Origin of the sequence: Paenibacillus sabuli (genome assembly GCF_014705605.1) — a bacterium.
GTDB lineage: Bacteria > Bacillota > Bacilli > Paenibacillales > Paenibacillaceae > Paenibacillus_D > Paenibacillus_D sabuli.
This window is the reverse complement of sequence record NZ_JACXIZ010000016.1, coordinates 115,344-173,014: the sequence shown is the minus strand read 5'-3', so window position 1 is coordinate 173,014 and position 57,671 is coordinate 115,344. Positions and strand designations below refer to the sequence as shown.

At 60.5% G+C, this 57,671-nt stretch carries 37 protein-coding genes and 1 riboswitch (2 of these 38 cut by a window edge); of the genes, 21 read left to right on the top strand and 16 right to left on the bottom strand.

Annotated features, from left to right (window positions below):
* The 5 genes from IDH44_RS10320 to IDH44_RS10300 all read left to right on the top strand — a co-directional run.
* Positions 1-1,797: the 3' portion of a M1 family metallopeptidase gene (locus tag IDH44_RS10320; RefSeq protein ID WP_190917296.1), read on the top strand. It extends 273 nt beyond the left edge of the window; the window shows 1,797 of its 2,070 coding nt (coding positions 274-2,070); its start codon lies off the left edge, out of view; the stop codon is at positions 1,795-1,797.
* 11 nt (positions 1,798-1,808) lie between these two features.
* Positions 1,809-2,639, top strand: coding sequence for a hypothetical protein (locus IDH44_RS10315; RefSeq protein ID WP_190917294.1), 831 nt, complete (start codon positions 1,809-1,811; stop codon positions 2,637-2,639).
* Between the two features lie 345 nt (positions 2,640-2,984).
* A riboswitch (cyclic di-AMP (ydaO/yuaA leader) is annotated at positions 2,985-3,172 on the top strand.
* A 3-nt stretch (positions 3,173-3,175) separates the two neighbouring features.
* Positions 3,176-3,652: a C40 family peptidase gene (locus tag IDH44_RS10310; protein ID WP_223869541.1), complete on the top strand. Its 477-nt coding sequence runs from the start codon at positions 3,176-3,178 to the stop codon at positions 3,650-3,652.
* Between the two features lie 189 nt (positions 3,653-3,841).
* Positions 3,842-5,191, top strand: a complete 1,350-nt coding sequence (locus IDH44_RS10305; RefSeq protein WP_223869540.1) for a cryptochrome/photolyase family protein — start codon at positions 3,842-3,844, stop codon at positions 5,189-5,191.
* A 35-nt stretch (positions 5,192-5,226) separates the two neighbouring features.
* On the top strand, positions 5,227-10,164 hold the full coding sequence (locus IDH44_RS10300) for a DEAD/DEAH box helicase (RefSeq protein WP_223869539.1): 4,938 nt from the start codon (positions 5,227-5,229) through the stop codon (positions 10,162-10,164).
* 428 nt (positions 10,165-10,592) lie between these two features.
* On the opposite strand, the gene IDH44_RS10295 is transcribed toward IDH44_RS10300, so the two are convergent.
* Entirely contained in the window at positions 10,593-13,259 is a 2,667-nt protein-coding gene (locus tag IDH44_RS10295) for a hypothetical protein (protein WP_190917292.1), read from the bottom strand.
* Positions 13,260-13,541: 282 nt separating this feature from the next.
* On the opposite strand from IDH44_RS10295, the gene IDH44_RS10290 reads away from it, so the two are divergent.
* The 4 genes from IDH44_RS10290 to IDH44_RS10275 all read left to right on the top strand — a co-directional run bounded on the left by IDH44_RS10290 (position 13,542) and on the right by IDH44_RS10275 (position 17,293).
* Positions 13,542-14,108 (top strand): RNA polymerase sigma factor, encoded by a 567-nt coding sequence (locus IDH44_RS10290; RefSeq protein ID WP_190917290.1) that lies wholly within the window; start codon positions 13,542-13,544, stop codon positions 14,106-14,108.
* Entirely contained in the window at positions 14,089-15,546 is a 1,458-nt protein-coding gene (locus IDH44_RS10285) for a hypothetical protein (protein WP_190917288.1), read from the top strand. Before IDH44_RS10290 ends, IDH44_RS10285 begins: the two co-directional genes overlap by 20 nt.
* Before the next feature lie 258 nt (positions 15,547-15,804).
* A complete protein-coding gene (locus IDH44_RS10280; RefSeq protein WP_190917286.1) occupies positions 15,805-16,962 on the top strand; it encodes a copper amine oxidase N-terminal domain-containing protein in 1,158 nt (385 codons plus the stop codon).
* A gap of 43 nt (positions 16,963-17,005) precedes the next feature.
* Positions 17,006-17,293 (top strand): Dabb family protein, encoded by a 288-nt coding sequence (locus tag IDH44_RS10275; protein WP_190917284.1) that lies wholly within the window; start codon positions 17,006-17,008, stop codon positions 17,291-17,293.
* Between the two features lie 219 nt (positions 17,294-17,512).
* Here the strand turns inward: IDH44_RS10275 and IDH44_RS10270 are convergent, their stop codons facing one another.
* Positions 17,513-18,748 carry a Gfo/Idh/MocA family protein gene (locus IDH44_RS10270; RefSeq protein WP_190917282.1) on the bottom strand — a complete coding sequence of 412 codons (1,236 nt, stop codon included), beginning with the start codon at positions 18,746-18,748 and terminating at the stop codon, positions 17,513-17,515.
* 178 nt (positions 18,749-18,926) lie between these two features.
* On the opposite strand from IDH44_RS10270, the gene IDH44_RS10265 reads away from it, so the two are divergent.
* Entirely contained in the window at positions 18,927-19,832 is a 906-nt protein-coding gene (locus tag IDH44_RS10265; RefSeq protein ID WP_190917280.1) for a mechanosensitive ion channel family protein, read from the top strand.
* Positions 19,833-19,976: 144 nt separating this feature from the next.
* Positions 19,977-20,771 (top strand): VLRF1 family aeRF1-type release factor, encoded by a 795-nt coding sequence (locus tag IDH44_RS10260; protein ID WP_190917278.1) that lies wholly within the window; start codon positions 19,977-19,979, stop codon positions 20,769-20,771.
* A gap of 98 nt (positions 20,772-20,869) precedes the next feature.
* Here IDH44_RS10260 and IDH44_RS10255 read toward each other — a convergent pair whose 3' ends face one another.
* The gene (locus IDH44_RS10255) at positions 20,870-21,184 is read right to left on the bottom strand and encodes a hypothetical protein (RefSeq protein ID WP_190917276.1); all 315 of its coding nucleotides are present in this window, start codon (positions 21,182-21,184) and stop codon (positions 20,870-20,872) included.
* A 136-nt stretch (positions 21,185-21,320) separates the two neighbouring features.
* Here IDH44_RS10255 and IDH44_RS10250 point away from each other — a divergent pair, with 136 nt between their 5' ends.
* From IDH44_RS10250 to IDH44_RS10215, 8 genes are all read left to right on the top strand, one after another.
* Complete coding sequence (locus tag IDH44_RS10250) at positions 21,321-21,656, top strand: helix-turn-helix domain-containing protein (RefSeq protein WP_190917274.1); 336 nt, start codon at positions 21,321-21,323, stop codon at positions 21,654-21,656.
* 175 nt (positions 21,657-21,831) lie between these two features.
* Complete coding sequence (locus tag IDH44_RS10245; RefSeq protein WP_190917272.1) at positions 21,832-24,576, top strand: sensor histidine kinase; 2,745 nt, start codon at positions 21,832-21,834, stop codon at positions 24,574-24,576.
* Positions 24,573-26,150 carry a response regulator transcription factor gene (locus IDH44_RS10240; protein ID WP_190917270.1) on the top strand — a complete coding sequence of 526 codons (1,578 nt, stop codon included), beginning with the start codon at positions 24,573-24,575 and terminating at the stop codon, positions 26,148-26,150. Before IDH44_RS10245 ends, IDH44_RS10240 begins: the two co-directional genes overlap by 4 nt.
* A gap of 104 nt (positions 26,151-26,254) precedes the next feature.
* Complete coding sequence (locus tag IDH44_RS10235; protein ID WP_190917268.1) at positions 26,255-27,169, top strand: ABC transporter permease; 915 nt, start codon at positions 26,255-26,257, stop codon at positions 27,167-27,169.
* Positions 27,169-28,053, top strand: coding sequence for a carbohydrate ABC transporter permease (locus IDH44_RS10230; RefSeq protein WP_190917266.1), 885 nt, complete (start codon positions 27,169-27,171; stop codon positions 28,051-28,053). The genes IDH44_RS10235 and IDH44_RS10230 overlap by 1 nt, the downstream gene beginning before the upstream one ends.
* Positions 28,054-28,108: 55 nt before the next feature.
* Entirely contained in the window at positions 28,109-29,644 is a 1,536-nt protein-coding gene (locus IDH44_RS10225) for an extracellular solute-binding protein (protein WP_190917264.1), read from the top strand.
* Positions 29,645-29,678: 34 nt separating this feature from the next.
* Positions 29,679-31,070, top strand: a complete 1,392-nt coding sequence (locus IDH44_RS10220) for a sulfatase-like hydrolase/transferase (RefSeq protein WP_190917262.1) — start codon at positions 29,679-29,681, stop codon at positions 31,068-31,070.
* A complete protein-coding gene (locus IDH44_RS10215; RefSeq protein ID WP_190917260.1) occupies positions 31,067-33,694 on the top strand; it encodes a CBM96 family carbohydrate-binding protein in 2,628 nt (875 codons plus the stop codon). Before IDH44_RS10220 ends, IDH44_RS10215 begins: the two co-directional genes overlap by 4 nt.
* On the opposite strand, the gene IDH44_RS10210 is transcribed toward IDH44_RS10215, so the two are convergent.
* From IDH44_RS10210 to IDH44_RS10150, 13 genes are all read right to left on the bottom strand, one after another.
* Positions 33,691-35,547: a heparinase II/III domain-containing protein gene (locus tag IDH44_RS10210; protein WP_190917258.1), complete on the bottom strand. Its 1,857-nt coding sequence runs from the start codon at positions 35,545-35,547 to the stop codon at positions 33,691-33,693. The two genes, IDH44_RS10215 and IDH44_RS10210, sit on opposite strands and share 4 nt — an antisense overlap.
* A gap of 301 nt (positions 35,548-35,848) precedes the next feature.
* Positions 35,849-37,120, bottom strand: coding sequence for a sulfatase family protein (locus tag IDH44_RS10205; protein ID WP_223869560.1), 1,272 nt, complete (start codon positions 37,118-37,120; stop codon positions 35,849-35,851).
* A 39-nt stretch (positions 37,121-37,159) separates the two neighbouring features.
* Positions 37,160-41,854 carry an Ig-like domain-containing protein gene (locus tag IDH44_RS10200; RefSeq protein ID WP_190917254.1) on the bottom strand — a complete coding sequence of 1,565 codons (4,695 nt, stop codon included), beginning with the start codon at positions 41,852-41,854 and terminating at the stop codon, positions 37,160-37,162.
* Positions 41,855-41,882: 28 nt separating this feature from the next.
* Complete coding sequence (locus IDH44_RS10195; RefSeq protein WP_190917252.1) at positions 41,883-42,638, bottom strand: carbohydrate ABC transporter permease; 756 nt, start codon at positions 42,636-42,638, stop codon at positions 41,883-41,885.
* An 87-nt stretch (positions 42,639-42,725) separates the two neighbouring features.
* Complete coding sequence (locus tag IDH44_RS10190; protein WP_190917250.1) at positions 42,726-43,595, bottom strand: carbohydrate ABC transporter permease; 870 nt, start codon at positions 43,593-43,595, stop codon at positions 42,726-42,728.
* Between the two features lie 23 nt (positions 43,596-43,618).
* Positions 43,619-44,953 carry an ABC transporter substrate-binding protein gene (locus IDH44_RS10185; protein WP_190917248.1) on the bottom strand — a complete coding sequence of 445 codons (1,335 nt, stop codon included), beginning with the start codon at positions 44,951-44,953 and terminating at the stop codon, positions 43,619-43,621.
* 157 nt (positions 44,954-45,110) lie between these two features.
* Positions 45,111-46,607, bottom strand: coding sequence for a response regulator (locus tag IDH44_RS10180; protein WP_190917246.1), 1,497 nt, complete (start codon positions 46,605-46,607; stop codon positions 45,111-45,113).
* The gene (locus IDH44_RS27145) at positions 46,579-48,357 is read right to left on the bottom strand and encodes a sensor histidine kinase (protein ID WP_190917244.1); all 1,779 of its coding nucleotides are present in this window, start codon (positions 48,355-48,357) and stop codon (positions 46,579-46,581) included. The genes IDH44_RS10180 and IDH44_RS27145 overlap by 29 nt, the downstream gene beginning before the upstream one ends.
* Positions 48,358-48,550: 193 nt before the next feature.
* Positions 48,551-50,875: an AraC family transcriptional regulator gene (locus tag IDH44_RS10170; RefSeq protein ID WP_190917242.1), complete on the bottom strand. Its 2,325-nt coding sequence runs from the start codon at positions 50,873-50,875 to the stop codon at positions 48,551-48,553.
* Between the two features lie 87 nt (positions 50,876-50,962).
* Positions 50,963-52,435, bottom strand: coding sequence for a type 2 periplasmic-binding domain-containing protein (locus IDH44_RS10165; protein WP_190917240.1), 1,473 nt, complete (start codon positions 52,433-52,435; stop codon positions 50,963-50,965).
* Positions 52,436-52,452: 17 nt separating this feature from the next.
* On the bottom strand, positions 52,453-53,328 hold the full coding sequence (locus tag IDH44_RS10160) for a carbohydrate ABC transporter permease (protein ID WP_190917238.1): 876 nt from the start codon (positions 53,326-53,328) through the stop codon (positions 52,453-52,455).
* A 1-nt stretch (position 53,329) separates the two neighbouring features.
* Positions 53,330-54,247, bottom strand: coding sequence for an ABC transporter permease (locus IDH44_RS10155; protein WP_317890157.1), 918 nt, complete (start codon positions 54,245-54,247; stop codon positions 53,330-53,332).
* A 113-nt stretch (positions 54,248-54,360) separates the two neighbouring features.
* Positions 54,361-54,675, bottom strand: a complete 315-nt coding sequence (locus IDH44_RS10150) for a hypothetical protein (RefSeq protein WP_190917237.1) — start codon at positions 54,673-54,675, stop codon at positions 54,361-54,363.
* 252 nt (positions 54,676-54,927) lie between these two features.
* On the opposite strand from IDH44_RS10150, the gene pflB reads away from it, so the two are divergent.
* Both pflB and pflA read left to right on the top strand, forming a co-directional pair.
* The gene (gene pflB, locus IDH44_RS10145) at positions 54,928-57,195 is read left to right on the top strand and encodes a formate C-acetyltransferase (RefSeq protein WP_317890156.1); all 2,268 of its coding nucleotides are present in this window, start codon (positions 54,928-54,930) and stop codon (positions 57,193-57,195) included.
* 48 nt (positions 57,196-57,243) lie between these two features.
* Positions 57,244-57,671 carry the 5' portion of a pyruvate formate-lyase-activating protein gene (gene pflA, locus IDH44_RS10140; protein WP_223869538.1) on the top strand. Its footprint extends 361 nt past the window's final position, so only the first 428 of its 789 coding nucleotides appear in the window; the start codon lies at positions 57,244-57,246; its stop codon lies beyond the right edge, outside the window.

Here is a 57,671-nt window from a genome sequence, read left to right as displayed (position 1 = left end):
GCGCTGAGCCGCAGAGTCGCGGAATACCACATCGAAGTCCGGCTCAGCGAAACCGAGCACCTGCTCTCGGGCAAGCAGACCATCACCTGGACCAACCCCGGCAAGCAGGCCGTGTCCGAGCTGTACTTTCATCTGTATCCCAATGCCTTCGCCTCGCCGCAGTCGACCTTCATGCAGGAGTCGGGCGGCAAGCTGCGCTCGGACGAAGCGACTGCAGACAGCACCGGCTATATGAAGCTGGAGTCGCTGCAGACCGGCCAGGGCGTCAACCTGCTGCCCCGCCTGCACTTCGTGCAGCCCGACGACGGCAATACGGCCGACATGACGCTGGCCAAGCTGCGGCTCCCGGACCCGGTCTACCCCGGCGACGAGGTGACGCTGTCGATGACCTACGAGGTCAAGCTGCCCGAAGTCTTCGCCCGCATGGGCTACGCCGGCGACTTCGTCATGGCGGGCCAGTGGTTCCCCAAGCTCGCCAAGTACGAGACAGCCGGCACGCGCGGCCGCGTCAGCGAGGGCTGGAACGCCCATCAGTACCACGGCAATTCGGAATTTTACAGCGACTTCGGCATTTACAGCGTCAAGATCGACGTCCCCGCGGACTATGTCGTGGCGGCGACCGGCTTCCCGGCGCAGACGCCGGTGCGGGAGGGCGAGCGCAAGACCTACCAATTCTACGCCGACGATGTGCACGACTTTGCCTGGTCGGCCTCGCCGCACTTCGTCTACTCGGAGACCCCGTTCTCGGCAGAGGGCGTGCCGGGCGTGCGCATCAAGCTCTACCTCGACCCGCGCCACGCCAAGCTCAAGGACCGCTACCTTCACGCCGCGCAGTCCGCCCTGGCCAAGTACGCGCAGTGGTACGGCGAGTACCCGTACTCGACGCTGTCGATTGTTGTCCCGCCGGCGGGCGCCGGCGGAGCGGGAGGCATGGAGTATCCGACGCTCGTCACCGGCTTCGCCGCCGACGAGGACGATCCCGGTTACGAGCTGGAGCGGGTCGTCGTGCATGAGATCGGCCATCAGTACTGGTACGGTATGGTCGCTTCCAATGAATTCGAGGAGGCGTGGCTCGACGAAGGCTTCACCTCCTATGCCGAGGACAAGGTGATGGAGAGCGAATACGGCGTGGCGCCGAGCCTGCGGGTAGAGGCGAGCTACATGACCGACCCGGCGCCGCTCAAGCAGCTGTCCTGGTCCTACCGCAGCCACGATCATTACGCGGAGAACGTCTACCTGCGCGCCAAGCTCGTGCTCGTCGGGATCGAGCGCCGGATCGGACCGTCGATGATGCGCAAGGTGATGCGCAGCTACTTCCAGCAGTATAAGTTCAACCACCCGTCCACCGCCGACTTCCAGCGTGTCGTAGAGCGTGTGACCGGCGAGGACTGGGACGACTTTTTCAGCCAATACGTATACGGCGAGCAGATGGCCGACTTCGCCGTGGAGTCGATCCATGTCCGGCCGGTGCGTCGGAACGGCCTGACCGTCTACGAGTCGATCGTGCTGATCCGCAAGTACGGCGGCGACCACGACCCGGTGCCGATCGAATTCCGCTTCCGCGACGGCACCGCGCTGTCCAAGGAATGGGACGGCAAGCAGTCCCATATTCAATACAAGCTGACGCACAGCGCGCCGCTGGAGTGGGCGGTCGTCGATCCGAACCATACGATCGTGCTGGACAATCGGCGCATCAATAATTTCATGAAAGCGGAGCTGCCCAGGCAGACGACGGTCCGCTGGAACCTGGGCATCGTCAAAATAATCGAGGGGCTGCTCGGCTCCGTCGGATGGTGAGGTGTGAGCACGTGCGAATCTATATGAAGCAAGGCTGGTCGCTGACGCTGCGGCACATGCCGGTCGTCCTGCTGCTATTCCTGTATCAGCTCGTATGGGGGTTCTTCCTGTATCGGTTCGTCAGCGCGGCGGTCGTACCGCTGCTGAAGCGGTACCCGGATGCGCTCGCATCAGCCGGAAGCGTGCAGTTGTTCTTCGCGGAGGCCGAATTCCGTCTGCTCAAAACGGACCTCGCTGCGCCCTACCTGTGGATGCTGGGCGGCATGCTCGCACTGCGGCTGCTGCTGACGCCGCTCCTGCAGGCGGGGCTGCTCTACTCGCTGCGGCATGCCGATACCGAGCGCGGCACCGCCTTCCTGCTCGGCATCCGCCGCGCGTGGCGCCCGATCACGCTGCTCTATTGGCTCAAGACCGCGCTGATGCTGGCGCCCGGCTGGTGGCTCGTCCCGCCGCTGGCGCGCGCGCTGGCCGGCGGCGGTGCGACCGTGCAGCAGCTCGCCATGCAGGCGCTCCCGTATGCCCTCGGCTGGGCGACCTGGGCGATCGTCGTCCACCTGCTCGTGCTGGCACTGCAATTCGGCGCCGTCGCGCGCACCGGCTGGGGCAGTGCGATGCTGATCGCACTGCGGCACTTCTTCCCGCTCGCGCTGCTGTCGCTGATCCTGTGGACCATCGCCGCCGGTCTCAGCCTCTCCGCCTCGGCGCTCTCGCTGCTGTGGGCCGGCCTGCTCGCGCTGCTGCTGCATCAGGCGGGGTATTTGGCCCGCACCCTGATCAAGGTCTGGATCCTTGCCGCCCAGTACGCCGCCTGGCGCGGACAAGGGCCTCCTGCGGCGGAGTGAGCTTCATACCGGCACGAATTTTTCCACCGGCGCAGAGTGGGCCATCCGGACGCCGTGGAGTCGCCCACCGGCGCGGAAGCGTCTGTCGTCGCAGAGTGAGCCGTCTGCCATCGTCGAACGCCCGCTGACCCGACGCGGCCTGACATTGCGACCTTCCATTCGCGCCATCGCCGCACATCACGCTGCAAGTCATAGCCAGGCTCAGCCGCTCCCGGCCAAGGGGCGGTTTTTTTGTATCGCCAGTAACCATGCAACGTAACCGCGACGCGCAAGTTTCAATTAAATTGTGAACATTTTGTGACAAGAAAGGAAATGTGCAGATTTTGGCGAATACCCTTACTTGTACATAAATATCTGCCGAATTCCCGTCATTGGGAAACGGGGGAACCACACCGGGTGAATTGATTTTGGCCGTGCGGGCCGCGAACCGTCTTTTATGAGGAAAGACTTGCGGCACGCACGCGCTAGAAATCATAGGGACACCTTTCGACCGAACCCTACAGCTAACCTCGCAGGCACTGGAAGGAGAAGCATTGTTGAAAAAAGTCGCGGCTACTGCACTCACCTTCGTTATGCTGCTGGCCTCATTTGCAGGCACAGCGTTCGCAGGCACTGCCTCCCAAATGGACGGCGCCATCGACGATCTGATCGGCATCCGCTACAAGTACGGCGGCACCACGACGAGCGGCTTCGACTGCTCCGGCTTCACATCCTACGTCTTCGATCAATTCGGCATCGAGCTGCCGCGCACGTCCGGCTCGCAGGCCACGATCGGCGACAAGGTCGCCAAAAGCGATCTGCGCGCAGGCGATCTCGTATTCTTCAACACTAGCGGCAAAGGCATCTCGCATGTCGGCATCTACGTCGGCGACGGCAAGTTCGCCCATTCCTCGTCGAGCAAGGGCGTCATCGTCAGCGAGCTCGAATCATCCTATTACAGCGAGCGCTACGTCACTGCGCGCCGCGCCCTCAGCGAGGCGCAGTATCAGAAGTACGCCACGCCGGCCAAGTAAGCGGCAAGCGGCTTTCGCGCTAGCGGGACAAGCTGTTTCTTCTCATGATTGATCGTGTAATGGAATTACACATGCGTTTCGCCTTGAACCGTATGGACGCCCCCGAGCGGGGCGGGCCGTGCGGTTTTTATTTTGCCCATCTCGTCCACACTGAGCGTATGAACCCTGCTGCGAAGGAGGCGCCGATCCATGTCCATGTATCTGTTCTTGCACCGCAAAGATTTGCGGGCGCGCCAGCTGCGCGCCTTTGCCGCGCTCAAAAAGCGGGCCATGCCCGGCCTGCACGCGCTCATCCTCGATCCGGCGCTGCTGGACGAGCGGCTGACCGCGCCCGGCGGCGGCACCTTCCTCGCTGCCGCCGCGCGGCTGGTACGCGAATACGAGGCCGGCGGCCAGACGCTGCAGCTGCTCTACGGCCCGCCGCAAGAGGTGGTCGGCGCCCTGCTCGAGGCGCATCCGATCAGCGGCATCGTCGCCCACCGCGACGATACGCCGTACGCCCGCCGGCGGGACGAAGCGATCGCGGAGGTGGCGCAGCGGCATGACGTGCCCTGGGTGCTGCTCGACGATGCGTCGCTCGCGGAGCTCGACGACTTCCAGCGCAGCACTGGGCGGGACGAGCCGTACAAGGTATTCACGCCCTTCTACCGCAAGTGGCAGGCCTACCTGCATGCCCACTACGCGCCTGCGGCCGAGGTCGGCGTCGAGGCGCTCGATACGGTCGGGGCGCCGGATGCCGCTGTCGCCCGGCGCTATGCGCCGCCCCGCGCAGTAGCCGACGCGCTCGCGGACGCCGCGCGCGAGGCGACCGGTCCCGAGGAGGACCTGGCGCAATTCATCAGCAGCGGACGACTGCATCGCTACGCTGGCCATCGAGACGATTTCGCCAACGAGCAGGCGACGAGCCGGCTCTCCCGGCATCTCAATACCGGCGCGCTCGCGGTCAAGACGGTCTACGAGGCGGTACAGAACGAGCGCGGCGCAGAAGCTTGGGTCCGGCAGCTCGCGTGGCGCGATTTTTACCTGTACCAGGCGCGCTATCACGAGGACTTCTTCCACTATGAGCGCCGCTACGACCTGTCGCGGCTCAGCGACCGCCACTACGAGGCCTGGGAGCGCGGCACGACCGGCATCCCGATCGTCGACGCGGCGATGAAGCAGATCGCCGAGACCGGCGAGATGCCGAACCGGCTGCGGATGGTCAGCGCGATGTTCCTGACGAAAAATCTGCTCTGTCCGTTCACGCTCGGCGAGCAATACTTCCGCCGCCAGCTCGCCGACTACGACAATGCGCAGAATCGCGGCGGCTGGCTGTGGAGCGCCTCGCTCGGCTATGACGCGTCGCCGTACTTCCGCGTCATGAACCCGCAGACGCAGTCGGCCCGGTACGACCCTTCAGGCACCTATATCCGCCGCTGGCTGCCGGAGCTGCGCGACCTCTCGGACCGGGACATCCACCGTCCGCGCCCGGACGCGATCGTCGACCTCAAGGACTCGCGCCAGTGGGCGATCGAGGTCTACAAGGATATTTTGCGATAAGCAAAATTCGATACGTGACAAAGGAGGAACCCCCGATGCCGCATGCTTCGCCGCTCGACGCCTTTCACCCTGTGCTCGCCCGCTGGTTCGCGGACCGCTTCGGCGCGCCGACCGATGTCCAGCTGCGCGCCTGGGAGTCGATTCGCGCCGGGGACCATACGCTGATCGCCGCCCCCACCGGCTCCGGCAAGACGCTCGCCGCGCTGCTGCCCTGTCTCGACCGGATCGTGCGCGCCAAGCTGGACGAGCGCGAGGCCCCGAGCGGCGTGCAGGTCATCTACGTCACCCCGCTCAAGGCGCTCAACAACGACATCCAGCTCCATGTCGAGCAGTTCGTCGGCGCCATCGAGCGGACCGCCGAGGAGAGCGGCACCGTCGCCTGGCCCGGCCTGCGCTCGGCCGTGCGGACCGGCGATACCAAGAGCAGCGCGCGGGCGGCGATGCTGCGCCGTCCGCCCGATCTGCTCATCACCACCCCGGAATCGCTGTACCTGCTGCTCACCTCGGACAAGGGGCGCGGGATGCTGCGCACGGCGCGTCAGATCATCGTCGACGAGATTCACGACCTCGCGCCGGACAAGCGCGGCGCCCATCTGTCGCTGTCGCTGGAGCGGCTCGCCGCCTGGTGCCCGGCCCCCGTGCAGCGCATCGGGGTGTCGGCGACGCAGCGCCCGATCGAGCGGATGGCGCGCTTCCTCGGCGGCTGGTCCGAAGCGGACGAAGACCTGCATGCGAGCCCCGATCCCGGCACAGCGCGCGTCGCATCGAGCGGAGCGGGCGAGGACCGTGCTGCTGACGCTGCGGCTGCTCCGCGCGCAACCGGGCGCGCGGAGGAAGGGCCGTCCCGCGCCGCGGATGGCGAGGCATCTGACGGCGGGATCGGCGCCGACGGCAACGTCGAGGACAACACAGGCAGCTGCAACGACGACGGCGCCCCAGCGACACGCGCTGCCGCACCAGGCGTCCCTGCACCGGCTGGAATGCCTGGCGGCGAGGCAGACGCGCACCCCCATCCGCTCGGCTATCGGCCGCGCCCGGTCGCCATCGTCGCGAGCGCGATGGACAAGCGGATCGAGCTGATCGTCACGATGCCCGACTACGCCACCACGATTGCAGACAGCCGCGAAGCCGTATGGGTGCCGCTGCTGGAGCGGCTCGTCCAACTGATGGACGGCGCGCGCAGCGTGCTGATCTTCGTCAACAGTCGGCGCCTGTGCGAGCGGCTCTGCCTGCGGCTCAACGATCACGTCGGCTACGAGATGGCGCGCGCCCATCACGGCAGCCTCGACCGGGCGCGGCGGCTGGAGGTCGAGCGCCAGCTCCAGACGGGCGAGCTGCGCGCGATCGTCGCCACCTCCTCGCTCGAGCTGGGCATCGACGTCGGCCATATCGATCTCGTCATCCAGGTCGATTCGCCGCTGGACGCCGCCTCCGGCATCCAGCGCATCGGCCGCGCCGGGCACGGCGTCGGCGAGGCCAGCCGCGGCGCGATACTCGTGCGCGAGCGCGGCGCGCTGCCCGAGAGCGCTCTGCTCGCGCAGCTCATCGCGCAGCGCGAGATCGAGCCGATCCGACTGCCCGAGCAGCCGCTGGACGTGCTCTCGCAGCAGACCGTCGCGATGGCCGCGCTCGACGACTGGTCGCTGGAGACGCTGCATCGGCTCGTCTGCCGCAGCGCGTGCTATTGCGAGCTGAGCCGGGAGCGGCTGGAGGCGATGCTGCGCGTGCTCGGGGGCACCTACCCGATCGCCAGACCGCTCCTGGAGTGGGACCCGGGCAGTGAGCGCATCGCCCGCCGCCGCAATACGGCGATGGCGGCGCTGACCGGCTCGGGGACGATCCCGCAGAGCTCGGGCTATCCGGTCCATCATGCCGAGACCCGGGCGCATCTGGGCGAGCTGGACGAGGAGTTCGTCGAGGAGAGCCGCACCGGCGACGTCTTCCAGCTCGGCACGAGCTCCTGGATGATCCGCGAGATTCGCCACGACCGCGTCTATGTCGGCGAAGCGCCCAACAATTACAGCGAGATCCCGTTCTGGCGCGCCGAGGGCGGCGAAGGCGGCCGCTCCGCCTGGCTGGCGGCGCGGCTCGGCGCGCTGCTCGAGCGGCTGGATGCGGAGCTGGCGCAGGAGGCGCGGGAGCGGGCCGAGACCTGGCTGCAGCAGGCGTGTCATCTGGATCACAGCGCGGCCGAGCGGCTCGTGCGGCTGCTGGAGAGCCAGCGCGCGGCCTGCGCCGTCCCGACCGCGCGCCGCATCGTCGTCGAGCACTACCGCGATCTGATGCAACACACCCATGTCGTGGTGCACAGCCCGTGGGGCCGCAGGATCAACCGTACCTGGCTGCTGGCGATCGAGCGGCAGCTGCAGCGGCTGCTCCCCTACCGGCCTTACGGCAACGCCACCAACGACGGGATCGAGCTCGTGCTGCGGGAGTGGGACCCTTCTTGGCTGCGCCTGATCACCGGCCTTGCGGCCGAAGCGCTCGAGCCGCTGCTGCTGGAGGGCCTGCCCGGCTCGGCGCTGCTGGCCATCGCCTTTCGCCGCATCGCCGAGACCTCGCTGCTGCTCGCGCGCAGCTTCACGCGCACGCCGCTATGGCAGCTGCGCCTGCGCAGCGAGGAGCTGCTCAAGGAGGCGCTGCCCTATGCCGACCAGTTCCCCTATCTGGACGAGGCGGTGCGTACGGCGCTGTATCGCTATCTCGATCTGGACGGGCTGCGCCGCATCCTGACGGCGATCGCCGCCGGGGAGATCGAGCTGGTCGTCCGGCAGACGCCGCATCCGTCGCCGCTGGCCGCCCAATTCGTCTCCGAATACGCCAGCCGTCAGCTCTACGAGGGCGACGGGCTGGACGAGGCGCTGCAGCTGCAGCTGCGTCATCTGAGCAAGGACTGGGCGTTGCGCATGCCCGGCGCGTCGCGGCGGGAGACCGGCGGGATTGACCCCGAGGTGCTCGCGCACGAGCGTGAGCGACTGGCCGCGCCGCAGCGTCAGCCGGACGGGACCGAGGCGCTGTATGCGCTACTCAAGGCGCGCGGCGATCTGAGCCGGCCCGAGCTGGAGCGGCTCGCGGGCGAGCAGGCGGGCGCCTGGCTGCAGGAGCTGGAGCGCAGCGGACGCGTCTGCGCGCTGCGCTTCGGCGCGCAGACGCGCTGGATCTGCGCCGACGAGCAGGCGCTGTACGCCGCCTTCCCCGAGACGCCCGCCGCGATCGCGCTCGTCGCGGGCCGCTTCGCGGAGCATCGTCTCGCCATCGATGCCCAGGCGCTGCAGGCGCGCTACCCGGCGCTGCTGGGCGGACAGGCGGAGCGCGTGCTGGAGGAGCTGCTGCGCCAGGACAAGCTGGAGCGCGCACCCTTCGCCGCTACGCCGGAGGAGCCGCTCTGGAGCAGCCGCAAGGTAGCCGCGCGGCTCGTCCGGCTCTCCATACAGGAAGCCCGCAAGCGGGCCCGGCCGCTGCAGCCGGAGCGCTGGCTCGGCCAGATGGCCGCCCTGCAGCATGCGCTCGCCGGTACGCAGCTGCAGGGCGAGGACGGGCTGCGCCAGGTCATCGCGCGCCTGCAGGGGCTTTACTTGCCCCTCTCGCACTGGGAAACGTTGATCTTCCCCGCCCGGCTGCAGCGATATCGGCGCGAGGCGCTCGACCTGCTGTGCGCCTCCGGCGAGGTGCTCTGGCTGGGCCGCAAGCACGACGGCGACAAGGAAGGCCGCGTCGCCTTCTTCCTCGCGGAGTCGCACGCGCTGTACGCGCCGCTGGTCGCACGCATCGCCAGCGATACGCCCGCCGCCGGCACATCCGGCGAGGCGCGCGAGCGGACGCGCCATCCCGCCCTGCTGGAGCGGCTGCGAACGCAAGGAGCCAGCTTCCTCACCCGCCTCGCGCGCGAGACCGGGCAGCTGCCGTCCGAGCTGCTCGGCGAGCTGCTCGAGCTCGTCTGGGAGGGCCGCGTCTCCAATGATCAGTTCGCTCCGCTGCGTCTGCATGCCGGGGCCAAGCCTGCTCGGCTCAAGGGCACCGGCTCCGGCCAAGGGCGCTGGTACTGGACCGGCACGCTCGCTGCGGCGCACGCGGACGAGCCCGCGGCAGCGCCGGGTCCGCGCACGCCGGCCCAAGACCACGTCCGACTCGCGCGGATCGACGCTGACTATCCGGACGAGCCACCGACGTCGCAGCATGCGAGTGCGCCACCGGGAGGCTCGGGGACAAGCGCCCCGCCGGAGACATCGCATGCAGGCGCACAGCCTGGCTCGACGAGAGCGAGCGGCGGGCCGGAGCAGTCGGCCGCAGCCTGGATCCAGCATTTGGTGCAGAGCTACGGTCTCATCACGCGCGAGCTCGCCGCCGGCGCCTGCCCCTATAGCTGGGACAAGCTGCTGCCGATGCTCAAGCGGCTCGAGGAATGGGGCGTCATGACCCGCGGTCGCTTCATCCAGGGCGTGGAATCGATGCAGTTCACTTCGCGCGAGCTCGCGGAGCAGTTGCGCCAGCCTCGGGCCCAGCCGCAGGCGGAAGGCGTGACGGTACTGCCGGCCGTCGACCCGGCCAATCCGTATGGCCTGCTGATCGGCTGGCCCGAGCAGCCGGGCGCAGCCTTTGCCCGCAAGCCGGGCCACTATCTCGTGCTCGCGGGCGCCGACTGGCGGCTATGGGTCGAAGGCCGGGGCCGCCGCATCTATGAGCTGACGCGGGGCGCGCAGCCGCCGGCGGACGCCGGGGACCCGGCCGAGGAGCGCGCCGGCTCCTTCGCGGACGCCCCGGTCGCGGCCCGGGCGGAGGCGCCCGCCCCGGACCTGGATACGCTGCGCGAGATGTGCCGCCAGCTGCTCGCGCTGCAGAGTCTGCGCAAGCTCAAGATCGAGCGTTGGAACGGCCAGCTCGTCCAGGACACCGCAGCGGGCCAGCAACTGCTGGCGCTCGGCGCCGAACGCGACGCCGGCGCGCTCGTGCTATGGCCGAGTCAGCTCGGCTGACGGACAGACGCGCCCGGGCCGAAGGCCGTCCAAAAAAGAAGCCTTCAGTTCCACTTGGATCGTGGTTCTGAAGGCTTCTTCAATTTTGGGGCCTGCCAATGCACGCGGCTCTTTTTTGGGACGCCCCCGGCTCTGCGTCCATTCCACAATAAACTGATGCCATTGAAACCGTTCCTATCCCTTCGCCATTCGCCAACGAACCTATTTTCTTGAAATCAATCAAAAAAACGCGATTGAAGACAAATAAGCGCTGTGGCAACCGCTAGACTAGAAATCACCTGAAATCGATCGAAATAGGCACGCTGGCAACCATTAGCTTAGTAGAGTCCGTTTTCCCGCGTGATTGATTATCTGTCTTTGGTTATTGCGTGAAGAGATCCGTAGCATCTTTGGCCGCCTTTAGCATCTTGACCGCGCTGATGCTTGCGTTATGCAGTAGGTCCGGCGATCATCACATTGTCCAGCTGCGGAGTATAGTAGTTGCCTTGCTGATAAGGAACCGTGATATAGCAATAGTCGTCCACGGCGCGTACCCAGGCGATGTGCTCCGGGAAGCTCACTGGCGCCTCTACCCAGAAGCTGCGCGGCACGTACAGCGTATCCAGCTGCTCCAGCGCGAGCGCGTCGAACAGCGAAGCCTCGTCGTAGACGAGCGCCGACGTGGCGGACGGCAGGTCCTGGTGGATCGAATAATACAGGTGCGGGTCATCGTCATAGAACGCTCCGTAGACCGACTCGATGCGCTCCGGCTGCAGCACGACCTCCAGGCCGTACAGGCCGCTCGTCTGCAGACCGCCTTCGAAAACGAGCGTCGCCCGCGACGGCTCCTGCTCATCGTCCCAAGCCAGCGTTGCGGCCTCGGGCGACAGCTCGATCGCCATACGCCCTGCATCAGTCAAGGCATACACCGCATCGACGACGCCGAATCCCTCGGCAGCCGTAGCGCCGCTGACCTGTCCGTTGAAGACGAGATCGATGCTGTGCAAGACGCCCTCCAGATCGGGATCCATCAATTGGGCGCCTAGAGGCACCGACGGACCGCCCTGCCCCGACTCATCAAGCACTAGCCGCAGCGGACTGAGCGCCTCGTACAACGTGCCGTCGATGGCGGCTATTTCGTACGCGCTCGAAAACATGACCTCCAGCTCCACCACTTCCGCCCCTTGCATCCGTGTCCCGAAATGCAGCGTCAGAGTCGTGTCCGATGCCCAGTACGCGTTCACCTCCTCCGGCTGCAGGATCACTTCGCTGATCTGGCCCCCGGACGCGAAGGCACGGACCTCGTACAAGAGGGCGTTGCCCAAATTCTGAGTCGCTTCGGCCATCGGCCGGTCGAACTGCACATCGACGCTGACCAAGTATCCGTCATACCCCGGATCGATCAACTCCGCCGATACCCCCGGCTCCCCTGGCTCCCCCGGTCCTCCGGGGCCGACGCCCAACGCAAACCGCAACGGGGAATTACTCACGTATACTTCACCCTGCAGCCCAGTAATCGCGTCTCCGCTCTGCAGCAGGACCTCCAGGGCATTCACGCCCTGCCCGGACAGCAGGTCGCCGAAAAAGAGCCGCAGCGTCGTATCGCTCTCCCAGTAGCTATCGATGTCCGAAAGCGGGAGGGCGAGCGAGCCGTTCATCGTCTCCGCGACGACCTCGGCGATGACGCTGTCGCCCAGCGCCATCGTCTCCTGGGATACCGGATGATCGAATACGACGTCGATGCCGTACAGCCAGCCGTCCAGACTCGGATTCTTCAGCTCCGCCGTCATCGGCTCGGGCTGTCCGGGACCTTGATCCAATGCGAACAGCAGCTGCGTCTCTCCCGTGTACGGGGTCTGGGAGCGCTCGTCCGGATCGCCGTAGGAGACGGTGCCGTCATCGGCATACAGCGCTTCGGCGTTCAGCTCCAGCATCACCGTCTCCAGCGACGTCAGGTCCAAGCCTGCGCCGGAAAAGATAACCTGCATATTGTCCAAGTCAGGCCAGCTCACCTCATACTCGGCTGCCGATAGCGACGAGGGCTCCGTCTGCCCTGTCAGCTCGATTCCCGCAATGGCGTCGGCCCCCTTGGCCCGGGAGGCGGGCAGCACCGGAGCGGAGAATAGCACGTCCAGTCCGGTCAGCCTGCCCTCCTCAAGCGTGGGGTAGAATTCCGCCGCAGTGAGCGGGCTACCGTAGAAAGCGTAATTGTCCCACTGATGCGCCTGCACCAGCGCCAGCGCCATCTCCACGGCCAGCTCCGAGAAGTCGCGCGCGCGCAGCGTGCCCGACGCCAGCGACGCCTCCCATCCTTCGGCCTTGGCCGCGAGCTCAAGCTTGGCGTTGTAGAGGTATTCGCCATTGCGGTAAAAGCCCTCCACCACCTCCATCGCCCGCTCCGTCACACCGGCGCTGAGCGCCTCATCCTCGATCCACGACAGCAGCGTACGCACATCGTACGCATCCACGCCCGGCGCGCCGATCACATTGGCCGGCGACGCCTGCGCCAGATACTGCCGCACATGTCCGATGTCGAAGCCGGTCCGCCCCGGATCGAGCATATCCATCACGCCGATCGCCCCGATGCCGGTCACAATCCGATAATCCTCAATCGCGGCACTGGCTGGACCCTCCAGCGGCTCGATCGCCCCCTCCTCGATGCTCAGCTCGAGCACATCGACTCCGGAGACCGACGCCGACAGCGTCAGATCCACTCGGTAGCCGTGCGCCACGGCAAAGAGCACCTCTATGTCGCCGTCAATGACGAACTGGCCCGCGTCCAGCGACTCCCATGCATAGGAGCCCGCCGGCTGCGGCACGCCGACAAAGGGCAGCGCGTCAAGCCCCGCCTCCTCCAGCGCAAGCGGCGGCCCCTCACCCGGAGGATATGCGATCCCGCCACCCTGCAATGCGGCCTGATACGACCACTCCTCCTCGGCCGTCAACTGGCGGTCGAAGGTCAGCTCGATGCGATTCTCGTCGATCACCTTCGCTTGCCGCAGCCACGAGTCATCCGAAGCGGCCTGCGCGGCCGAGAGCGGCAGCATGCCCGCGAGCAGCAGCAGCCCCAGCACCCCCAGCATTCCCTTGCGAATTCCCTTTAGCAACTGATTCACCCTTTACTCCTCAAATCCGGCTGCGCCGGTCAAACGACACACGAATAATTGCATTAAAATTTTACCATACGTATGGGGAAACGGACTAGAATTTTTACGGCCCCCGCCCGCGCCATGCGCGGTTTTGCGGGAATTAGAGCCTTCTATGTCGCGAAATTAAGAAAGGTTTAAGGAAGGTTTAAGGTTGTATTCGCCCCAAAGCAAAAACGAGTTCGATATAATAGAGGGAAAGATTGAACTTATGCGACGCCTATTACGTCGATACAAATAGAGGTGGCCATGTTGAGTTCCGATGCAAAATTTGAATATCTGAAAGCTTTGACCGATAGCGAAGACAAAAAGGCGATTCTGAACGAGCTGATGACCACCTACGGAAAAGACGTTTGGAATTATGCCTACAGCATGACGCGCAAACGCGAGCTGGCGGACGATGTGACCCAGGACGTGTTCCTCAAGGTGTACCGCAGCCTGTTCACCTTCCGCAGCGAGTCCTCGCTGAAAACATGGCTGCTGACGATCACCCGCAACACGGTGCTCGACTATCGGCGCTCGGCGTACTTCCGCCGCATCACGCTCGTCGACTACTTCACCAGCGACGGCGGCCGTCCCTCCGCCGAGGACGAGGCGGTGAAGAGCGAGACGACCAGCGAGCTGTGGGATCTGGTGCTCCAGCTGCCGGCCAAAAATCGCGAAGCGATCATCCTGTTCGCCCACCATCAGCTGTCCATGAAGGAAATCGCCGACATGCTCGGGGTCAGCGTCGGGACGATCAAATCGCGGCTGCATCACGCCCGCTTGAAATTATCGAAACTAAAGGAGCGTTCACAAGATGGATCCCAGCGACAATGAGCTACGGGAATTGCGATCCGGCCCCCTTGCGCATCATGGCTTCGATGAACGATTGCAGCAACGCATCCTGGAGCGCGCCGAGGACAGCGGTCCAAGGGGCACCAGGCATTACCGGCTGCCCCGGATCGCCGGCGCCTGCGCCGCCCTGGCGGTGCTGGTCGTGGCGCTCCTCTATGGTCTGGACGGCTTCACTCCGGGCGAGCCGGCTCCGTTGGCCTTCGATCAGACGGACGCGCCCAAGAGCGGACAGGGCGCCACGATCCTGGAAGCCGACACGTCCGGCGCGAGCTTCCAGTCCGCCGTGCTCGTCGGCCTGCGCGCCGACCATCCCGCCGAGGGGGGCCGCACCGCTTACAGCGAGTATCGGACCGTGCTGGTCGCGCCCGACGACTCCGGCGAGCTGAGCCGCGCCGCGGAGGGCGGCGGCATCCTGATGCCGTACAAGACGGAATTCTGGCGTATCGAGGAGCAGACGGCAGCGGTGAAGGACAAGGAAGTGCAAATTCTCTCCGCGGCGCCAGCGGCTCCTAGAGGGGCCTCGATCAGCCTCGAGCGCCGGGAGCTGGTCGCCGCGACCGAAGACGCGTCCGCGAAGGAAAAAGCCGTCGACGCGATGGACGCCGCACGGCAATCGGCGGAGCGCACGAGCGCGGCCATCGTTGAAAGTGGTAGCGGAGTAACGCGCACCGGCCATACGGACCGTGTGGTCCGCATAGCCGCCAGCACCGAGGACGCGGTGGAGGCCGACGCTCCTGCATCGGTCGAGTCGGCACCGGTGATCGTCTCGGAAAAGCTGCTGTTCGCAGGCAATCTGAATGTCGCGATCGAGCAGCGCGTCGCCGATCCCTCCGATCCCGCCGCTGCCGAGTCTGCCGCCACCTACCTGTGGGTCAAGCAGGTCGATCAGTTCGCCGGATCGCGCGAGCTGGGAGCGGACCCGGCCGGCGAGCCGCATGTCGCGATTGCGGAGGTCTTCCCCGATCTGGCCGAGGACGACGGCCGGGACGCCTACTATGGCAACTGGACCATCGCCCGCAATCCCGGACGGTGGATCGCGAGGCGCGCGCTGACGGACGCAGAGGCCTCCGGCGGCGCAGGCTACCGCTTGCAGGACGTGCTTCAGCCGCTGCCGTCGGGCGTCGTCGCGCACGACAAGCTGGCGGTGGCCTGGGAGGAGATCTGGCAGCGCGAGCCGGATGCCAGCGACGCCTTCTCCTCGCCGGCCGCAGATACGGTAATGGTGGTGACGGACGGCAGACTCGCTTTTTATCTCAATGGCGAAGGTCTGGCCTACGAGCCTGCGCTGGAGCTGGAGCTGCAGGATGACGAGACGGTGGTCATGGCCCAGTGGGCGCGCATGAACTACGTCGAGAAGTGGCGGGAGGAAGCCGGCAGGCTGCTCGGCGTCTCGCAGCAGGAGACTGACGCCGCGCGCTAAGCCCTTCTTGTAGACTAGACGAACTTGCGCGGCCCTTCGGCGGCGCGGCAAGTCTCAACCGCATAGCCCCGGCTTTGCAGGCCGCTGCCTTACGGCATCGGATGCAGAGTCGGGGCTTTTTTTTGGCATAACGGGCGTCGCCCCATTTGTCGAAGGGCACAACTTTTTGTCGCCTTGCCTCGTCTGTTAGGGAACAAGCGGGGCTTATTCGGGTATACTTGAACTATCATGAGCCCCGTAGAAAGGAGGATACGACCCATGACGAAGCTAACGCGCGCGCTGCTCGGCCTGGGACTGGGCGCGGCCATTGCCGCAATACTCGTCGCCGGGCACGACGGCCTGACCGGAGGCGGCCGCGCAGCCGCCCAGGCGCAGGCGCAGGTGAGCATCACCGTGGACGGCTACTTCTACGACCCGGCGAATACGCCGATCCTGGAGGGCGGCCGCGTCTATCTGCCGATTCGCGACATGTCGGAGGTGCTGCAGGCGCACATCGACTGGGACAACACGGACAAGCAAGCGACGGTGACCTTGCCGGGCAGGCAGCTCGTGCTCACGCTAGGCTCGACTACCGCACTGGTGGACGGGAGCCAGGCGACGATGAGCGAGACGCCGCTGCTGCAGGGCAACCGCATCTACCTGCCGCTGCGGATCACGAGCGAGCTGTTCGACATCGAGGTGGACTGGACGCAGCGCTCGCACACGGTGTCGATCGCCCAATCCGCGCACTATGCGATGGACGAGCGCGGCGATGCCGTATACTGGGTGCACCGCGAGAGCGGCGATCTCTTCGTCGCCCGGGAGGCGGGCGGTTCCGCGGTCAAGATCGGTACGCTGGAGCTGGACATCCGGCGCAATATGAGTCTGAAGGTCGAGACGTACAGCGATTCGCTGCAGCTCGTGACCGTCAGCGACGCGTACGGCGAGCCGATGCTTCACTTGGATTACTACACCGGACTGCTCGTCGACGACCGGCTGGTCAAGCAGAGCAATGTGAGCTATTACAACCGGTTCGCGGATAATGTGAATCGCTACAAGGACCTGCCCGTCATGACAGACGGACGCATGCTCTACCTGGTCAATGCCGAGGGCGACGTGGCCCGTTCGTACGATCTGGAGGAATTGGCCGGGTGGGACGAGAATTATTATATTGCCGGCATTGGCGAGGACTACCTGCTCGTGCGTCCGTCGCAGACCGGGCTGCTGACATATATCGAGCCGGAGAGCGGCGAGACGACGCAGCTCTACACGCTGCTCGACGAGCAGGAGCAGGAGTATGCCCTTCACAATGACGTGCCGTACCGTGGCGATCACTTGCGCTTTGCCGGCGAGACCGGCGGCGAGCTGCGCTTCACGTACGACAGCATATTCAAGAGCGGAGAGCAGGAGCTGCGCTTCCCGCTCCCCGTAGCCTAAGGAGGTCCTATTCATCAACCCGCACACGCAGCCGATCCGTCACATGGTGATCTTCACGCTCAAGCACGCCTCCGGTTCGCCCGAGGAGCGGACGTTCCTTGAGGACGGTCGCCGCATCCTGTCGGCGATTCCGCAGGTGACGCAATTTCGCGTCTGCCGCCAGACGAGCGCCAAAAACGATTACGCCTTTGGCTTTTCCATGGACTTCGCCAGCCAAGCCGATTATGACGCGTACAACGCGCACCCCGATCACACTGCTTTTGTGGAGCAGCGCTGGCTGACCGAGGTCTCGCGCTTCCTGGAGATCGATTTCGCGGACGCGATGCGCTAAATTGTGGTGAAAAAGTAAAGCCGCCGTGCCCGAAATGCGTTTCCGATCGCCGTTCCTCCCCGATTCCTTGAAACTAACCTTATTAGAGGAAGGAATCGAGGAGCAAGATGGCGAACGCTTAAAACGTTCTGCAAGAACGTACTTCGGAAGCATAAGCTTTTCTCCAACGCATTTTCGGCCACTCTGGCACTTTTTCACCACTTTTTAGTCGCCCGGCCCTTAGCTAGGGGAAGCGCCCTCGCGGAATAGCTCGAAGCGGGTGTACCCGGTCAGATCGAACACCGGCGTCGCGGTCGCCCACGGGATGCCGGCCTCGGCGTACAGGAGGCCCTCCTCGGCGGCCTGCGTAATCAGCGCGGCAGCGTCCTTCAGCTCGATCGCCTCTGTATCGCCCTCGGGACGAGTGCCGACATAGGCGTCCGGAATGCGGACGATGCCGCGCGCCGATTCGAAGATGCCGTTGGACGCCAGCACGAAGCTGTGGCACGCTTCGAGCGGGCAGTACAGCTCCCCTTCGCCGCGCACCGCGTCGAACAGATTCAGGTACATATTGCGATTGAGGTCCTCCGCCTCGTAGGCGACCTCACGCGGCTCCTGATCATGCTCGCGGATGACGAGCTTGTTGTCGTAGCTCCAGCGGATCGAGCCGCGGTCGCCCTCGGCGACGATGTACGGCGTGTCATTGGCGACATGATTCTGCGTCGTATAGTAGAGCACTTCGACGCCGCCCTCGGTCCGGACGCGCGCGCTGACGGTATTCTCCGATTCGATGTCGATGCTCTTGTACAGCTCGGCCTGCGCCGCTACCGGCACCGCTGCGGGGATGCGCCCCGAGCCGGCCGCGATCAGGCAGTTGTTGAGCAGATGCGATAGCGCATTGTTGACCGTGCCGTCCAGCACGTAGGCGCCGCCATGGATCAGCTTGCCCGCCCATGGCGTGCGCTGGTAATAGGCCCAGGTCCGCTTCCACAGTCCCACCCCCGTGACCCGCTGCAGCCGGCCGACGGCGCCGCCGTCCAGCATACGGAGCAGCTCGCGGAAGGCCCGGCCCGACGTATTCTGAAAGTCCACCTGACAGCGCTTGCCGGTCCGGCGCTGCACGTCCGCAATCGCATTCATATCCTGGATTGTCACAGCCGGCGGCTTTTCCAGCAGGACATGGAAGCCGGCCTCCATGATGTGGGTGCACATCGGCACATGCAGCGGAATCGGCGTCGACACGACGACGATATCGACCTCCGGATGCCGCTCCAGCATCTCCTTGTAATCCGTGTACGATGCGGCGCCGAGTCCGCTCAGCGTCTCGCAGACATCCGGATTCGCATCGAGCCGCACATCGGCGTACGCCACGCACTGCGCCAGCCCGTCCTGCTGCAGTCCCGCGATGGTCCGCGCATGATTGCGCCCGTAGCCGCCGATGCCGACGAGCGCCAGCTTCATCTGATGATCCTTCATCTTGTAATCGATACCCTCCCATTTCTATTGCCTGTCCATCTCTGGTCCACTTCGCTTTTATTCTATCATTATCTTCCCAGTTGTTCCTAGTCCCGGCTCATCCTGTCCTTTATGCGGCCTGCCAAGTTTGTTACAATGGGAACCGTATCTTTTTATGGGGAAGGAGACTGAGAATGCAATGGATAGTTGGCTAGAGGAACAATCGAGCGGATTTGGCCAATATTTCACTTGGGCGTATTGGTCGGACAATCTGCAACTTGTGCTGAGCAAGGCCATTATTCTGATCGTCATCCTGGCGCTGACCTGGGTGCTGCTGCGGGTGCGCCAGATGATCATCCAGCGGGCCTTCGCGATCTCGCGCCTGGATCAGAAGCAGCGCGACACGCTCGAGTCGCTGCTGATGTCGTTCACGCGCTACGTCATCTTCATTATCGCCGCCCTGCTGTGCCTGAGCAATATCGGCATGGACATCGGGCCGGTCATCGCCAGCGCGGGGGTCATCGGCCTCGCGGTCGGCTTCGGCGCGCAGACGCTGGTCAAGGACTTGATCACCGGCTTCTTCATCATCTTCGAGGACCAATTCTCAGTGGGCGACTATGTGACGATCAACAACGGCGAGATCAACGGCACGGTCGTCAGCGTCGGCCTGCGCGCGACCAAGATTCGCACCTGGGCCCAGCACGTCGTCGTCATTCAGAATTCGGAGATCAAGGTCAGTCAGAACTACAACCGCGACCGGATGCGGGCGATCGTCAACATCACGGTGCCGTACGAGACCGATCCGTCCGCCGTGGAGAATGCAGTCAACGCCATCTCGGAGAAGATGGTCGGCGAGATGCCGCATCTGTTCCTGCTCGACGACAAGGGACAGGTCATCGAGCCGCCGCAGCTGTACGGCATCACCGACGTCGAGAATGCGGCGCTCGGCGCCAAGTATACCGCCACCTGTCTCGTGACGGATACGCATTACTGGACGGCCTGCAACGTCATGCGCAAGCTGCTGATCGAGGAGCTGCGGACCTACGGTGTGCAGATCTCGTATCCGCGCCGCGTCGAGCTCATGGACGTCGAGCAGGCGCGCTGACGCCTGCCGGACCCGGTGAGCGGCACGTTGCGCGGAAGCTAACCGGGATGGTCTGGAAGCGACTTGGTTAGAATCGTCTCATTCGCGGTTCAGCCGCTTCCGGGTAGTGGTAATAGAGGGGACATCTGCAAAGGAGGTAGGCGAATGAAGCTGCAACAACGCCTGAGCAATCTCAAGCAGTACGGTCCCGAGTCCAAGCAGCGGGTGCTGACGATCTATCTGAACACCGAGCCCGATCCCGGCCGCCAGTCGGCCTGGCGGCTGCGGCTCAAGAACGGCATGAAGCGGCTGCGCGAGTATGCGCATGCCGAAGGGGAAGGCGCGCAGGCGCAGGACCTCGATCGACTGCAGCCGCGTGTCGAAGGGCTGCTGGAGGCGCATCACGGCGAGCTGAGACGGGGCCTCGTGCTGGCGATGAGCGGGTCCGGCGAGCTGCTGCTGCTGGAGCGCGTGCACGTCCCGGTCGCGGACGACTTCCATTGGAGGGAGCAGCCGATGCTGGACGAGCTGGAGCGGACGCTGGAGCGCTATCCGGCGCTGGGCATCGTGCAGATCGGCGGCGACAGCGTCTGTGTGCTGCACACGCTGCTCGGCGAGGTGCTCGAGGAGCACCACTACGAGTGGGACGTCGAGACCGAGAACTGGCGGGAGAAGCTGGGCACCGCCCCGGCGAGCCGCCACGCCTCGGGCGCCACGCACAAGGACAGCTACAAGAAGCGCCTCATCGTCAACCGCCAGCGCTGGCTGCGGGAGATGGCGACGATCCTGGACAAGCATGCGCGCACCGGCAAGTGGGACGAGCTCGTCCTGACCGGCGAAGCCAAGCTAATTGCCGATCTCGACAAGGAGCTGCACCGCGGCCCGCGCCGCATCGTGCCCAAAAACATGAACGGCCTGCCCGGCCCGCAGGTGCTGCGCGAGGTCTACGCCGCCATTTGATTTTGTCCCGAGAGCGTGAGACAAGCAAAGTCAAAATCGAATACTTTCTAGCGAAATGTGCTGCGATGCGCTCTGGCGATGCAGCGCGTTTCGCTTTTTTAGCGTGATCCCGGCTCGCCCGAGCCCGCCTGCTCTCCTGTCTGCTCCGCCTGCTCATCCTGCTGCCGGTGCATTTCGTGAGCCAGCAGGGCCCGTGCAAGCTTGACGCGCAGCAGCATCTGACGGCGTTCGCTCTCCATCTTGTGCAGCGCCTGCAAGGTCTCCAGCAGCATCGCGCGGCCATGCACGCTGCCGCGCCGATACGCTTCATCATATACGAGCTCCTGACTCTGCTCCAGCGCCTCCAGACGCGCATGGAGCTGGTCCTCCCGCTCGATCAATCGATTGTACATGTCCATTCGGGTATCATTCATGCTGCGGCACCGCCTTGTAGTCGCTAAAGCTTTTGCTATTATACTATAAATATATAGTTTTACTTCTATATAGCTATATACAATACCCTGCATAAATTGCACACTCTGACCTAAAGTTATAGGAAGAGGTGGTCATATGGATGCGCTAAGCAAAATTATAGGCAATAAAATACGAGCCCTGCGCAAGTCCAAGGGACTTACGCAAGATAACCTTTCCGACGTCACCGGATTGGATTACCGCTATATCGGCGCTGTTGAGCGGGGCGAAATCAACTTTACAATGAAAACATTCGAAAAAATTTTAACCTCGCTCGATGTGCCTCTTCATAACGTTGCAAATCAATTGACAACCGATCCGTCCCATCCTCATGCGCACATAGAAGAATGGGAACAACTTATTGCCGGGCTGTCCGACGAACAGATTGCAAGCCTGCTTCATGCTTTGAAAGAGCTGCGTAAAGCCTTGGAATAAGGAGAGCGGCCCTTGCAATACCCAGATTGTACCATAGCCTCTGCGGGCACTTGACTTTAATTCATACCTGATGAATTCTTGTTTTCAAATTGGTAGAAATTTGGTATAATTATGAATTCGCTTCCCAAACGGTTATGACATCACAATCTGCTTATTAACCTGCGAGGTTTCGCCCATGAATCTATCCTTTCGATCAAAATTGAATCTCCTGTTCCTCGGACTCATGGCGGCCTTCATGATGTTGGCCACCATGATCAGCTACGTCGCGGCCAAAACGATCATTTTGGAGCAGATGAAAGCCACCAATGAAAGCGAGCTGGCCTTGAGCATCGAGACGATGGAATCTCGCATTCGCAAGAGCAAGGCCAATTATCAGTTTTTCGTGGACGACTTCCAGCGCAGCTTCCCCGGGCTATCCAACGACAATCTCGGCACCCTGAAGGATACCTTCGAGCTCTATCCCGACCTGAGGACGTTCCTGTACTCGAACCGGGAATTTCAAGCCATCTTTCTCTATCAGGACAATCTGCTGCTCGGCACCTCGGTTCAGCACGAGTTGATCGCCTACACCGACCGCACGGCGGCAGAGGCCTCCCCGGAAGCATCCACCGCCTACCTGCGCGAGCTGCTGCAGGAGTATTGGCGTCCGGAGGGAACCAGGCTCGCGCCGGAGCAGCTCATGGAGGAGCAGCTCATCGCGGCCCGGACCGCCAGCGGCGTCTCGGTCGTGGCCGTGCTCGACCTGCAGCGGTTGGCCGACATGGGCGGGATCAAGCTGCAGCGGCACAATACCGACGGCCGCACGGTGTACGGGGAGCCCGGCGCCGTATCCCCTGCCGAATTGGCGCTTCAGAATGAACCGGGACGGGACGAACCAGGACAAGTCACGACGCAGCTGCTAGACGGCCGCATTGTATCCGGGCTTGAGCTGGAGGACGGCAGCCTTTATCTGCTGCAAAAACAAACCGACCAGCTCGATGCCAGCCTGCGGCGGATTATGTGGCGACTGGTAGGAATCGGCGCAGCCCTGTTCCTCGTTTTCGCCATTGGCGCGCGCTTCGCGGCCCGGCGCATGCTGCGCCCGTTGTACGCGTTTATCGAGCGGCTGCGAGCCGTGCGCGACTTTGAGGATCGCCGGCCGCTGCGCGATTACATCGCCGCGTATCAGGGACATGCAAGCGTTTACCGCAAGCTGCTGGCTTTTTTTGCGATGCTCGTCCTTCCCGTGACCGGGATGATTCTCATTTCCTTCCACGAATTCGAATCGATGATCGACACGAATACCCGGCAGGACGCCATGCGTCTGTTCCGGCAAGCGGCAGTGGGCATGGACAGCGATATTCAAGGCTACGACGCTTACTTGCGCTACCTCTCGCTCAACCGCGAGATGCAGGACCTGCTGTTCGCGGCCAATCAGGAGCCGGAGCCGGCGGCAGATCTCGGTCCGACCCTCTCCGATCTGCTCGTTCGCAAAGGGATCATCAATCAGAAGCTGCGCAGCATTGCCATCTTCGATGCCGGGCAACGGCCGATCTATTCCACCTCCGACGCGTATCCGCCGCTACCCGGCGAGCCGGCCGAGCTGGCGGCAGCCGCCGGAACGCAGACGATGCGCGTCGAAGCATCGAGCGAGGCGGGGACGCCGCTGCTCATGTTCAGTCGGGGCGTCCGCTACTTGAGCAAGGAGCCGGGGCGCACCCATGCCTTCGACAACATCGGGACAATCGCCTTCACCGTCGAGGAGCTGCTGCGCAGCAGCTTGCACGTGACGGATCGGTTCGCCGCGGCCATGATGCTGCGAGAGACGGGGGGACGCGTCCATCTGATCAGCGGCCTCGCCGCGAGGCAGGACGCCGACCGGTTCGCAGACGCATTTGCCGACATGCAGCAGGCACGACAGGATTACCGCTATGTGGATGGAAGCGACGGCCGCAGCTTGCTGGTGCAGGTGCCGCTCCGCGCGGGACAATGGACGCTCGGCTTCGCCATGCCGTCGGTCTGGGAGAAGCAGCGCTACATCCTCGTCCTGCTGTATACGCTGGAGCTGGCGGCGATGCTCACGATCCTGATCCTCTGCTCCTTGGCGCTGGGGCGCCGCATGACGACGCCGATTCGCAAAGCGATCCGCACAATGGAGCGCTATCCGCAGGACCAGTCAGTACGCATGGACGGGAGTACGAGCGACTTCGAGTTCGCCATTCTCGCCGGCAAGTTCAACAGCATGCTGGGACGGCTCGAGACGATGACCGGCGAGCTGCGCGAGCGCGAGGCGGAGAACGCCGCCATGGACCGGCGAATCAACAAGCTGCTGCTGCAAGCGCTGCAGGCACAGATCAATCCGCACTTCCTGCACAATCTGTTCAGCTCGATCCTGCTGCTGCTCAAGGTCGACAAGCGCGCCGAGGCAAGCGAGATGCTGAAGGCGACGGCGCGCTTCCTCAAGAGCAGCCTGTACGGCACCCGGGAGCGCGTGCGACTGGACGAAGAAGCCGAGCATGTGCGGCACTACTTCGAGATTCAGCGCATCCGCCACCCCGGACGGCTCGCGCTCGCGCTTGCGATTGCGCCGCATGATCTCGGGTGCAAGGTGCCGAAGTTCATCCTGCAGCCGCTCGTCGAAAATGCGATTCATCACGGACTGGGCCAAGCGGGCCTGCTGACGATTCGCATCGAGAGCCGGCGCGAGGAAGCGGCGCTCATCCTCACGGTCGACGACGACGGATGCGGCATGTCCGCCGCCCGTCTGCAGGAGGTGCAGCGGTTGCTGCGCGATCAGGCACAGACCACGCATCACGGACTCGCCAACGTGCACGAGCGGATCGTCCTGGAGTACGGCGCATCGTATGGCCTGCAGCCGTCGGGCCGGGAGGGGATCGGCACATGCATGACGCTACGCTTGCCACTGGAGGAGGAATCATGATGCGTCTATTCACACTGATTATTGCCGACGACGAGCCGATCATCCGCGATGAACTGCAGGAGGCGCTCGACTGGGAGGAGCTCGGATTCCGGATCGTTGGGGCCGCACAGGACGGCGAGCAGGCGCTGGCACTGACGCGCCGCCTGCAGCCCGATGCCGCATTGCTCGACATCAAGATGCCCGGCATGACCGGTCTCGAAGCGCTCGCCGCGATCAAGCGGGAGCTCCCGCAGACCGAGGTCGTGCTGCTCAGCGGCTACGACGAATTCGGGTATGCCAAGCAGGGATTGAAGGAAGGCGCCTTCGATTACGTATTGAAGATGGAGATGTTTCCCGAGCTGGAGGAGACGCTGCGCCGACTGTGCAGCGCGCTGGAGCTGCGCCGCGCAGAACGTCGCCGTTACGATGAATTGCTGCAGCTGCAGAGCAGCCACCAGTTCCGGTCCTACCTGAGCGGTCGTCTGCCGGACGAGCAGGACCAGGCGGCCGGGCGCGTGTACGCCATTGCGACCGTCTGGCTGCAGCAGCCCGAGGACCTGCAGCGCTATATGCGCCAGCCTTGCCCGATCGGCATCAGCCATATTGTGCACAGCACCGACACGGAGCTGCACGTACTCTTCCGCCCCGAGGCGAATCCGGCCGATCTGCCGCAAGCCCGCATCGCGTACGAAGCGGAGCGCCTGGGGGCGCATTTGGCACAGCTCGCGGAGTCGCGCTTTGCAATCGGCGTCGGCACAGTCGGCACGGCCTCCGCCCATGTCGCCGTCAGCTACCGGGAGGCGCTCAAGGCGGCAGACTATCTGCGGCATACCGGCGGGCTCGGACGAATCTTGTCCTACGCGCGCTGGCCGCAGACCTCATCTGAAGTTCAGGCCGCAGCTGCGCCGCAGGAAGACCACGCGGAGGCCGGGCTGCATGCGGACTGCACCGGCTGGATCTATGCCGGGGACGCGCGGCAGCTCGAGCGCTGGCTGCGGGCGCATCTGGCCGCCGCCTGCCTGTCCCGCTCGATCTCGCTGGCTGACATGCAGGCATTGGTGATGCAAATGCTGATGCAATTCGACAAGGCGCTGCAGAGCAGCGGCGAAGGGACGGAATACACAGAGCGACTGGACGAACTGCGCCGCTGCGAGTCGCTCGTCGACTTGCAGACGCTGGCGCTCGATTGCGTGCGCGAGCGCTGTGCCCTGCTGCATCAGCGCATCGGGCGCCAGCGGCACAAGAGCGTGGCCGCCGTGCAAGCCTATATCGACGAGCACTTCACCGCCAATCTGCGGCTGGAGGAGGTCGCCCAGCAATTTCATTACAGCGCCGGCCACTTGTCCTCCCGGTTCAAGGCGTACAGCGGCGTATCCTTCTCCCGCTATATCATCGACAAGCGCATCACCACCGCCTGCGAGCTGCTGGCCGGTACGGCGCTGAAAATCTACGAGATCGCCAATCAGGTCGGCTACACGGACGAGCGCCATTTCAGCAAGCTGTTCACGCAGCTCAAGGGCATCGGTCCCCGCGAATACCGCGGCCGGCATAAAAAACAACCGATCCAATCGGATGAAAGCACACTTTTTTCCTGAGAATCACCTCTTATTGCCTCGTCTTGAAAGCGCTTATACTTACAGAGAAAGAAAGCGGCCTGCCCGGTCGCGGCAAGAAGCGCTTGAAAGGAGGAACCGCATTTATGCAACACATCGCCCAACGCGCCAAGCTGCTGCTTACCAAGCATCAAATTTATTTTTTCATCGTCCCTGCAATCGCTTTCTACGCCATCTTCAAGTATAAACCGCTTTATTTCATTCAGATTGCATTCAAGGACTTCCGCGTCACCCGGCCGCTGGAGGCCAGCCCTTGGGTCGGCTTCGAGCACTTTGCCACACTGTTCCAGTCGCCCGATTTCCAGCAGGCGCTGCTCAACACCGTCATCATCAGCTTCTACAAGCTGCTCTTCGGCTTCCCGGCGCCGATCCTGCTGGCGCTGATGCTCAACGAGCTGCGGCATGCGGCGTTCAAGCGCATCAGCCAGTCGATCCTGTATCTGCCGCACTTCCTGTCGTGGGCGGTGCTGGGCGGGATTGTGTACAACCTGTTCTCGGTGCATGACGGGCTGGTGAACCATGTGCTGGGCCGGCTCGGCTACGAGCCGATCTATTTCCTCGGCAGCACCGAGCACTTCCGCAGCCTGCTCGTGCTCTCCGACGTCTGGAAGACGATGGGCTGGGGCACCATTCTCTATCTGGCCGCGCTCTCTCGCATCGACACGACGCTGTACGAGGCGGCCTATGTCGACGGCGCCTCCAAGCTGCAACGCCTGTGGCATATTACGCTGCCGGGCATCTCGACGACGATCGTCGTGCTATTCATTATCAATATCGGCCATCTGCTGGACGTCGGCTTCGAGCAGATCATGGTGATGGGCAATGCGCTGGTCCGTCCCGTATCGGATATTATCGACACCTACGTCTTCCGGGTCGGACTGCAAGAGGGCAAGCACAGCCTGGCGACGGCGGCGGGTCTGTTCAAGACGCTCGTGGCGGGCGTGATGGTGTTCGCGGCCGACCGGATAGCCAAAATGATCGGTCACAGGGGGATTATCTGATGCATGCACAACGACAACGAACAGACCGCGGCGAGCAGATGTGGCAATGGTTCAACGGCGGCGTCATTGCGCTGATCTGCGTGGTCATGCTGTATCCGTTCTGGCAGACGGTCGTCGCCTCGTTCATGACCGAAGCGGAGTACCTGTCCTCGCCGCTGAAGCTGATCGTACTGGAACCGACGCTGGCCGCCTACAAGCAGGTGTTCGCGGACGGCACCATATTCGTGCATCTGCGGGTGACCTTCCTGATCGCGGTCGTCGGCACCGCCGTCGCCTTGTTCGTGACCGCCTATTCGGCGTACGGCCTGTCGAAGCCGTTCGTCGGCTCTTCGCTGGTCATGTTCCTGATCGTCATGACGATGTTCGTGCACGCCGGGCTCATCCCCGACTACATGAATTACAAGTCGCTCGGGCTGATCAATCAATTCGCGGTCTACATCTTGCCTTACATGATCAACACCTTCTATCTCATCATCATGCGATCGACGTTCCTCGAGTTCCCGCGCGAGCTGGAGGAGGCGGCACGAATCGACGGCTGCAACGACTTTCGCATCTTCTTCACGATTGTGCTGCCGCTATCCAAGCCGATCCTGGCGGCAATCGGCCTGTTCTATGCCGTAGCGTTCTGGAACACGTACATGCAGTCGGTCTTCTTCATCACCGATTCAGAGCTGAAGACGGTCCAGGAATACTTGCAAAAGCTCGTCTCCGACAGCTCCGACCTGGAAGGCGTGATGGCGACCGAGTCGGGCGAGGAGGGCTTCTCCTCGGAGACGGTGCGGCTGGCCAATATCGTGCTGGTGCTGCTGCCGATTGCCGCCGTCTACCCCTTCCTGCAGCGCTTCTTCGTCTCGGGCATCATGATGGGCTCGGTGAAGGGCTAGCACGACGGGCGCTCTACTACTCCTGCTTCATCCGACAAGAAAGGATGCGACGAAAATGATGGCAACCAAAAAAACCGCCGGCTCAGTCCTGGGCATCGCGCTGACACTGGCGCTGGCGCTGTCCGGCTGCAGCGGCAATGCGAATACGCCTTCCCCCGCCGGGGGGAAGGCTCCAGACAACGGCCCGACCGGGGCCGAAGGCGAGGCAGCAATCAATCTGGATGAAAAATACGAAATCACGATGTTCCAATGGGGCCCCCGCGATATTGCGGAGGACGACGCCATCATCGCGTACATCAACGACAAGTTCAATATCGACTTCAAGGTAGAGCGCATTCTGGCCAAGGAATATGTCACCAACCTGGAGCTGAAGATCGCGGCCGGCGACATGCCGGACATCTTCCGCTATCCGCTCGGCTCGATGCACATCTACAACCATCTGTACGAGGACGGCTATCTGATGAACTTCGAGGAATACGCCGAGCGTTACGATCTGGACGGACTGCGTCAGTATATGAACCGCGAAGGCACGGAGGAATTCCGTGAGGCAGACGGCGTGTACCAGTTGCCGTCCAACCGCGGCAAGGAAGCAACGCTCCTGATCGTGCGCCAGGACTGGCTCGACGAGCTCGGGCTGGCGCATCCGAAAACCTGGGCGGAATTCGAGGCGATGCTGCAGGCATTCAAGGACAACCAGTTGGGCGGGGCCAGCACAGTGCCGCTGACAGCCGCCTTCGGCGTCAGTGAATTTTTCAGCATCACGCCCTCGTTCACCGGGGCCAATACGTGGGCGCAGACCGCGGACGGCTGGATCTACGAGCCGGTCATGCCGGAATACAAGGAATATTATCGCTATCTGGCCGAGCTCTATCAGAAGGGTCTGGTCGACCGCGAGCTGTTCACCGCCAACGAGACGCAGGCCAAGGCGAAGTTCGTTAGCGGCGCTTCCGGACTGTACATGGCCGGCGCGAATCGCTACAATGAGGTCGAGCGCGATCTGCTGGCCGGGAATCCGGACGCCGAGCTCGCGGTTATCCTGCCCAAGCCGGAGGGGCCGGCCGGCGCTCTGACCCGTGTCTCCTCTGCCTATGTGGAGCCGGTCGTCGCCATCCGCCAGGACCGCGACGAGGACTTCCTGGCCCGGGTCGCAGCGCTGCTGGACTTCATGCACAGCGAGGAAGGCATCCGGATCCTGAACTTCGGCATCGAAGACGTGCATTACAACCTGCAGGACGGCAAGATGGTGAAGACCGAGGCGTACGAGCGGGATATCCTGCCTTCGCTCGGCCATCTCACGGCGATGACGACCGACTATTCCGCCGCGGCCGGCAATGTCGAAGGCGTCCTCAAGGAAAATATCGACTACTCTGCAGAATCTGGTCTGGCGCCGCCGCTCACGCAGATCTCCTACGGCAGCGCCACGGAGCTCATTCCGGCCATCGAGCAGAAGACCGAGGAATGGATGATCGCCTTCGTCACCGGGAAGAAGGATGTCGATGCCGACTGGGACGCCTACATCTCGGAGATGAATGCCGCCGGCGTCACGCAACTGATCGCCGCGGTCGAAGAAAATACGAAGGATTGGCAATGAGCAACTGCCCGTCCGACAGGAGTGTGATGCCACGATGAACAGGCCGAATCTGGTCTTCATCACAACCGATCATCAGCGCGCCGACTCGCTGCACATGACGCAATGCGGCCGCGAGGTGACGCCGCATCTCAATCGGCTGGCCGCGCAGAGCGCGCAGTTCGAGCGGGCCTACTGCTCCGCACCGCTGTGCGTGCCGGCGCGGACCGCGCTCGCGACCGGCAAGTATCCGACCGCAAGCGGCGTCGTCTGCAACGACTGGAGCGGCGAGACGGCCGGCGACCATCCGCCGATGCACCAGATGCTCGCCGAGGCGGGCTACCGGCTCGGCCACTTCGGCCCGCAGCATATCCGGCTGCGGCCGGAGCTGACGGCGCGCGTGCCGTTCGCCGCGTATGCCGACACGGACGACTACCGCAGGCATGCCGCCGACCGCGGCCTCCCCGCCCCCGATCCCCGCAGCCGGCGGGCGGTGCGGGAGCTGCAGGACGGGAACTACGCGGCGACGCAGTACTCCAGCGCCCACGTCTCGGCGTGGGACGGCCCGCTCGCCGACTTCCAGGACTGCTACTTCACCGAGCGGGCCGCCGCCTTCGTGCGCGAGCAAGCGGGGACCGATGCCCCCTTCGCGCTGTTCCTCAACATCTGGGCGCCGCATCCGCCGCTCGCCGTGCCGCATCCCTATGCCGGCCTGTTCGACCCGGAGCGGATCGAGCTGCCCGCCAACGTCGGCCTGGCGGCAACCGGGGAGCCTGCAGGCCGCAGACGCGGCGTGCCCGCACAGCTCGCAGAGGACGTGACGATCGACGCATGGCGTCGCGCCTGGGCCGCGCATCTGGCGCTGACGCATCTGGCGGACGCCTGCGTCGGCCGAATCGTGGAAGCGCTTCAGCAAGGCGGCGTCTTCGAGGATACGCTGCTGCTGTTCATGTCCGACCACGGCGAGCATCTCGGGCAGCACCGCATGTATCAGAAGATGGAGATGTACGAGCAAGCGCTGCGCGTGCCGATGCTCATCCGACTGCCCGGCACACAGCCGGTGCGCTGCGAAGAAGTCGTGAGCCACCTCGATGTGCTGCCGACGATGCTGGATGCGCTCGGGCTGGATAGACCGGCGCAGCTCGACGGCCAGTCGCTGCTGCCCGTGCTGCGCGGCGGGGCGGCACCCGCGGACAGATCGGTCTTCGCCCAGTACTCCGGCAATCCGCGTCCCGGCGACATCCGGCGGGCGGTGGTCACGAAGCGCTACAAGTACATCTACGATCCGGCGGACGCGGCGGAGCTGTACGACCTGCTGCTCGACCCGCTGGAGACGGTCAATCTGGCCGCAGACCCGGCGCACGCGACGGTGCGCGAGGCGCTGCATCGTCGCATGCTGGAATGGGCCGCGGCCCATGCAGACACTTGGATCGGGAGGGATAACGAATGAGCACAAGGACTGTGATTCGACGGGCGGCGGCCACCCTCGGCTTGACCGCGCTGCTGGCGGCGCCCGGGGCGATCGTATCCGCCGACGACGGCGCGCTCATCTTCCAATCGGGCTTCGAGCCCGGCTCGGTCGTGAACGCGACGTATACGGACATCACCGGGGCGGACCAGTCGCTGCCGGAGCGCAGCGACTGGGAGCTCGATCTGGAGGAGCACCCGGCCATCGGCTGGTTCAACCTGCAATATGAGGGCGGGACAGCGGCCAACCGCTATGCCACGATCGTGGAGGATCCGACGCAGCCCGGCAACCAGGTGCTGCAGTACTGGCTCAAGGACGCGGTCACGAACAACAAGGGCCGCATCCAGGCCAATGTGTATCGCAACACCGGCCTGGAGGAAATGTATTACCGTCATCGCTGGTTCGTGCCCGGACTGGTGGAGCAACTGGAGGATATGGGCACCTTCTCCTGGCTGACCGTGTCGGAATTCTGGAACGACGAGGGCTGGCTGGGCGGGACCACGCCATTTCGTATCTCCGTCGGCCTGCGCATCTCCGCAGACGGCGAGGGATTGAACTTCCACATTCACGGACAGAAGAAGCTGGACGATCAGTGGCGGACAATGTGGGAGACGACCAATACGGCCTTCACCCTGCCCTACGACGCATGGATGGACGTCGAATATTACTTCCTGGAGGGCGACGAGGACAACGGCCGCTTCTACATGGCGATTACGCCGGAGAGCGGGCCGAAGCAGGTCATTTTCGCGCTGGAGACGCTCACCCATCATCCGGACGATGCCGCCCCGAATGGCTTGAACGGCTTCAACCCGCTCAAGATGTACTGCGGCCAGGACGTCACCAGCTATATGGCGTCGCGCGGCGTACTGCAATGGTACTATGACGACTTCGAGCTGTGGGAGGGCGCCCCCGACACCTTCGATCCCGATACGGTGAGCTGGTCGACGCTGGCCGTCACCGATCCGCAGCCGCCGCCCGATCTGGACACGTACCTGCTCGAGTTCGAGGATATGCTCGTCACCGGCTCGCAGCCATCTGGCAGCGGAGGCTACGAGATCGTGAATGACCCGAGTCTGAGCGGCGGCGCCGGCGTGCGCCTGCTGGCCGAGGATGTGGACGACTACATCCAGTTCGCCACCGACATGCAGCAGGGCGACTACGAGATCGAGCTCGGCGTCCGGCGCGGACCCGATCAAGGAACGGCTCAATTCTGGACGCTCGGCGGCAATAAGGGGGCGCCGATCGACCTGTACGCCGCCTCCGAGACGGCCGCGACCGTCACTGCGCTGCCGACTGTCAGTCCGAGCACCTCCAATATCAAGACGACGCGCTTCATCGTCACCGGCAAAGACGGCGCCAGCAGCGGCTATGGCATCACGCTGGATTACCTCAAGCTGACGACGATTCGACCCGAGGTGACGGCCGTAAGCGCGACGCCCGGCAATTATACGACCGGGCAGTCCGTCGACGTCACCGTCAGCTACAGCATGCCGGTCACGGTCACGACAGGCGAGGACTTGCCGTATATTGCGCTGGAGCTGACATCCGGAGGCCCGGCCTACGCCTACTACCTGGACGGGTCCGGGACGACAGAGCTGCGCTTCCGCTACACGGTCGAAGCCGGCCACCTGGATGCGGATGGCCTCGCCCTCGGCGCCGCCATCGTGCCGAACGACTCGCGGCTGGAGAGCGCCAGGAGCCGGCATGCGCTGACTGCGCTGCACGGCATCGAGGCCGACAGCGTCTATGTGAATGCCCCGGCCGAGGGCAATACGCCGGCTCCCGGCGTGGTACTGACCGTGCCGTGGACGCTGACGGCTGCGGCGGACAGCTTCGTCCGCTCCGGCACCGATCCGGACAATCCCTATACGGACGTGGACCGCAATTACGGTCGTCATACGACGCTGCAGGCCAAGGGCGCCTCGACGGGATCAGACGATCGGGAGACGTACTACAAGTTCGACATCTCCGCCCTGCATGGCGAGGTCACGAGCGCGGAGCTGCACTTGCATGTCTACAATTCCAACAACGGTGTCGCGCAGGCATTCGCGGTCGCCGACGACAGCTGGGACGAGCTCGAGCTGACCTGGAACAACCGCCCGGCGGCCGAGAGCAGCGCGCTGGATGCCGTGAGCGGCCTGCAGAGCGGCAATTGGACCGCCTTCGACGTGACCGACGCCGTCTATGCAGAGGCCGCCGCCGCGCAGCACTGGCTGACCCTCAATGTCAAGGATGCGACCGGCTTCGGCCGCTACGTCGGCTTCAGCAGCCGCGAGCATACGAATGGCAACGCGCCGACCTTGAGCGTCGAGGCAGCGGTCGAGACCTTGACCCCGGCCATCGTCGTCGTCGGCAACCCGGACGGGCCGACGAGCGGACCGGTCGCGCTCGACGTATTCGCCACAGCCGACTCGCATAGCGCCATCACAGCCGTCAAGTGGGCCGCCGGCGCGCAATCCACGGCTTACTTCGCGACCGGCGGCGCCGCGCTGACGGCCCCGTACGAGCTGGAGATCGCGGCGAACGGCGTCTATACCCTCTATGCCGAAGACACCCTCGGCAACGCAAGCGTCTATCACCTGACGGTCAGCCAGCTCGCTAGCTAGCCGAGCCGTGGAGCCGCGCTGCGCTTCGCAGCCGTCTCGGCTGCGAAGCGCAGCGCAATCGTCTCCTCGAAGCGGCACTCCGATAGCGTGAGCAGTAGCCGATACATCGTGCCGGGGCCCTCCGGCGGATGAATCGGCACCTGCTGCACCTCGGCGCGCAGCCGCTCGGAAGGATAGCGCAGGACGAGCCTCCCCGCACGGCCGGTCCACACCGCGCGCCCCGCCGATAGCTCGGGCTCCGTCAGACTGACGAATGCCTCCTGCAGTCCCACGCCCTCCTCGGACAGGCGAAAGTCATCCCGCAACTCCAGCTCCGCACGATCGTTCCGCTCATCGACCGTCCACGCAAAGGCGCGCGTGAAGCGACGGAGCGACGGGAGCGCATAGGCCCGGGTCAAGTCCAGCGTCACCTCGACTCCGTCCTCCCGCTCCTTCAGCGCCAGCAGCTCCGCACGGTGCTGTGCGCCCGCGGCCTGCAGTTCACCGCCAATTACCGGCACGGAATGTCCCAACGAGGAGGCATGACAGTTCGCATAGCGCCGCTCGGTAAAGTAATCCTTCGTATAGACCGGAGAGCCAAGATCCACGAGCAGATTATCCCCTGCCACATGAAGCAGGAAGTGCCCCAGATCATTGTGATTATGCGGTTCGTCATTGTGGCCGCCCTTGGCCGAGAAGGCGAGCCAATTGCCCGCGCGCACGCGGCGATCCACGACCCACTGCAAGGCCTCCAGCACGAAGGTACCCTGGCGCAGCGATCCGCCGATCGTATCCGCATCGTACCAGAGCACGCTGGCCAGATTGGAGGGCGCCATTGAAGCGCGCTCGAACGGCTTGAGCAGCGGCAGCCGCATGCCGAGTCGCCGACGCAGCAGCCCGAACAGCCCCGGGTTGAGGAAGGAGCGCTGCGACGAATCGGAGTAATTGACGAACCGATCTTCCGCGAGCTCGCACTTGATGGGGAACTCGGCGATCGCAGTGAGTCGCGCATCCGTGAAGAGATCGACCTCTCCAGCCGTATAGACACGCAGCATCTCCGCGAAGGCGGCGAAGTAGCTCATGCCGTACTGCCAGTATCCGAGGCCTTCCGCGCATCCGCCGTCGGCGCCGAAGCCCTGCAGGTAACTCTCCATGGCGCGCACGGCCCGCGGGATCAAGCGCGGCAGCAAGGCCCGTGCCTCCTCCTCGTCGGCCAACAATAGACCGGCCATGCCGGATCCCCCGGCGCAGACGGCGGCCCAGTTCATACGCATGCGCTCCCACGGATACGGCTTGGGCGCCTCGATCCAGGCGCGCACGACCCGGTTCAGCACCTCCTCGCGCACCCGTTGCTCGACCAACGGATGCAGCCTGCCGCGCAGCACATACACCGCCTCTGCCAGCCTGTGCGCAGTCATCGCTGCCCCTAGCTCGATGTACCGCGTGAGCGGCACATCGGGAATGTTGTCGGGCTTGCGCCAGATCGGCCAGGCCGCGTTCAAGCACCATGTATATTCGTTACACGTCTCCCACAGCAAGTCCTCGATCGTCTCGATATACAGATCCGTCTCATCGATTACACTCACCACCGTAAGTGCCTGCAGCCGCAGCCGACGCTCATGATTCACCACCTCGAAGGCCTTGCGTCCGCCCGTACGCTCGAACTCCGCGAGACGGCTGAAAGTGAGGACCGGGATCTCCTCTGTACGGGCCCGCTCGGCCACGGTACGCGTCTGAGCCAACCATGGCTGCAGTTCCGGGCAATTGCGGATACGCGCCGCCTCGGCGCTGTCCAGCCGCCTCCCATACGGGAACTCCGGCGGCATGCTGCGATGCTCGCGCAGGATGTCTGCGAGCGTATCTTCATTCCACATGATTGCAGTCTCCTTCGCAATTCGGATTCAGACGCGGGGTCTCCCGCCAGTCATCGTCCTAACTGTAGCCGACCGCGCACAGGCCGAGCAATTCACACCTTTATACACGATACACAATCTTCTACAATTCGCACCCCCCGCCACGACACGGGTCGATATGCGACGATGCACCTTTTTTGCCCGATACACCATAGTTGTCCTAAGCGAGCCGGGCGAACTCATGATTCGGATTAAGGCATCCTTGAGTGTGAGATAATCGTCTATGTCCGCCCCTTCACTTCTGATTGCCGCTATGCTCGCCCTAATCCGTCGGCCGCACAGCGCCGACGCTTGTCACAATGGCGCCAGCCGGCTGCGGCACGGCTCCCGACAACAGCGGATCTTTCGTGTCCCGCATCCAGGACTGGAGCTGCGAGGACAGATCCGCATAGACCGCAGCATATTCCGGGTGATCCACCCTATTGTGCCGCTCGACCGGATCCAGCAACAAATCGAAAAGCTGCTCCCTCTCCCGCACCTCCGCTCTTAATCCGTTGTCTACAAGAAATTGCTTGCTTGCGCTATCGTCCATGTTGGATAGAATCGGTCCCGGATAGTCGCCATAATAGGAAATCAACTTATAACGTTCGGTTCGGATACACCGCATCGGCTCATACGCCGCATGATAATTCACTTCCGCGAAGACGGAATCACGAATGCGGCCATCTGGATGCGCCGCCAGCGGAAGCAAGGATGTCCCCTGCAGCCGCTCCGGCGGCCGCAGCCCGGCCGCTTCGCAAATTGTCGGAAACAAATCGATTTGAGACACGAGCGCATCTGTCACCACACCTTGCGGAATAGTACCGGCAAGTCGAATCATGAGCGATACGCCGATGCCTGTGTCGAACAAACTGCATTTCATTCGAGGAAACGCGAGGCCGTGATCCGTCGTAAAGATCACGAGCGTATCCTGCATCTGACCAGACGACTCTAGCGCGTCCAGCACCATACCCACGCATTTGTCGACCGTATCGAGCGATGTCAGAAATCGAGCCGTCTCGGTCCGATTCACTTGGCAGTCAGCTAGCGGGAACGGCGGTGCGACATAGGAAGGATCGTGTATGCCGGACGGTTCGGGGAACGGCCTATGTGTATTGAACATGCCAAACGATAAGAAGTACGGCCGCTCATGCCGCTCCCGAATAAAAGCCGATGCCTCCAAGGCGTTCAATCGGTCATGGGGGCCCCGATCTGGACCGGCCGTTCCGACTCGACGCTGGTAACCCAGCCGGAACGGATCGTCAGACTCGTGCTGCACGCCGCACAACACGGTATCGTACCCGTGCCGGGACAAAAAGCTTGCCAAATGCATAGAAGGATCCGATAGTCGGAATCCCCGATGTGTCAGACCGAGCATACCGCAGCTGTGCGCAGACATACCGGTCATGAGAGCGGACCGACTTGGCGAGCAAGTCGGTCCGGCACAATACGCATTGCGAAACAGCATCCCTTGTCTGGCGAACGCCATCAATCGCGGCGTCGAACAGGCGAACCCGTACGGTTCGATAGATCTGCCAGTATCGTGAGTGTGCATAATGATAATATTCATAACAGCCAATGATCCCTCCGAAAATTACGGTTCAGAAACGTCCATCTCCGTTGGCCCGATAACCACATTGCCGAAGCGGGCCATCACGGTGAAATACCCCGCTGATTGAATGCGATCCGTCTGCTTGTCAAGGTAATAAAACACATTCCGCCCGTCGACATTCAGTACGATGCGCACGCCCTCCTCTTCGTTTATTGCCCCTACCTGTACACGTCTCTTCACGCCAAACGGAAGCACGTCATTCGGGTAGGCCTCCCCTCCGAGACTCGCAAGGCCGTTAACCTTTCCAAATATTACAGTGCGGATGCCGTTATTGAACCGATGCAATTCAATTTCGTTCGGTTTTATCACGACTGCGTAGGTGTCGATTAACGGAGATCCCAGCTGCTGATTGCGAAACGTGATGGCTTCCCAGCCCGCTTCCGTTTCGATCGTCATATCGAAGGTCAACAATTCATCAGAAAATGTCTGTCCGCTGTAATACCCGTGGCCCGAAGGCGTCGTCAACCGCAGACTGCCTTCGTTGAAATCCAGCGAACCGGAGGATACGCCCCAGTCGTCCGTATGCTCAAGCATGTCGTTCAGCGGGTAGGGAGGCACCGTCAACCCTGCTTCGCTGCTGTACTGAATGACCTCGATATCGAACGTTCGCGTGAGCGCATTCGCCCCGTAGGCGGCAACCGTCACCGTCGCCCCCCCTTCGCCGACAGCGAGCAGCGTCCTATCGGGTTGAATCGCGACAACGCCCTCGTCGGAGCTAGTGACGGACAGATCGTCTAACAACAGCTCCCGCCCGAGCTCTGTTACACCGTAGACCCCTGGATCGAGCGTATCGCCCAGGATCATCCTACGGCTTGCATCACTCGGTATGTTTCGCAATTCCATGGAGATAACCTGATCGCCGATATAGACTTCCGTCTCGTAGGTCCACAGCAGGTCTCCTTGCACAAGCGTCGTTTCTATCGTCGCTTTTCCATAATTCAACGCCTCTACGATGCCGTCACTCGTCACCGAGGCAATGTCCGGTTGCAGCGACCGGTAGACGACAGTTCGTCCGCCCGGGCCCGCAGCCTGTCCTTTGTCCTTCGTCCCTGTCAGGGAGATCTGGGCCGTCTCGCTGACCTGCAGCGCTAATTCCTTCGTGGTATGCACGCGTTCCATCGCCAGTTCGTACTGTTCCTGATATTGCGCTTCACGTCCCGCAGCCGCGATAATTTGCTGCGCATCCGGCGGCCAGTTCGCATCCGGATGCACGTTCGTGTTCGTCACCGGGAATGATGCAATCGTCGCTTGCACGTGATTGGTCGTGGTGTAGTTGTTGTCGAACAACAGGTCCTTCTCTTTTCCGAATGCCCAGTAGGCTGGCTCATTTCCCCAGTTCGGCGTTTCCGTCTGATCAATCACGTTATCGCTGAATTTCCAGTAATTCGAGCCGTTATCCGCGTACAACACGGACCACTTTTCGAGTTGATTTTGCAAATAGTTGCCGCTGACCTCGTTCATATCCGCAAGAGAGGCGCCCGTGTGGCCCAAGGTGTAAATTGCTCCTCCGTCGTAAATGCCTGCGCCCATCAAATCGTGAATATAATTGTTTACAATTCGCACCTGTTTTTGCCCCGCACTGACAAAGTTGGTCCATCCATATCCAATATGGATGGCCGAATACGGAAGGTTGAAGATGTGATTGTGGCTGATTTCCATATCGACCGGGAAGCCGGCCGAGACAGCCGCTGCCGCAGCGTACTCTGTACCAATATCATGGATATAGTTATTTGTGACGTCGACATTGCGCATGACGAGACGGCCATCCGGCGGAGCATAGATATACGCGTTGTTCACTGTCGGTTCCCCGACGTTGATTGCGCTGCCAGAAATATCATACATATGATTTCCATGCACAGCGCTGTCCTGAACGCCGTCGATCAGCTTCAGTGCGGTGCCTCCAAGGTGCTTGTAACTATTGCCTTCAAAAAAAATATGGTGTGCCTTTCGTACGGTGACGGCAGCATCGATCAGTTGGTCATCCTGGCCAGGGTACCGCAGATGATTGTTTTGCGCATCGGCCAGCCCATAGCTCGTACTTGGCCATAACCAGGTCGAGTAAGCAAAGACAACATGCTCAAACCGAATATGATGCACGCGTTCGTCAAGCGTCGATCCTTCGATGCGAATCAGTTCCTCCAGCACCGGAGCGGTTACGTTTGCCGTCGACATATTTTCGAAGGGTCGCGGTTTGTAGTAGACATACTCGTCGTCCGCATACCATTCGCCTTCGTCATCAAGCAGTTCATACGCATTCTCCATATAGACCGGACCTTGCGAGACGGAGGTAGCGCCCTTGCTGCGGACCGCCCCCCAGCCAGGCTGTTGCATCATAAATTCGATTGTCGTCCCGTCCTCCGAGACACTCGCCGACTGGACAAGCGCGCGCGGCTGCGTCCAGAGCTCCTGAAACACGAACTCCAGATGATCCAGTCGGTCCCACCCCGCAATTTCAACATCCTTGCTAATGACGCCGTGATCGGAAATCTCCGCTTCCGTGAGTGTCCCTTCGCTTCTCGCACGGATCGCGCGAATGCCATTGATGTACAACTGTCTCGTCTCCAAGCCAATGGAAGGCGCGCGGTAGATGCCGTTCTCCGCATCATACAACTGCCAGCCCTCGATGCTTCGCCCACCGCTGATCACTGCTTCTTCCCCCGGGTAAGATGTATAGGTCACATTGTAATAAGCACTCCCGGAATCCTGCTCATTAAGCAGCAGCGTCTCGTTCAACTCGTGTACGCCGCCCCGCAGTATGATTTTCGCATCCCCCGTCATCTCTCCGCTCGCCCTCATCGCCCGGAATGCGTCGCGCGCGCGCGGTAACGTCCGGAATGGGTACAGCAGCGAACCGTCATTCGTGTCGCTGCCTAATTCCGCATCGACATACCATGTATCAGTCACGATTCTCGGAATCACTGTCACGGTGCTGCTCGACAAATGCCCCCCGTCGCGGGTCGTAGCGGTAATGACTGCCGTGCCCGGAGCCTGCGCATATACGGCGCCTGCAGCATCAACCTGCGCGACCGTCTCATTCGAGCTCGACCATATCACGGCCGAATCGGAGGCATCGACGGGCAGCACTAGCGCACTCAGGCTGTCGTCCGCTCCTACGGGAAGCGTCAATGTCTCCGGCGTGACTTGTACGTCAGCGGCATGCTGGAAGTAAACGGACACCGGACGGGAAGCCGTGTATACCGCCGAGCTTACCGTGTCCGTTAGCAGTGCAGTGATGATTGCCTCCCCCGTGTGCAGTCCTGTGACAGTTCCATCGTCATTGACAGAGACAATCCCGGGTTCGCTGCTGCTCCATTGCACGTCGTAGAACAAGGCATTCTCCGGCCAGATGGTTATCGGGAGCTCACCCTCGCTGCCTTGAGCGATCGCAAGCGCCCCTCCCGGCAAGCTCACCTGCGCGACCGGCGCATATACGTACGGTTCGATGCGTATATCGTCAACATACAACGATGCTGTCCCTTCTCCTTTGTAGATGCCAAATCCGATTCTCGACACGCCCTCCTGCGCCGTCTGGAAGGCGAAGTTGTCGCCAAGCAGATGCCCATCTACCCATACAGCGAAAGTTTGCATTTTTACATCGATAACGATGTCGAACGCATACCAACGGTCCGCCTCATATCCAGTCCATAGATCGACCCAGGTTCCTTGAAGTATTCTGAGGTTACCCGTATTGAAAAACGCGATCTGTGTAATCACTCCGTCCTGCCCTTGAATCACAGGGGCCAATACGGTTGCATCTGACTGCCCTGCTCTCGCCCGGAAAGAAATGCGCATGTCTTCCGATGCCGCAGGAATGGTCTTATACACGTAATAGCTACTGTCTGCAGACTCAATCCGCTGCAGCTTCATCGATTGTCCGGGCTCTCCGTAGATCGCCCCCGTCACCGTCTCATAGTTGTCTGTGGAGGATTGCGGATCCAATGTGGACGGATAGACCCCCGGCGTCAAACGTTCAAAATCCTCATCGTATTCGGGTGCAGGCGGTTCAATCAGTGAATCTCGAATACGGATATTGTCGACTACAATCGCTCCGACAGGATCGCCCCGGTAAATCCCCGTCCGCCATTGGCGAAGCTCGCTTTGGCCGGTATGAAAATTAAGTCCGAGCGCGAGCGGGCTTCCGTTCACATAAATATCGAACGTTTGCGTGAGTGCATCGACAGAAATTTGAAAGTCATACCACGTATTTGCGCTATACGATGCTACTGTGAACCAACCGGTATCTGTATAAGCTTTAATTTTCCCATCGTGAAAGAAAGCTAATTGAGTGATATAATCGTTCTCGCCGACGAGAACGGAAATGAGTGTCAACATATTCGTCTGCTCCGCCATTGCACGAACACCTACCGTTGCCTGCTCAAGAACCTGTTCCGGCGCAAGCGTCACCTGCGCATAGGTCGAGACCGTCGTCGCCGACGTCCTGGCAATGCGGAAGCTCCGATTCTGCGTCTGAGCATCCTCCATCACGTAGCCCGTATAATCGGATTGAGAAGATAGCGCGCTTAGCGAGCTCGGGTACGCCTGTGCAGGATAGCTATCGAAATCCTCAGCAAATACGTCTTCACTCCCGTTCGCCGACGCCAATCCTGTCGCAGGCGGATAAGAGAATGACAGGGTGAACAATAACAGAATCAGTATCGTTCCGAATCCTCGCTTCATCCCAACCCCTCCTCCTATAACCTTACCGCTATCCCTTCACCGAACCGGAGACCAAGCCTTTGACGATCTGCTCCTGAAAGAAGACATAGACAAGAACAACCGGTATCATCGTAATGGTAATACCTGCGCAGATGAGACCGTACTCACTGGAAAATTCGCCTCTGAAGTTGGCTAGCCCGATCGGCAGCGTGCGCAGATGATCCGATGAAATAAGCACTGAGGCGTATACGTATTCATTCCAAGCGCCGATGAAGTCCAGAATGGCGAGCGTCGCGATTCCCGGCATGCTGAGCGGAAGAATAATCTTGTAAAACATGCGCCAATAGCTGCAGCCATCCACGATCGCAGCTTCCTCCAGCACTGCCGGAATTGTCCTCATGAATCCGGCCAAGACAAAAACCGACTTCGGCAATGCGAACACACCGCTTACGATGATCAGCGATAATAAGTGATCGCGAAGTCCGAGACTGTTCATCTTCAAAAACGTTGGCAATAAAAGCGACTGCATCGGGATGGCCAACCCGATGACGAACATGCCCCACAACCAGAAGTTCCCGCGAAACGTAAAGCGCGCGATGACATAGGAAACCATGGAGGCGATTGCAAGCGTGAGAATGACGCTCGCCGTCGATACAAGAATGCTGTTCCAAAAATAAGCGTGCATATTTGCGCTTTCCCAGGCTCGAATGTAATTCTCAAAGCTCAAGCGCTCCGGCAGGGCAAACGGGCTGCGAAATATTTCCCGATTGTTCTTAAAGGAGCCTGCGAATATCCAGGCGAACAAAAACAGCGAGAGTCCTGCGTATAACCATAAAAAGCCGTATTTGGCCGTGCCGAATACCAGACTGCGGTTCTTCATTCGTGTCGCCCCCTATCGCTCCGCCTTGTTCAAGGCTTTCTGAACAGCGACGGAAACCACAACCGCGATGACCATAATGCTGACAGCTATGGCACTGCCGTAACCGTAATTCATCATGCCAAAGCCTTGATTATACATATAGCTGCCTGTCACTTCCGACCTGTGCAGCGGTCCGCCCTGCGTCAGAATTAATATAAAATCGAACTGCTTGAACGCAGTTGTCACCGCAAGCACGAGACAAAGGCTAATCACTCCTGATATCATCGGAATAATGACACGGATCAACCGTTGAAATTCATTCGCCCCGTCCATCTCCGCCGCTTCCAGCACTTCGGTGGACACGCCCTGCAGCCCCGCTAGCAAAATAATCATAATCAAGCCGAGATGGCTCCAAACGAGCGGCAGCGACACCGCGGACATCACCGTCGCCGGATCGGACAACCACACTCTTGTGTAGTCGCCGAGACCGATGCTCCGCAAAAACGTGTTCAGGATACCGAAATAATTTTCATAAATAAACTGAAACATCAGGGCCGTCGCAACGCTGGAGATAATGACGGGAATAAAAAAGACAGTTCGCAAAAATTTGAAGGCTCGAACTTCCGTATACAACAAATATGCCAGAAGAAGCGCTAATGGAATCATAAGCAAAATCAGGAATGCCAGCAGATGCAGCGTATTCAACAACGAACGGTAAAAAACTGGATCTGAAATTAAAACTTTGAAGTTCTCCAAGAAAACGAACGTCTTCGAAGAGACGGCATCCCACTCGAAAAAGCTATAATACATCACTTCGCCAACCGGACTGAGGAAAAAATAGATGTAGAGCAGGAGCGCCGGCAACGAAAATGTGACAATGAGTAACCGTTGTTCCTTTTTCATAGACCGTACCTTCTTCATCGCGTTCATTCGAAAGCTGGATTCGGATAATCAAGAATCGCTTCCTCGAAGAGCTTTGCATATTCCTCCGGATTAATCTCGTTCAGGTATAGCTTCGTCACCAGATCGTTATATCGTTTGCTAGCTTCGGCCGAAAGCAGCTCGTTATGGTCCGCGAACGTCTTCACCGTACCCGAATCGCGCAGCTTCAACGCCTTTGCGAGCATCGGGTGCATATCTGCATTACGATCCCATACGATCGGACTCGGATTTCCGGAAATGACCTCCAGATCTTTTCCTACTTCGGGTCCGGCAAGATACTTCACCAATTCCCAAGCCGCTTCACGCTTGCTTTCATCCTCGTATGCGTGCTGACTCAGGTATACAAAATAGCCAGCTGCAGACGTCATATAGGCATCCCCCGCCTCAGACAGTTTCGGGAACGGAATAACCTCTACATGCTCGAATAAATCTTCCGCCACACTACCGAGCGTCCAACTGTGCTGGAAATACATCGGCGACATGCCGGCATTAAATAGCTCCAATGCTTGTAGCGTAGACAGCGTCTCCATTCCTTCGGGGAAGGCGCCTAACTCAACCAGTTCTTTCACATAACCTGCCGCCTGTGCAAGACGGTCGTCAAATGGCTGATTGCCGATCAAACGCTCGCGCAGATCGTCTCCGTACAACTGATCGACGAGACTGAGCAGCATCGCCCGCGGCGTACCCCCGTTCGCTGCGAACGGAATCAAGCCATTTTCTTCAAACGTCCTCACCGCTTCCTTCAACTCGTCGAATGTTTCCGGAATGTCCACGCCGTATTCTTCGAACATTTTCGTATTCACCAAGAAGGTCATCATGTTCTCCTGGATAGGCAGCGCATATATACGTCCGCGGTACGTCGCCGAACCGTAAGCGTTCGCACTATAAAGTCCGTTCAATTCTGGATCGTCAGCGATCAGATCGGTCAGATCGGCGATTTTACCGTTTGTTATATAGCGCTCGGTTTCACGCACGCCCCAGTGAAGGAACACGTCCGGCGGGTCGTTGGCAGCCATTTCGGTCACGATCTTATCGCGAATCCCGTTACCCGGCGCTGTCTCGACGTTCAACGTAATGTAATCATGCTCCTGCGCATACCGCTCGACCGCTGGTTCGAACGCCTTTGCCATTGCGGCCTCTCCAGTCCAACCGTGCGCCAGCGTCAATTCAACGGCCGCTTTCTCAGTATCGGCGGGAGCCGATTCTCCTTGCCGTTCCACCACCCTGTCCGACGATCCGCCACCCTCCGAACAAGCCATCAAGATAAGCGCCATGCCCAACACCAATACGATGCTCTTTATCCCCGTATCTCTGTTCACGCGTTCTCCTCCATTTTTCTTTTTTCCTTCTCAGTATAAAAACCGGACCGGACTGCCACCTTCACAATTATTTGATTATCCTTGAATATTTTTGGAAAGCAAAAAAACGCTCTGTCCTCGCATGAACGTTTCTATGCGATCTGGAGCGTTCCCTTCGTCAGCTCAATTGTCCTTTGCGAAATTGATTAGGCGCAACACCGCATACTTTCCTGAAGGTTCTGGTGAAATAGTTTGGATCATCATAGCCAATTCTGGAGGATATCTCTGTGATTTTCAGATCAGTATTGGCAAGCAGCAGCTTCGCCTGCGACATTCTTCGCTTGGTCACATAATTGACAAAACCCTCACCGGTCTCTTTTTTAAACATAGTGCTCAAATAGGTCGGGTTGAAATGCACGTGTTCAGCAGCGGCAGACAAATTGCACACTCCGGCGTAGTGCCTCTCCACGAACTCGATTACCTGTCGAATCGTATTTCGATTATGCTCCGACTGCCACGCGTCCAGACGCTGGAAAAAACGGTCGACCACGCGCTGCAATTGCCGCACCGCCTCTTCCCTCTCGCGTTCCGGAGCACTAAGCGATACCAGCTCTTCCAGCGGCTCATTCATGACTCTTCGACTTAATTTGTCGAGCGCTGCGGCGATCATGTATACGCAGCGGCGGACAGCATTGGGCGGGATCTCTTCCTGGAGGCAACGCAGCTCGGCAGCGGCGCGCTCCCGCAGCGTCTTCAGATTGCCTTCCCCGATGAGGTCAAGCCACTCTTCAAACAGCAGCTGCGCGCGGTTGAGCAGCTCTTCTAGCTCGGCTGCGGATTCCACTTCCTCCAGCCCGCTACCTACGACTGGCGCCGCGAGATTCGCCAGTTGCTCTACCCGTTGAATACCACTGGAGACGACCAGCTTGGGGAAGACGCCCAACAGCTCAGCCAATGTATCTGTCAGCCGCCCCAGCCAATCCGGCCGCGACGTGGTGTCGGCGGTATCAATCAGCAACGCGGCGATGTCATGCCGAAGCATAACCATGTACAAGCGGGTCCGTTCGCTCTCCGCCATCTCCTCCACGATGTTTCTGACAGCGAAGTGAAGCAGCGCCGTCTCGCCATCCAGCTTCCCGCCTGCTCCGCTCAACCCTGTCAAAAAGCAGCAGCTTGCTCCTGTCGCGAACTGCTCCAATAGCCGGCGCTGCTCCTGTTCGAGCGGAAGCCCCAGAAAAGCGTTCCGAAGCGCGTTTTCCTCAAGTAACCGCATATTCAACAGGCGCTGCCGACGCTCCTTGTCCACAATAGCGAATGCCTGATCCAGGGCTCGAACGAGATCCTCCTCAGCACAAGGCTTCAATAGAAAATCCAACACGCCATATTTAATTGCGGATCGTGCATATTCAAAATCCTTGAAGCCGGTCAAAATAATAACTCGAGTCGATAAGCCTCGGCTGTACACCGCTCGCGCCAACGCGATGCCGTCCATGATCGGCATCCGAATATCCACAATTGCCAGACTCGGATGAAGTTCCTCAATTAGCCGCAGTCCATCCTCTCCGTTGCCCGCCTCTCCGGCGACCTGCCATGAAACCGTATGGTCTGCGATGAGCTTCCTCAGGCCCATACGCAAATACCGTTCATCATCGATCAATACCACTTGATATTTCATGCTCCGCCCCCCCGTTGTCTGTGTCGATCCATACGTATGGCAGCCTTAGACGCATCGTCGTGCCACGCCCTTCCTCGCTTTCGATTTCCAGGCCGTACGGCTCACCGTAGATCAAAGCAATCCGGCGGATAACGCTATGAATGCCGAGATGCGTCCTCTCCGACGTAAAAGCCGAAGACAACAGCTGCCCCGCTCGTTCCGCTGTCATACCTCTCCCGTTGTCCGACACTTCAATGACAAGCTGCTCCCGATCAGGCGCCTTATAGATCCGAATTTCCAGCCTGCTGCGTTCGGGCATGGCTTGCTTAAACGCATGGATAAATACGTTCTCCACCAGAGGTTGTAGCAATAGCGGAGCAATCCTGCACTTCATGACGTCTTCTCCAATATGCTGGCGCAGCTCCAGACTGTCCTCGAATCGAACGCTCTGAATCCGAAGATAATTGGAGATCTGCTTCAATTCGTCTTCCACCTTCGTCACATTCCGCGACGGCTCCAGTGAATACCGGAGCATATCCGACAGCGACAGGATAAGTCTCGCATTTTCTCCATCTTCCTGCAAATACAATCGCCAATAAATCATATCGAGCGTGTTGTAAAGAAAATGAGGGTTCAATTGTGCTTGTAACGCCTTCAGCTCCGCCTCCCTCTCCCTGAGTTGCTTCTCATATACTTCCTTGATCAAAGTGTTCAGATGCTCCAGCATGTTATTAAAACTGTCGCCAATGAACGCAAGTTCGTCCTGCGTTCGAATGCTGACCTTAACACCCAGATCCCCCTTGCGAACCCTTCTCATAGCAGCCACCAGTTTATTCAGTGGCAGGAAGAGCTTCTGCATCGCGAACAGTACGAGCAGCGCGGACAAGCCGATGCCGGCAAAGGCGCTGAAAAATGAGACGTTCAGAAGGTTTCGACTCTTCTCCTTCAAGCTCGAAAAAGACGTGCTGACAATCAATTCAAAACCTGTAAAGGAAGAGCTGGCTGAACTGAAAATTGAGGTGCCTGTATTTTCGGCCAATGCCCCTCTCAACTTCAACACATCATGAAATTGTTTATCATCTGTATACAATAAACCTTCTTCCTGATCCAGCAAATACGTGTTTCCGCTCACATCCTTCATCATATTTTGCAATTCATTCATAAAATAACGCTCGTGAAATAGGAACACAAGGATTCCGTAGTTTTCGAGATTCTCCTTCTTCATCCATCTTGCGGCGACAATCAGCTCGCCATTTACCTCTGGCATATCCAGCAAGCTTTCCATTGTCGCACGATACCAAATCAATTCACCGTCGGTAGCTTCCAGCTTTTTCGCAATCTCTCGGTACGATTCATCATTTAACGGACGGGACAGGAAGGAATTCGCCGGCTGAATTTGTACCCCGTCGTTATTGAACAAGTTAATGGAAAGCAACTGCGGCTCCGAAATCATCACCCGATCCAGGATCCTCTGCATGGCCAGCACCATGCTATAGCTGTGGGCCTCAAGCGGCAACAAGGAGGAAATCTGCGTGTTAAATATGATCTGATCAGATAGCTTGTAGCTGCCTTGGACTCGCTTATCGATTGTATACATCATCTGACCGACCGTATGCGAAAACTGATCGCGCACCTCTTCTCTGGCTATCTTCACATGAAGTGAGTAGGTAATGTAACCGGATACAGAGAAGACAACGCTCAGAATGATGGCTAGACGAAGGACGACCTTCCATTTCAATTTTCTCCCGTCAAAAACCGCTTTCTCTTGCACGCAAACCATCCCATTCCCTTATATAGGCCATTTCGTCATCACGAAAGTTATGATTAATCCTAATTATACTCCAATTCCGAGACTTCACAATTCAGGATTAAGAACGGTAAGACGTAGCCGGCCGAAATCGGAATGGACAGCCGCATGCGGCGGTTTGCAAAGATCGCAGCCGCGAACCGCGGGAACAATACGGTCAGGTCTGCCGATCGCGGTACTGGCTCGGGGTTACGCCCTCGCTTTTTTTGAAATTGCGTATGAAATTGGAGGTGTGGCTGTATCGCAGCCGCCCGGCGATTTCGGCGATTTTCATATCCGTCTCTTGCAGCCATCGCTTGGCGACGCTCATCCGGTGTCGGGAGAGCACGTTGCTGAAGGTCGTGCCCATCTCTTTTTTGAACACGCGGCTAATATAGTTGGCATTGAAGTGCAGCCGGGCGGCGCACAGCTCGATGGTCAGATCCTCGTCGTACTCCTCGCGAATCATGGTCATCACCGCCTCGGAGATGCTGACCTCCCTCGAGCGGCGGCGCACATCCAGCCACGCCATCAAGGGCTGCAGCACCTTCCGGCGGAACCAGTCCTGGATCTCCTCCGGCGAGTTCTGCCGCTGCAGCTCGGCGATCCCGGTTCCACCGGCCGAGAATACGTCCTGAATCGAGCCGCCCTCGTCGTGCACGAGGCCGATCAGATTGGCATGCAGACGGCCCAAGAAAAACTGACTGTCGAGATGGCTGACGTTTTTGTCCAGCAGTTGCGCGACCAGTTGCTCCAGGCACGTCGCAGCGAGCTCCGCTTGCTGCTGCTTAACCGCTTCGAACAAGCCGCGTTCGAGTTCCTTCGGATATTTGAAGCGGTCGCGCGCCTCGGGTTGCACCTCATCCATGAACAGAATGGACTCGTGTCCCAGTCGAATGCGGTACGCAAGCGCATCAATGCTCTCCCTGCACGCGTCCGACGCCTGATGCAGCTCCTCGTAAAAGCGGCTGATTCCGATGCTGATCTTCACGCCCAGGTACTGCTTGACCTTCGATTGGATTTCCTCAGCCAACGTATAGGTCCGGACTTGGAAGGGCCTCGTCTCCCCGGCATCCTGTCCGACCAAAATAAATACGCTTTGATTCATGACAATCGGGCTAAGCCGATTGGACGCCGGCACGATTTCCTCCGCCATATTATGTATAGCGAACATCAACAGATCGCGCGCCCGCTCGTTGAACCGGGTATGCTCCAGCGTATCGATCTGGATGGCGAAGATGCACCATTGCTCCCACACCGCCGCATAGCCGTACGCGGCGAGCTGCTCCTCCAGCTCGCCGGAATACAGCTCGCCCTGCAGCAGCTTGACGACGAAGTATTCCTTCGCCTGCCGATTCAAGCCCCGGATCTGGTGAGCCATGTCGTGCTGCGTCTGGACCAGGCCTTGCAGTTGTTCACCGATGAGCGACAACTCGTCTCCCGCGCCGCGCTTTGAGCCGTCCAGAGCGGGCAGGAAGCGCGCCAATTGCTGAATCGGCGTGTACATGCGGCGAGACAACAGGAATGCGATCAACACGACCAGCCCAAGAATGCAGCCTGCGACAAAAAAGGTATACCCCTTGATCGCGCGCGACTCCACCGTGATCCGCTCGACGGACGTCATTGAGATATAGGTCCAGTCGTTGTATGCGGATTGATTATAAGTAACCACGTAGGTCTGATCGCCGTCGTCGTAGGTAAAGTTCGGCGCAGAGCCGCCGTCTCTGCGCGCATGAATCGTCCGAATGTACGGCGCATCGGCAAGATTGGTCCCGATCCGAGATGCATCCCCGTGCGAGATGACCGTGCCGTCGCCGTTGACAATGAGCAGCGTGCCCACCCGCGCGTCACGGGTCAACCGCTTGTTGATCTCTTGCAGCGGGATATCCACCGCGAGCAGTCCCGCCGGGGCGAGCGCATTGATCGGGATCGGCTTGACCAGCCGCAGGACGGGATCGGCGGCGCCGTAGTCATACGCCAGGGTCCAGAACGACCGCCTCCGCATCTCCTTGTAGGCGGTGAGCTGATCGCTCAATTGCTTCAACACCGCATCCTGCTGCCGGCTTCGATCCAGCGAAGCGAGGACATACACGATGCCGTTATCGACCAGCCATTGCTGATCGAAGCTCATCAGATTGACGTCGCGTATGCCCAGCTCGAACACCTGGATTTGGATGAGCTTCTGCTTCAGACTGTCGAAGATTTTGCGATGCTCCGTATGGTAGGGCAGACGCATCGCCGCATGCATCGACACTTCGTTCGTCGTCACGGGGCCGTTGACCAGTTGGGTCGACAGCGTATCCACCGTCTGCAGCAAGTATTCCACGCTGGCGCGATTTTGCCTTAAGATCAACTGATTGCTCCGCTCGACCTCCTCTTGAATGGTGGAAGCGGACTTGTGGTAGGACAAATACCCCAGCAGCGCGAGGGGCAGCACGCCCATGAAGCAGCTCAGCAGCAGCAATCGTACAAAAAAACGAGACGCAAAGTAGCTTTTTTTCATAAGCCCCTCCCCCGCCTCCATTATACATTACACATTTCAAAAACGGGGACAGCCAGCTTGCCGCTGTGCGATCCCCGCTCCGGTCCGTTATTCTTCGTGCAAAGCCGCCAACTCCTCCGCCACTTGACTGCCGCCGGCTTTTTTCCACGCTTGCACCGCCGCTTGAAATCCGTCCTCATCGATCTGCCCGAGCACAAACTGGATGGCGGCGTCATCGAGAATCGTATCCAGCTCTCCACCCCGTTCGACGTATGTGGGCGAAATGTACTTGAAGGCCGGGTTGCCGACGGCGACTGCGTTGTTGGCTTCCATCCGATCCCGGATCATCCGGTCGGTCTCCGAGTCGCCGATCGGGTAGACGAGCACGTCGTTCACGAGGAACTGCCGGAGATCGTCGATGTTGAATTGCTCTGCTTCCGGCTTGGCGGCATTGTCCAGCAGTAGCTGCTTGAATTGCTCCGTGCCCTCGGAACTGCGCTGCGCATCGAAAAAGCGCAGGATGGCGCGCAGATCTTCCTCGGTCTTGACCGCGCTCTTGGGCATCAGGAAGGCCGACAGGTAGCCCTGGCCACCGTAGGACCGCCCGTTGATCGGAGCCGCTACGGTAAAATCAAAGCTGCCGCCGAACTCGCTGGCCTTGCTGTAGTAAAACGGGACGACCGCATCGAAGGCCTCCACAGTGATGCCAACCTTGCCGGTATACAACCCCTTGCGGCTCACGTTGCGGTCCTCGATGGCGAAGTTCGGATTGATCAGCCCCTCGTCGTAGAGCCGCTTGACGAATCGCAGACCGTCCATATATTCAGGCGTCTCCACATCCCGGATGAACCGTCCGTCCTCCACCTTCCAGATGTTCGGCGCGCCGAACCAGGCCATGATATCGCGGCTGAAGCCGTCGTAGCTCATCAGGCCGTACGTATCGTCCTGACCGTTCCCGTCCGGGTCCTGCGTGGCGAAGGCAACCATCAGGTCATAGACCTCTTCATCCGTCGTCGGCAGCTCCATGTCCAGATTCTCCATCCAGTCGCCGCGGATCACGACGCCCCCCCGGGCGACAGCGCGCGGGCGGATGATGCCATACGTCTTCCCTTTGTACTGCGAATTCTCCACCGCGATGGGATTGAACGTCTGCAAATTCGGAAATTCGCTCAAATACGGATCCAGCTCCCAAAACATGCCGGACTCGATGCCGGTGACGATCGAAGGGCTCAGCGGGTCCGCCAGGATCACCTGGGGAAGCTCGCCGGATGCCAGCGTGACGCTTAGTTTTTCTCCGTACACATTGTTCGGTACCCAGGTCATGTCCAGTTCCACTTGCGTGATATCCTCCATCGCCTGCATGATCGCGCCGTCGTCCTTAGGCGCCGTCTCGGAATGGTAGGTATTCATCATCGTGATCGTCACCGGACCGCCTGCCTGCCCTCCCGATCCGGTATTCCCGGCATTGCTCCCGGCGTTCCCTTCGTTTCCGCCTCCCGAGCAGCCCGACAAGACGAGCGCAAGCGCCAGGCCCACCCCGAGAATGCGCTTCCAAATAACCATTTCCCCCTGCTTTTCCATGTAAACCCTCCTCATCTTTATCCTTTCACCGAGCCTAGCAAAATACCGCTGGCGAAATACTTCTGAAGAAACGGATAGACCAGCAAAATCGGAAATGTGGCCACGGTAATGACCGCCATCCGGACCGTATCGGGCGGAATCGAGGCCTCGCCCTCCACCGAGCCCTGCTCGACGAACCCTGCCTGAGAGATCAGCACAATCTGCCGCAGCAGCACCTGGATCGGCCACTTATCCATATCGTTAATGTACAGGATCGCATGCATATACGTATTCCAATGCATAACGGCATAAAACAACGTCAAGGTGGCGAGCGCCGGCAGGGACAACGGCAAGACGATCCGAAACAGCAGCCGCAAGTCGCCGCAGCCGTCAATTCTCGCCGACTCCTCGAGCCCGTCCGGGAGTTGCTTGAAAAAATTGATCAGGATGATCAGGTAAAACGGCAAGATCGCCCGCGGGAGCATCAACGCCCAGTAAGAATCGAGCAGTCCCAGCTCCTTGACCACCAAATAATCGGGAATGAGCCCGCCTTGGAAAATCATCGTGAAGACGACGAGGAACATAATGGGCGCCCGGAAACGAATTGTGCGTCTCGACAACGAATAGGCCATCAGCGATGTCATGAACAAATTGAGGGCGGTGCCCGCTACTGTGACGAATACGCTGACGCCCATGCTGCGCGGCAACGCATCCGAAGAAAAAATGTACTGGTACGCCTTCAGCGAAAATTCCGTTGGAAATAGGAGAAAATCCGTCTCGGCGACCAGCCTTTCGGAAGCGAACGAGCTGGCGATTACGTGAATGAACGGCAGCACCGTCCCCAAGGAAAACATCAGCAGCAATGCGACATTGACACCGTCGAACGCACGACTCCAGAGACTTGATCTAATCATGCTAGAAGATGCCCTCCTCTCCGAACTTTTTGGAGAACCAGTTAGCGAAGCTCACGAGCACCAGCCCGACCAGTCCCTTGAACAGTCCGACAGCCGTGCTGTAGCTCATCTGGCCCTGAAGGAGACCGACGCGGTACACATACGTATCGAACACGTCGGCGACATCCCGGTTCACTGCGTTCAGCAATAGAAAAATATGCTCGAAGCTCAAATCCAGAACGTCGCTCAGCTTCAGAATGAACAGAATCACGATCGTGCTACGGATACCCGGCAACGTAATGTGCCAGATCTGCCGCAGCCGGCTGGCCCCGTCCATTCTCGACGCCTCGTACAATTCCGGGCTGATGCCCGCAAGCGCGGCCAGATAGATGACCGTTCCCCACCCGCTGTCGCGCCAGAGCACCTGCAGGATGTACATCGGCCGGAACCAGTCGGCATTCATCATGATCGTGAACTTATCCAGCCCCAGCGACGCGATCCAGGACTGGAACAGCCCGTCATACGATTCGAACAGGACAAAAAACATGGTGACGACGACGACCCACGACATGAAGTGAGGCACATAAATCATCGTCTGGATCGAACGCTTGAGCCATTTCATCCGCAGCTCATTTAACATCAAAGCCAGGATGATCGGAGCCGGAAAGCCAAGGACCAGGTTATACAAGGACAGCATCAGCGTATTGCGCAGCAGCCGGTAAAAGCTCGGCTCCGCAAACAGACGCTCAAAATGCTTGAAGCCAACCCACTCGCTGCCGCCAAAACCGGAGAAAGCGTTGTAATCCTGAAAGGCGATGAGCACGCCGCCCATGGGAATATATTTGAACAAGATAAAGTATGCGATGCCGGGCAACAGCAAAATATAGATCCATCGATCCCGGCTCAGATCGCGCCATAAGGCGGACCTCCTCTTCCGCACGGGTCGCTCGTGCCGCGTCGAGATGGTTGAATGGCTCACTCCGACACTCCTCTCTGTCTGCGACAGACTTTGATCTTCACGATTCAACTGTGCACATCGAACCTGACTCCAGCCTACGCCAAGCGGGCGTGGCCGTCCACGATCATTTGCTGACCTGTCGCAGGCGCCGCCGCAGCAAGGCTTCTATCTGATGAATAGTGCTGATATGCAGCCGGATTATCATCATCTGACCCGCGATGCTTCTCCCCTTCCTGTTGACGGATTGTAAGAACATGATCAATCCGGTGCGCATTCGCCAAGGTGATATCGAAATAGCCCTCCAGAATAGCATGGACCGGTTTCCAGTAAATACCGCATGTATCAGCAGTATGGGATCCGCGCACACGCTCTAAACGGACCGCAGAATGCAGTCGGATCGTCTCCATCATCCCGGAATCGATCCCGCTCTGCCGTTTATTAATCGTAAGATTGCAATCCATCTGTACGATCAGGGCTGCAGGGCAAGTACCCTGCCAAGAGTCAGGGAATCCCCTTAGGGGAACCTCTGTAGCAGAGCGTTTTTTCAGGAGTTTCCCCGATATGAAGTTTCGCAACAGAGGTCTATTATAAAGGTATCAGGAGAATGTCGACGAGGCAGAGCAACACAATGCCATATGTTTGGCAACGAGGAGGGATTTTCAGTGGCAGCGACAGAACAATCTTTACAGCAGCTACCGTTGCAGGAGGCATGGCGAGGCTTCAAAGCGGGAGACTGGACAACCAAAATTGATGTGCGCGAATTTTTGATTGCGAATGTCTCCCCCTATTTGGGCGACGACGCCTTTCTGACTGGTCCGACTGAGGCGACGACACGCTTGTGGAACATCATCCGTGAGCTGACCCGCGAGGAACGCGAGCGCGGCGGCGTGCTGGATGTGGATACGGACACGCCGTCTTCCATTGTATCGCACGGACCGGGTTATCTCGATCAGCAGCTGGAGACCATTGTCGGCGTCCAGACAGACGCGCCGTTCAAGCGCGCGATCCAGCCTTACGGCGGAATTCGCATGGTACAGGATGCCTGCGAAGCCTACGGCTTTGAATTGCCGCACGAGATTGTCCGGCTCTTCACGGATATTCGCAAGACGCATAACCAAGGCGTATTCGACGCGTACACGCCGGATATGCGCGCCGCCCGCAAAGCCGGCATCATCACCGGCCTGCCCGATGCATACGGCCGCGGCCGCATCATCGGCGACTATCGCCGTGTCGCGCTGTACGGCGTAGATCGGCTGATTCAGGCGAAGAAAGCGGATATGAAGCGGACAGAGCAGGAGCAGATGTCCGAGCGCGTCATCCGCGAGCGCGAGGAACACGCCGAGCAGATCCGCGCCCTGCAAGAGCTGAAGGCGATGGCCGCTTCGTACGGCTTCGACATTTCCGCCCCTGCGCAGAACGCCAGAGAGGCCGTGCAGTGGCTGTATTTCGGCTATCTCGGCGCCATCAAGGAACAGAACGGCGCTGCGATGAGTCTGGGACGGGTTTCCAGCTTTTTAGATATTTATTTTGAGCGCGATTTGAAGGAAGGCACCCTGACGGAGGAAGGCGCACAGGAGATTTACGACCATTTCGTCATGAAGCTGCGGATCGTGAAGTTCCTGCGCACACCGGATTACAACGAGCTGTTCAGCGGTGACCCGACATGGGTGACGGAGTCGCTGGGCGGTATGGCTGAGGACGGACGTCCGCTCGTGACCAAAAGCTCGTTCCGCATGCTGCACACGCTGTACAATCTGGGACCTGCTCCAGAGCCTAACCTGACGGTCCTCTGGTCGCTGCAGCTGCCACAGGGCTTTAAGGATTTCTGTGCGAAAGTCTCGCTTGAAACCAGCTCGATTCAATACGAAAACGATGATCTGATGCGTCCGCTATACGGCGATGACTATGCGATTGCCTGCTGCGTCTCCGCGATGCGCATCGGCAAGCAGATGCAATTCTTCGGCGCCCGTGCCAATCTGGCCAAAGCGTTGCTGTATGCCATCAATGGCGGCAAGGACGAGAAGCTTGGCATGCAAGTCGCTCCCGCCCGGCCCCCGATTACCGATGAAGTGCTGGATTACGATACGGTGCGCGAACAGTACGACGCCGTGCTGGAATGGCTGGCCGAGCTATATGTCAATACGCTCAATGTCATCCACTACATGCATGACAAATACTGCTACGAACGTCTCGAATTTGCCCTGCATGACCGCGAGATCATGCGCACGATGGCTTGCGGCATCGCCGGCCTGTCGGTCGTCGCCGACTCGCTGAGCGCCATCCGCTACGCCAAGGTGCGGCCGGTGCGCAATGCCGAGGGCATCGCGGTCGACTTCGAGATCGAGGGCGAGTACCCGCAGTACGGCAACAACGACCCGCGCGTCGACGACATCGCGGTGGAGCTGGTCGAGCTCTTCATGTCCAAGCTGCGCAAGCATCCGACTTACCGGGATTCGATCCCCACGCAGTCGGTGCTGACGATCACATCCAACGTCGTCTACGGGAAGAAAACCGGCTCCACGCCGGACGGCCGCAAGCTCGGCGAGCCGTTCGCGCCGGGCGCTAACCCGATGCACGGACGCGACCGCAAAGGCGCGCTCGCTTCGCTCGCCAGCGTCGCCAAACTGCCCTACGAGCAAGCGCTGGACGGTATCTCGAATACCTTCTCCATTGTCGGCAAGGCACTGGGGCGCGAGGAGTGCGCGCGCGTACGCAACCTGACCTCCATGCTGGACGGGTATATGTCGCAGAAGGCGCATCATCTGAATGTCAACGTATTCGACCGCGCAACGCTGCAGGACGCTATGGAGCACCCGGAGCAATATCCGCAGCTCACCGTACGCGTATCCGGCTACGCCGTCAACTTCATCAAGCTGACGCGCGAACAGCAGCTTGAGGTGATTAACCGGACGTTCCACGGCGCAATGTAACCCGGAGAGCCGCGATTAGCCAATCTGACCAGGAGGGAGTGACGCGCTATGGGAATACCACTGAGAATGTGCCACGATACAGAGGCCAAGGGCCGTGTGCACTCCCTTGATACCTTCGGAACCGTCGACGGGCCGGGCATCCGGTTCGTCCTGTTCCTGCAAGGCTGCGCGCTCCGCTGCCAGTACTGCCATAATCCCGATACATGGGACACGACGAAGGGCAAGCCCATGACCGTCGCTGACGTGCTGGCCGAAATCGAGCCGTATGTCGCATACTACAAGCTCTCCGGCGGCGGTTTGACGGTGACGGGCGGCGAGCCGACCTTGCAGGCGCCGTTCGTCGCCGCCCTTTTTCGTGAAGTCAAGCGACAATTCGGACTGAAGACCGCACTCGATAGTTCCGGCTTCTGCGAGCCGTCCCATGCCGACGCATCGGGCCTGCTCGACGCAACCGATCTGGTGCTGCTCGATCTGAA

Coding starts and splice junctions, on each gene's coding strand:
- IDH44_RS10250 (WP_190917274.1), top strand. CDS start 21,321: ATGGATGCGCTAAGCAAAATTATAGGCAATAAAATACGAGCCCTGCGC.
- IDH44_RS10230 (WP_190917266.1), top strand. CDS start 27,169: ATGCATGCACAACGACAACGAACAGACCGCGGCGAGCAGATGTGGCAA.
- IDH44_RS10210 (WP_190917258.1), bottom strand. CDS start 35,547: ATGTGGAATGAAGATACGCTCGCAGACATCCTGCGCGAGCATCGCAGC.
- IDH44_RS10240 (WP_190917270.1), top strand. CDS start 24,573: ATGATGCGTCTATTCACACTGATTATTGCCGACGACGAGCCGATCATC.
- IDH44_RS10305 (WP_223869540.1), top strand. CDS start 3,842: ATGTCCATGTATCTGTTCTTGCACCGCAAAGATTTGCGGGCGCGCCAG.
- IDH44_RS10180 (WP_190917246.1), bottom strand. CDS start 46,607: ATGAAATATCAAGTGGTATTGATCGATGATGAACGGTATTTGCGTATG.
- IDH44_RS10270 (WP_190917282.1), bottom strand. CDS start 18,748: ATGAAGGATCATCAGATGAAGCTGGCGCTCGTCGGCATCGGCGGCTAC.
- IDH44_RS10225 (WP_190917264.1), top strand. CDS start 28,109: ATGATGGCAACCAAAAAAACCGCCGGCTCAGTCCTGGGCATCGCGCTG.
- IDH44_RS10205 (WP_223869560.1), bottom strand. CDS start 37,120: ATGCACACTCACGATACTGGCAGATCTATCGAACCGTACGGGTTCGCC.
- IDH44_RS10275 (WP_190917284.1), top strand. CDS start 17,006: ATGGTGATCTTCACGCTCAAGCACGCCTCCGGTTCGCCCGAGGAGCGG.
- IDH44_RS10150 (WP_190917237.1), bottom strand. CDS start 54,675: ATGATGGAGACGATCCGACTGCATTCTGCGGTCCGTTTAGAGCGTGTG.
- IDH44_RS10300 (WP_223869539.1), top strand. CDS start 5,227: ATGCCGCATGCTTCGCCGCTCGACGCCTTTCACCCTGTGCTCGCCCGC.
- IDH44_RS10170 (WP_190917242.1), bottom strand. CDS start 50,875: ATGAAAAAAAGCTACTTTGCGTCTCGTTTTTTTGTACGATTGCTGCTG.
- IDH44_RS10215 (WP_190917260.1), top strand. CDS start 31,067: ATGAGCACAAGGACTGTGATTCGACGGGCGGCGGCCACCCTCGGCTTG.
- IDH44_RS10280 (WP_190917286.1), top strand. CDS start 15,805: ATGACGAAGCTAACGCGCGCGCTGCTCGGCCTGGGACTGGGCGCGGCC.
- IDH44_RS10165 (WP_190917240.1), bottom strand. CDS start 52,435: ATGGAAAAGCAGGGGGAAATGGTTATTTGGAAGCGCATTCTCGGGGTG.
- IDH44_RS10255 (WP_190917276.1), bottom strand. CDS start 21,184: ATGAATGATACCCGAATGGACATGTACAATCGATTGATCGAGCGGGAG.
- IDH44_RS10285 (WP_190917288.1), top strand. CDS start 14,089: ATGGATCCCAGCGACAATGAGCTACGGGAATTGCGATCCGGCCCCCTT.
- IDH44_RS10200 (WP_190917254.1), bottom strand. CDS start 41,854: ATGAAGCGAGGATTCGGAACGATACTGATTCTGTTATTGTTCACCCTG.
- IDH44_RS10235 (WP_190917268.1), top strand. CDS start 26,255: ATGCAACACATCGCCCAACGCGCCAAGCTGCTGCTTACCAAGCATCAA.
- IDH44_RS10245 (WP_190917272.1), top strand. CDS start 21,832: ATGAATCTATCCTTTCGATCAAAATTGAATCTCCTGTTCCTCGGACTC.
- IDH44_RS10260 (WP_190917278.1), top strand. CDS start 19,977: ATGAAGCTGCAACAACGCCTGAGCAATCTCAAGCAGTACGGTCCCGAG.
- IDH44_RS10265 (WP_190917280.1), top strand. CDS start 18,927: ATGGATAGTTGGCTAGAGGAACAATCGAGCGGATTTGGCCAATATTTC.
- IDH44_RS10220 (WP_190917262.1), top strand. CDS start 29,679: ATGAACAGGCCGAATCTGGTCTTCATCACAACCGATCATCAGCGCGCC.
- IDH44_RS10190 (WP_190917250.1), bottom strand. CDS start 43,595: ATGAAAAAGGAACAACGGTTACTCATTGTCACATTTTCGTTGCCGGCG.
- IDH44_RS10160 (WP_190917238.1), bottom strand. CDS start 53,328: ATGATTAGATCAAGTCTCTGGAGTCGTGCGTTCGACGGTGTCAATGTC.